General features: G+C 61.4%; 54 protein-coding genes (2 of these 54 running past the window's edge). 36 read left to right on the top strand and 18 right to left on the bottom strand.

Translation table 11 applies throughout. From position 1 onward, the window contains the following. On the top strand, positions 1-223 hold the end of the coding sequence (acnB, locus tag ACMGGW_RS19235; protein WP_043141310.1) for a bifunctional aconitate hydratase 2/2-methylisocitrate dehydratase. It extends 2375 nt beyond the left edge of the window; 223 of the gene's 2598 nt are visible here — the last part of the coding sequence; its start codon lies beyond the left edge, outside the window; the stop codon is at positions 221-223. 139 nt (positions 224-362) lie between these two features. Then, entirely contained in the window at positions 363-725 is a 363-nt protein-coding gene (gene yacL, locus ACMGGW_RS19230; protein WP_004937507.1) for a protein YacL, read from the top strand. 32 nt (positions 726-757) lie between these two features. On the opposite strand, the gene speD is transcribed toward yacL, so the two are convergent. From speD to ACMGGW_RS19215, 3 genes are all read right to left on the bottom strand, one after another. Beyond that, complete coding sequence (speD, locus tag ACMGGW_RS19225) at positions 758-1552, bottom strand: adenosylmethionine decarboxylase (RefSeq protein ID WP_197832262.1); 795 nt, start codon at positions 1550-1552, stop codon at positions 758-760. 27 nt (positions 1553-1579) lie between these two features. Then, positions 1580-2443, bottom strand: a complete 864-nt coding sequence (gene speE / locus ACMGGW_RS19220) for a polyamine aminopropyltransferase (protein WP_043141308.1) — start codon at positions 2441-2443, stop codon at positions 1580-1582. Positions 2444-2568: 125 nt separating this feature from the next. Continuing rightward, on the bottom strand, positions 2569-2916 hold the full coding sequence (locus ACMGGW_RS19215; RefSeq protein WP_033634347.1) for a YacC family pilotin-like protein: 348 nt from the start codon (positions 2914-2916) through the stop codon (positions 2569-2571). A gap of 217 nt (positions 2917-3133) precedes the next feature. Here ACMGGW_RS19215 and cueO point away from each other — a divergent pair, with 217 nt between their 5' ends. The 4 genes from cueO (at position 3134) to hpt (ending at position 5982) form a co-directional block, all read left to right on the top strand. After that, a complete protein-coding gene (gene cueO / locus ACMGGW_RS19210; RefSeq protein WP_025304229.1) occupies positions 3134-4777 on the top strand; it encodes a multicopper oxidase CueO in 1644 nt (547 codons plus the stop codon). A gap of 105 nt (positions 4778-4882) precedes the next feature. After that, positions 4883-5074 (top strand): hypothetical protein, encoded by a 192-nt coding sequence (locus ACMGGW_RS19205; protein WP_049208400.1) that lies wholly within the window; start codon positions 4883-4885, stop codon positions 5072-5074. A gap of 5 nt (positions 5075-5079) precedes the next feature. Then, a complete protein-coding gene (locus tag ACMGGW_RS19200) occupies positions 5080-5355 on the top strand; it encodes a type II toxin-antitoxin system RelE/ParE family toxin (RefSeq protein WP_049208401.1) in 276 nt (91 codons plus the stop codon). 90 nt (positions 5356-5445) lie between these two features. Next, positions 5446-5982, top strand: coding sequence for a hypoxanthine phosphoribosyltransferase (hpt, locus tag ACMGGW_RS19195; protein WP_048234659.1), 537 nt, complete (start codon positions 5446-5448; stop codon positions 5980-5982). Between the two features lie 38 nt (positions 5983-6020). Here hpt and can read toward each other — a convergent pair whose 3' ends face one another. Further along, positions 6021-6677 (bottom strand): carbonate dehydratase, encoded by a 657-nt coding sequence (gene can, locus ACMGGW_RS19190; RefSeq protein WP_016930066.1) that lies wholly within the window; start codon positions 6675-6677, stop codon positions 6021-6023. 210 nt (positions 6678-6887) lie between these two features. Here can and ACMGGW_RS19185 point away from each other — a divergent pair, with 210 nt between their 5' ends. From ACMGGW_RS19185 to ACMGGW_RS19175, 3 genes are all read left to right on the top strand, one after another. Then, the gene (locus ACMGGW_RS19185) at positions 6888-7811 is read left to right on the top strand and encodes an ABC transporter ATP-binding protein (protein ID WP_015379030.1); all 924 of its coding nucleotides are present in this window, start codon (positions 6888-6890) and stop codon (positions 7809-7811) included. Further along, on the top strand, positions 7808-8578 hold the full coding sequence (locus ACMGGW_RS19180; RefSeq protein ID WP_004937535.1) for an ABC transporter permease: 771 nt from the start codon (positions 7808-7810) through the stop codon (positions 8576-8578). The genes ACMGGW_RS19185 and ACMGGW_RS19180 overlap by 4 nt, the downstream gene beginning before the upstream one ends. Positions 8579-8755: 177 nt before the next feature. After that, a complete protein-coding gene (locus tag ACMGGW_RS19175) occupies positions 8756-10036 on the top strand; it encodes a polysaccharide deacetylase family protein (protein WP_049208402.1) in 1281 nt (426 codons plus the stop codon). 34 nt (positions 10037-10070) lie between these two features. Here the strand turns inward: ACMGGW_RS19175 and panD are convergent, their stop codons facing one another. The 3 genes from panD to panB form a co-directional block, all read right to left on the bottom strand. Continuing rightward, on the bottom strand, positions 10071-10451 hold the full coding sequence (panD, locus tag ACMGGW_RS19170; RefSeq protein ID WP_004937544.1) for an aspartate 1-decarboxylase: 381 nt from the start codon (positions 10449-10451) through the stop codon (positions 10071-10073). Between the two features lie 145 nt (positions 10452-10596). Beyond that, positions 10597-11451: a pantoate--beta-alanine ligase gene (gene panC / locus ACMGGW_RS19165; RefSeq protein WP_049205552.1), complete on the bottom strand. Its 855-nt coding sequence runs from the start codon at positions 11449-11451 to the stop codon at positions 10597-10599. Positions 11452-11474: 23 nt separating this feature from the next. Then, the gene (gene panB, locus ACMGGW_RS19160; protein ID WP_025304226.1) at positions 11475-12269 is read right to left on the bottom strand and encodes a 3-methyl-2-oxobutanoate hydroxymethyltransferase; all 795 of its coding nucleotides are present in this window, start codon (positions 12267-12269) and stop codon (positions 11475-11477) included. Positions 12270-12435: 166 nt separating this feature from the next. On the opposite strand from panB, the gene qseB reads away from it, so the two are divergent. After that, positions 12436-13098: a quorum sensing response regulator transcription factor QseB gene (qseB, locus tag ACMGGW_RS19155; RefSeq protein WP_004937550.1), complete on the top strand. Its 663-nt coding sequence runs from the start codon at positions 12436-12438 to the stop codon at positions 13096-13098. Beyond that, positions 13095-14453 carry a quorum sensing histidine kinase QseC gene (gene qseC, locus ACMGGW_RS19150; RefSeq protein ID WP_049205553.1) on the top strand — a complete coding sequence of 453 codons (1359 nt, stop codon included), beginning with the start codon at positions 13095-13097 and terminating at the stop codon, positions 14451-14453. The genes qseB and qseC overlap by 4 nt, the downstream gene beginning before the upstream one ends. A 5-nt stretch (positions 14454-14458) precedes the next feature. On the opposite strand, the gene folK is transcribed toward qseC, so the two are convergent. From folK to thpR, 6 genes are all read right to left on the bottom strand, one after another. Beyond that, positions 14459-14959, bottom strand: a complete 501-nt coding sequence (gene folK, locus ACMGGW_RS19145; RefSeq protein ID WP_004937558.1) for a 2-amino-4-hydroxy-6-hydroxymethyldihydropteridine diphosphokinase — start codon at positions 14957-14959, stop codon at positions 14459-14461. After that, on the bottom strand, positions 14959-16506 hold the full coding sequence (gene pcnB / locus ACMGGW_RS19140) for a polynucleotide adenylyltransferase PcnB (RefSeq protein WP_075200639.1): 1548 nt from the start codon (positions 16504-16506) through the stop codon (positions 14959-14961). The genes folK and pcnB overlap by 1 nt, the downstream gene beginning before the upstream one ends. A 61-nt stretch (positions 16507-16567) precedes the next feature. Continuing rightward, positions 16568-17479, bottom strand: coding sequence for a tRNA glutamyl-Q(34) synthetase GluQRS (gene gluQRS, locus ACMGGW_RS19135; RefSeq protein WP_197832263.1), 912 nt, complete (start codon positions 17477-17479; stop codon positions 16568-16570). A gap of 72 nt (positions 17480-17551) precedes the next feature. After that, positions 17552-18007, bottom strand: a complete 456-nt coding sequence (dksA, locus tag ACMGGW_RS19130) for an RNA polymerase-binding protein DksA (protein ID WP_004937569.1) — start codon at positions 18005-18007, stop codon at positions 17552-17554. A gap of 183 nt (positions 18008-18190) precedes the next feature. After that, positions 18191-18898: a DNA/RNA nuclease SfsA gene (gene sfsA / locus ACMGGW_RS19125; RefSeq protein WP_004937572.1), complete on the bottom strand. Its 708-nt coding sequence runs from the start codon at positions 18896-18898 to the stop codon at positions 18191-18193. Then, a complete protein-coding gene (gene thpR, locus ACMGGW_RS19120) occupies positions 18895-19437 on the bottom strand; it encodes an RNA 2',3'-cyclic phosphodiesterase (protein WP_025304220.1) in 543 nt (180 codons plus the stop codon). Before thpR ends, sfsA begins: the two co-directional genes overlap by 4 nt. A 189-nt stretch (positions 19438-19626) precedes the next feature. On the opposite strand from thpR, the gene hrpB reads away from it, so the two are divergent. From hrpB to ACMGGW_RS19085, 7 genes are all read left to right on the top strand, one after another. Continuing rightward, positions 19627-22065: an ATP-dependent helicase HrpB gene (hrpB, locus tag ACMGGW_RS19115; protein ID WP_193389599.1), complete on the top strand. Its 2439-nt coding sequence runs from the start codon at positions 19627-19629 to the stop codon at positions 22063-22065. A gap of 118 nt (positions 22066-22183) precedes the next feature. Then, positions 22184-24676 carry a bifunctional glycosyl transferase/transpeptidase gene (gene mrcB, locus ACMGGW_RS19110; RefSeq protein WP_025304218.1) on the top strand — a complete coding sequence of 831 codons (2493 nt, stop codon included), beginning with the start codon at positions 22184-22186 and terminating at the stop codon, positions 24674-24676. A gap of 250 nt (positions 24677-24926) precedes the next feature. Continuing rightward, a complete protein-coding gene (gene fhuA, locus ACMGGW_RS19105; protein ID WP_025304217.1) occupies positions 24927-27119 on the top strand; it encodes a ferrichrome porin FhuA in 2193 nt (730 codons plus the stop codon). Positions 27120-27166: 47 nt separating this feature from the next. Then, a complete protein-coding gene (fhuC, locus tag ACMGGW_RS19100) occupies positions 27167-27964 on the top strand; it encodes a Fe3+-hydroxamate ABC transporter ATP-binding protein FhuC (RefSeq protein WP_197832264.1) in 798 nt (265 codons plus the stop codon). After that, positions 27964-28872 (top strand): Fe(3+)-hydroxamate ABC transporter substrate-binding protein FhuD, encoded by a 909-nt coding sequence (fhuD, locus tag ACMGGW_RS19095; RefSeq protein WP_197832265.1) that lies wholly within the window; start codon positions 27964-27966, stop codon positions 28870-28872. Before fhuC ends, fhuD begins: the two co-directional genes overlap by 1 nt. Beyond that, a complete protein-coding gene (gene fhuB, locus ACMGGW_RS19090) occupies positions 28869-30857 on the top strand; it encodes a Fe(3+)-hydroxamate ABC transporter permease FhuB (RefSeq protein ID WP_025304214.1) in 1989 nt (662 codons plus the stop codon). Before fhuD ends, fhuB begins: the two co-directional genes overlap by 4 nt. A gap of 305 nt (positions 30858-31162) precedes the next feature. Next, positions 31163-31315, top strand: coding sequence for a Hok/Gef family protein (locus tag ACMGGW_RS19085; RefSeq protein WP_197832267.1), 153 nt, complete (start codon positions 31163-31165; stop codon positions 31313-31315). 122 nt (positions 31316-31437) lie between these two features. Here the strand turns inward: ACMGGW_RS19085 and metK are convergent, their stop codons facing one another. Beyond that, a complete protein-coding gene (gene metK / locus ACMGGW_RS19080) occupies positions 31438-32592 on the bottom strand; it encodes a methionine adenosyltransferase (RefSeq protein ID WP_016926681.1) in 1155 nt (384 codons plus the stop codon). Between the two features lie 898 nt (positions 32593-33490). Here metK and speA point away from each other — a divergent pair. The 3 genes from speA to ACMGGW_RS19065 all read left to right on the top strand — a co-directional run bounded on the left by speA (position 33491) and on the right by ACMGGW_RS19065 (position 37070). Then, entirely contained in the window at positions 33491-35467 is a 1977-nt protein-coding gene (gene speA, locus ACMGGW_RS19075) for a biosynthetic arginine decarboxylase (protein ID WP_004937600.1), read from the top strand. A gap of 194 nt (positions 35468-35661) precedes the next feature. Next, entirely contained in the window at positions 35662-36582 is a 921-nt protein-coding gene (gene speB / locus ACMGGW_RS19070) for an agmatinase (protein ID WP_004937606.1), read from the top strand. A 335-nt stretch (positions 36583-36917) separates the two neighbouring features. Beyond that, entirely contained in the window at positions 36918-37070 is a 153-nt protein-coding gene (locus ACMGGW_RS19065) for a Hok/Gef family protein (protein ID WP_043141361.1), read from the top strand. A 109-nt stretch (positions 37071-37179) separates the two neighbouring features. On the opposite strand, the gene ACMGGW_RS19060 is transcribed toward ACMGGW_RS19065, so the two are convergent. After that, a complete protein-coding gene (locus ACMGGW_RS19060) occupies positions 37180-38421 on the bottom strand; it encodes an MFS transporter (RefSeq protein WP_043141266.1) in 1242 nt (413 codons plus the stop codon). Between the two features lie 398 nt (positions 38422-38819). Here ACMGGW_RS19060 and ACMGGW_RS19055 point away from each other — a divergent pair, with 398 nt between their 5' ends. The 14 genes from ACMGGW_RS19055 to ACMGGW_RS18990 all read left to right on the top strand — a co-directional run bounded on the left by ACMGGW_RS19055 (position 38820) and on the right by ACMGGW_RS18990 (position 51926). Continuing rightward, positions 38820-39137, top strand: a complete 318-nt coding sequence (locus ACMGGW_RS19055; RefSeq protein ID WP_004937614.1) for a non-heme iron oxygenase ferredoxin subunit — start codon at positions 38820-38822, stop codon at positions 39135-39137. Between the two features lie 2 nt (positions 39138-39139). Beyond that, complete coding sequence (locus ACMGGW_RS19050; RefSeq protein ID WP_004937617.1) at positions 39140-39448, top strand: recombinase-like helix-turn-helix domain-containing protein; 309 nt, start codon at positions 39140-39142, stop codon at positions 39446-39448. Between the two features lie 20 nt (positions 39449-39468). After that, positions 39469-40512, top strand: coding sequence for an aromatic ring-hydroxylating oxygenase subunit alpha (locus ACMGGW_RS19045; RefSeq protein WP_043141261.1), 1044 nt, complete (start codon positions 39469-39471; stop codon positions 40510-40512). Continuing rightward, on the top strand, positions 40509-41264 hold the full coding sequence (locus ACMGGW_RS19040) for an SDR family oxidoreductase (protein WP_025304203.1): 756 nt from the start codon (positions 40509-40511) through the stop codon (positions 41262-41264). Before ACMGGW_RS19045 ends, ACMGGW_RS19040 begins: the two co-directional genes overlap by 4 nt. A gap of 37 nt (positions 41265-41301) precedes the next feature. After that, positions 41302-42096 (top strand): IclR family transcriptional regulator, encoded by a 795-nt coding sequence (locus tag ACMGGW_RS19035; RefSeq protein WP_025304202.1) that lies wholly within the window; start codon positions 41302-41304, stop codon positions 42094-42096. Between the two features lie 109 nt (positions 42097-42205). After that, on the top strand, positions 42206-43147 hold the full coding sequence (locus ACMGGW_RS19030; protein WP_043141258.1) for a VOC family protein: 942 nt from the start codon (positions 42206-42208) through the stop codon (positions 43145-43147). Continuing rightward, entirely contained in the window at positions 43144-44355 is a 1212-nt protein-coding gene (locus ACMGGW_RS19025) for an NAD(P)/FAD-dependent oxidoreductase (protein ID WP_197832266.1), read from the top strand. The genes ACMGGW_RS19030 and ACMGGW_RS19025 overlap by 4 nt, the downstream gene beginning before the upstream one ends. A gap of 23 nt (positions 44356-44378) precedes the next feature. Then, the gene (locus ACMGGW_RS19020; RefSeq protein WP_049208796.1) at positions 44379-45635 is read left to right on the top strand and encodes an MFS transporter; all 1257 of its coding nucleotides are present in this window, start codon (positions 44379-44381) and stop codon (positions 45633-45635) included. A 168-nt stretch (positions 45636-45803) separates the two neighbouring features. Continuing rightward, on the top strand, positions 45804-46328 hold the full coding sequence (locus ACMGGW_RS19015; protein WP_004937634.1) for a cupin domain-containing protein: 525 nt from the start codon (positions 45804-45806) through the stop codon (positions 46326-46328). After that, a complete protein-coding gene (locus tag ACMGGW_RS19010; protein ID WP_046687779.1) occupies positions 46328-47146 on the top strand; it encodes an alpha/beta fold hydrolase in 819 nt (272 codons plus the stop codon). Before ACMGGW_RS19015 ends, ACMGGW_RS19010 begins: the two co-directional genes overlap by 1 nt. Further along, positions 47143-47937 carry an SDR family oxidoreductase gene (locus ACMGGW_RS19005; RefSeq protein WP_043141245.1) on the top strand — a complete coding sequence of 265 codons (795 nt, stop codon included), beginning with the start codon at positions 47143-47145 and terminating at the stop codon, positions 47935-47937. Before ACMGGW_RS19010 ends, ACMGGW_RS19005 begins: the two co-directional genes overlap by 4 nt. A gap of 15 nt (positions 47938-47952) precedes the next feature. Beyond that, positions 47953-48747 carry an aspartate dehydrogenase gene (locus ACMGGW_RS19000; protein ID WP_043141242.1) on the top strand — a complete coding sequence of 265 codons (795 nt, stop codon included), beginning with the start codon at positions 47953-47955 and terminating at the stop codon, positions 48745-48747. Positions 48748-48763: 16 nt separating this feature from the next. Further along, a complete protein-coding gene (locus ACMGGW_RS18995; RefSeq protein WP_049208798.1) occupies positions 48764-50233 on the top strand; it encodes an aldehyde dehydrogenase in 1470 nt (489 codons plus the stop codon). 52 nt (positions 50234-50285) lie between these two features. Continuing rightward, the gene (locus ACMGGW_RS18990; protein ID WP_025304194.1) at positions 50286-51926 is read left to right on the top strand and encodes a thiamine pyrophosphate-binding protein; all 1641 of its coding nucleotides are present in this window, start codon (positions 50286-50288) and stop codon (positions 51924-51926) included. Positions 51927-51967: 41 nt separating this feature from the next. Here ACMGGW_RS18990 and ACMGGW_RS18985 read toward each other — a convergent pair whose 3' ends face one another. Then, positions 51968-52720 (bottom strand): M48 family metallopeptidase, encoded by a 753-nt coding sequence (locus tag ACMGGW_RS18985; protein WP_016930039.1) that lies wholly within the window; start codon positions 52718-52720, stop codon positions 51968-51970. Positions 52721-52958: 238 nt separating this feature from the next. Between ACMGGW_RS18985 and tkt the strand changes: the two genes are divergently transcribed. Next, positions 52959-54953, top strand: a complete 1995-nt coding sequence (gene tkt / locus ACMGGW_RS18980; RefSeq protein ID WP_025304193.1) for a transketolase — start codon at positions 52959-52961, stop codon at positions 54951-54953. Between the two features lie 69 nt (positions 54954-55022). On the opposite strand, the gene brnQ is transcribed toward tkt, so the two are convergent. After that, positions 55023-56345, bottom strand: a complete 1323-nt coding sequence (brnQ, locus tag ACMGGW_RS18975) for a branched-chain amino acid transport system II carrier protein (protein ID WP_025304192.1) — start codon at positions 56343-56345, stop codon at positions 55023-55025. A gap of 213 nt (positions 56346-56558) precedes the next feature. Next, positions 56559-56591, bottom strand: the final stretch of a protein-coding gene (locus tag ACMGGW_RS18970) for a 2OG-Fe dioxygenase family protein (protein WP_025304191.1). 849 nt of this gene lie beyond the right edge of the window; only the last 33 of its 882 coding nucleotides appear in the window; the start codon falls outside the window, past its right edge — the gene reads right to left on this strand; it ends in the stop codon at positions 56559-56561.

Below are 56591 nucleotides of genomic sequence, written 5' to 3'. Positions count from 1 at the left end.
CTTCCCGAACCGTCTGGGCACCGGTGCCAACGTCTATCTGGCGTCTGCCGAACTGGCCGCGGTAGCGTCCCTGTTGGGTCGCCTGCCGACGCCGGACGAGTACCAGACCTATATGGCGCAGGTCGACAAGACGGCGGCGGATACCTACCGCTACCTGAACTTTGACCAGCTGGGGCAGTACACCGAAAAAGCCGACGGCGTGATCTTCCAAACCGCCGTGTAAGCCGCTATATTGCGCAACTGTTTAACGGGAGGCCTTGGCCTCCCGTTTTATTTTGCTCAGTTGCCAACTTTGCGAGCGCTCACTGAGTTAGTCCGCCATTTATGTTTACACTAAGAAAAAGGGCTCAGGAGGGCATGCTATGGATTACGAATTTCTGCGTGACGTCACCGGTCAGGTGATCGTCAGATTTTCGATGGGGCATGAAGCGATTGGCCACTGGATCAACGAAGAAGTTAAAGGCGATTTCAACCTGCTGGACCGGATTGAAGCCGGTGCGGCCGAGGTCAAAGGCAGCGAGCGTCAATGGCAGCTGGAAGGCCATGAATATACGCTGCTGATGGATGGTGAAGAAGTGATGATCCGCGCCAATCAGCTGGAGTTCGAGGGCGATGAAATGGAAGAGGGGATGAACTACTACGACGAAGAAAGCCTCTCATTCTGCGGCGTTGAGGACTTCCTGCTGGTGTTGAAGGCCTATCGTTCTTTCATGCTGAAGTACTAAGCATCAGGGCGCGGCGTGCCGCGCCCTTTCCATCACAGATGCGGAATATTGCGGCCGTAATAGATTTCCTGCATCTCTTTCCATAACAGATTGGTGATCTGCTTGCGTTCGGCTGCGCTCAACGCCTCCGGCTCCGCGTTAAACAGGTAGTGCTTCAGATCGAAATCTTTCAGCAACATCTTGGTATGGAAGATATTTTCCTGGTAAACGTTCACGTCCATCATGTGGTACAGCGCCTTGATGTCTTCTGACATAAAGTTCTGGATCGAATTGATCTCGTGATCGATGTAATGTTTCACGCCGTTCACGTCGCGGGTAAAACCGCGCACGCGATAGTCCATGGTGACGATGTCGGATTCCAGCTGGTGAATTAAGTAGTTCAGCGCCTTGAGGGGCGAAATGACGCCGCAGGTCGAGACCTCGATATCGGCGCGAAAGGTGCATAGCCCGCCTTCCGGATGGCTTTCCGGGTAGGTATGTACGCAGATATGGCTTTTGTCCAGGTGCGCGACGACCGTATTCGGCAACGGGCCTGGGTGTTCCGACGTATCGACGTCTTTCGGATCGATGGGCTCTTCGCTGACCAGGATGGTGACGCTGGCGCCCTGCGGCTCGTAGTCCTGACGCGCGATGTTCAGAATATTGGCGCCGATGATCGAGCAGGTCTCGCTCAGGATCTCGGTCAGCCGGTTGGCGTTATATTGTTCGTCTATGTAGGCGATATAGCCGTCGCGATCGTCCGCGGTTTTGGCATAACAAATATCGTAAATACAAAAACTCAGGCTCTTGGTCAGGTTGTTGAAGCCGTGCAGTTTTAGCTTATGCAATTTAGGCCACCTCCTTTATCTTCTCGCTTAACGTGTTACGTTCAGGGCATTGAGCAAATATTGCGGCAGGGCAAAGCTGCCGACGTGAATTGCCGGGTTGTAATAACGGCAGTGTAGGCCGCTTTGGTTAAAGCGTTGTTGCAGAGTCGGCAGATCGATCTGGCGCAGTGCCGGGTTCTGGCTCGCCCAGGCAAAGGTCATGATGCCGCCGTAATAGGTCGGGATCGCCGCCTGATAGAAGCTGACGTCGCTAAAGTAGCGGCTCAGTTTGGCGTGGCTGTTGATTGCCTCGTCCTGTTGCAGGAAGCAGACGCCGTTCTGCGCAACGAAAATGCCGCCCTCATTCAGGCAGCGGGCGCAGCCTTCATAAAACGCCGAGGTGAACAGGCTTTCGCCGGGGCCGATCGGATCGGTGCAGTCGGAGATGATCACATCGAACGTTTCGTCGGTTTGATTCACGAAGTTGACGCCGTCGTCGATCACCAACTTGAAGCGCGGATCGTCATAGGCGCCGGCGCTGTGGTTGGGCAGGTATTGGCGGCAGAACTCGACGACACCGGCGTCGATCTCGACCATGGTGATCTGCTCCACGCCAGGATGCCGGCTGACTTCGCGCAGCATGCCGCCGTCGCCGCCGCCGATGATCAGCACTTTCTTCGCCTGGCCATGCGCCAGCAGCGGCACGTGGGTCAGCATTTCGTGATAGATGAACTCGTCACGCTCGGTGGTTTGCACCACGCCGTCGAGCGCCATCACGCGCCCCAGGACCGGGTTCTCGAAGATCACCAGATCCTGATGATCGGTCTTCTCGCGGTACAGCACCTTCTCTACCGAGAAATACTGGCCGAAGCCCGTATGCAGCGTTTCGTACCAAATTTCTTTCTGGGTCATGTGCGGGAAACTCCGTAATAACAGCCATGAAAAATCGGCGCAACATCATAGCTAACTCTGTCTGGCGATGCACGGTTGAATTTCAGACAGAGAGAGCGAAAGGCGGGTGGGGGAGAGGGGCTGAATTAGTTGGCGTAGGCCAGCAGGCTCAACGAGTCGCGCGCCAGCGATTTGCACTTCTTAGGCGTTGGAATGGCGATGCCGCTGAGATCGCGATAGCTGTCTTCGCCCAGTGCCTTCATGTTAAAGCTGTTGTAGTTGCTCAAATCCCAGCGGTTTTGTTGTGCGAAATAGACGATAGCGCGTTTGATTTGCACATTTGGCAAATCGTTGTAGCCGCAATCATTTTTCAAATAAATAAATACCGCCGTCAGATCGGCCAGATCTTCCGCCTCGGATTCATTCAGCGCCAGACTGGCGTTGGAGAAGCCCAGCATCGCCAGCAACAGCATCGATAACGTTGTTTTTTTCATCATGAAATAGGCCTGTTTGTCGTCTGCTGACGTTACCACACTTGCCTGTAAAGGCACCAAATTTTATTGCTGCCGGGCCGGCGTCGCGCGTGCCGGTCATACTCTCTTGATTGTGAGGCATAGCTTAAAATACCGCCAGGAAAGGCTTGACCTTCCGCCTGGGGGAAGGTTTAGGCTGACGGCATTGAGTTATGTCACTGAGAAAAGGGAGTCAGCGATGTTACGCCGTGATTTTATTAAATTAACCGCTGCGCTGGGCGCGGCGAGCGCATTGCCGTTATGGAGCCGGGCCGCCTGGGCGGCCGATCGGCCGGCCTTGCCGGTACCGCCGCTGTTGATGCCGGACGCGCAGGGAAAGATTGCGCTGGCGCTGCAGGCGGGTGAAACCCGCTGGTTGCCCGGTGCCGCCACCAAAACCTGGGGATTCAACGGCGCGCTGCTCGGGCCGGCGGTGAAGCTGCAGCGTGGCCAGCCGGTGACGGTCGATATCAAAAACAGCCTGGCGGAGGCCAGTACCGTCCACTGGCACGGGCTGGAAATTCCCGGCGACGTCGATGGCGGCCCGCAGGCGCTGATCCACCCCGGCGCGACGCGCACGGTGAATTTCACCGTCGAACAACCGGCCGCTACCTGCTGGTTCCACCCGCACACGCACGGTAAAACCGGCAGCCAGGTGATGATGGGGCTGGCGGGGTTGGTGCTGCTGGAAGACGATGAAAGCGCCAAACTGCCGCTGCCGAAAACCTGGGGGCAGGATGATATTCCGGTGATCCTGCAGGATAAGCGGCTGGGCAAAGACGCGCAGATCGAATACCGCCTGGACGTGATGAGCGCGGCGGTGGGCTGGTTTGGCGATCGCATGTTCACCAACGGCGCGCAGTATCCGCAACATCTGGCGCCACGCGGCTGGCTGCGTCTGCGTTTTCTCAACGGTTGCAACGCCCGCTCGTTGAATCTGGCGGCCAGTGACAACCGTCCGCTGTATGTTATCGCCAGCGACGGCGGTTTCCTGGCTGAGCCGGTGAAGCTGACCGAGCTGCCGATGCTGATGGGCGAACGCTTTGAAGTGCTGGTGGATGCCTCCGACGGGAAAGCGTTCGATATCGTGACGCTGCCGGTGAAACAGATGGGCATGACGCTGGCTCCGTTCGATCAGCCGCTGCCGGTGTTGCGCATTCAGCCGTCGTTGGCACAGGGTATCAAAACCATGCCGGACAGCCTGGTGAAGCTGCCGACATTGCCTGCCACCACTGGTATCCAGGAGCGTTGGCTGCAGCTGATGATGGATCCGCAGCTGGATATGCTCGGCATGCAGGCGCTGATGGATCGTTATGGTCACCAGGCGATGGCCGGCATGAGCATGAATCATGGCGCGACGGGCGCTGGAGACATGAAAGGCATGGAGAAGGGCGGCATGCAGGGCATGGACCACGGCAACATGAAGGGCATGGATCATGGCAAGATGGCCGGGATGGATCACGGCGGCGCGCAGAGCAAAGCCAAACCGTTCGATTTCAGCCACGGCAACATGATCAACGGCAAGGCCTTCGACATGAACAAACCGATGTTTGCCGCCAAACGGGGCCAGTATGAAAAATGGACCATTTCCGGTGAGGGCGACATGATGCTGCACCCGTTCCACATTCACGGCACCCAGTTCCGTATCCTTTCGGAAAACGGCAAACCGCCGGCGGCGCATCGCAGCGGCTGGAAGGACACGGTGCGCGTCGAAGGTTGGCGCAGCGAAGTGCTGGTGCGTTTCGATCATCCGGCAAGCAGCGAACATGCGTATATGGCCCACTGCCACCTGTTGGAGCATGAAGATACCGGCATGATGATGGGCTTTACCGTCGACGACTGATCGCGGTTCATCGCTCAGGTGGCGGTGCGCTCGCGTCGCCACCGCTTGGTTCAATGAAAGGAAGCCGTTATACTGATTAAAATATCAGCTGTTGAGGAGCGCGTCATGCCGACAAAATTGGATCCCATCGTTTCTGAGTTTGAGACTCAAGAACAGGCTGATAGCTACGATCGTTGGTTCAGAAGCACCGTGGAATCTTCCGTCAATAGCGACACCCCCCGTATCCCCCATGATGAAGTCATGGCTGGTGCTCGTCACATTATCGAGCAGGCGAAAGCCAAAAGAAAATCGGCCTGACCCTTATGTTAACCGTTAAATGGACTGACGAAGCAAAAACGGGTTTATATACGCTGCTGGCTTTTATCGCTGAGCGAAATCCACTTGCCGCTGAGGCTTTGTTGCAACGTATCGAAGAGTCGGTTATCCCGTTAGCGGAACATCCTTATCTATTCCGGCCTGGCAGGGTGAACGGGACTCGTGAAATGGTTGTTCATCCTAATTACATTGTGGTTTACCGCGTGCTGGCTGCACATATTGAAATAGTGAGTGTCCTGCACGCTCGTCAGGAATACCCTTAATAAAGAAAACTCCCCTGTCCGGGAGAGAGGCAAGTCGTAACGGCCTATGCTAAACTCTGCGCCTTTCTTCCGGCAACTGACCTGAATACTATGAAACACACTGTAGACGTAATGATTTCCGAGCAGGAAGTTAAGACCCGTATCGCCGAACTTGGCCGCCAGATCACCGAACATTACCGCGACAGCGGCAGCGACATGGTACTGGTCGGGCTGCTGCGCGGCTCCTTCATGTTCATGGCCGATCTCTGCCGCGCGATCGACGTGCCGCACGAAGTCGACTTTATGACCGCCTCCAGCTACGGCAGCGGTATGTCCACCACCCGCGACGTGAAGATCCTCAAGGATCTGGACGAAGACATTCGCGGCAAAGACGTGCTGATCGTGGAAGACATCATCGATTCCGGCAACACGCTGAACAAAGTGCGCGAGATTTTGGCGCTGCGCGGGCCGAAATCGCTGGCGATTTGCACCTTGCTGGACAAACCTGAGCGCCGTGAAGTGCAGGTGCCGGTCGAATATGTCGGCTTCTCGATCCCGGATGAGTTCGTGGTGGGGTATGGCATCGACTACGCTCAGCGCTACCGTCACCTGCCGTACGTCGGCAAAGTGGTGCTGCTGGACGAGTAATTGGATGTGGGGCGCGGCAAGCCGCGCCCGCGGCGGGGTTATACGCCTTTATCCTGCTTCAGTTTGGCTATCGCTTTGCGGTAGCCCATCTCCAGGCTCTCGCGGCTGGTCGCCAGCACTTCCATATCGCGCAGACGGCCGTCCTGAATGCCGTACACCCAACCGTGGATCATCACCTTCTGGCCGCGCTTCCAGGCGGACTGCATGATGGTGGAGTGGCCCAGGTTGTACACTTGCTCAATGACGTTGATCTCGCACAGCATGTCGAAACGCTGTTCCGGCGGCAGCTCGCCCAGCAACGAGCTGTGCTTGTACCACAGATCGCGAATGTGCAGCAGCCAGTTGTCGATCAATCCCAGTTCCGGGTTTTCCACCGCCGCCTGCACGCCGCCGCAGCCCAGGTGGCCGCAGATGATGATGTGTTCGACTTCCAGCACATCTACCGCATACTGCACTACCGACAGGCAGTTAAGATCGGTGTGGATAACGAGGTTCGCCACGTTGCGATGGACGAACAGTTCACCCGGCTCGAGGCCGGTCAGGCGTTCTGCGGGAACGCGGCTGTCAGAGCAACCAATCCATAAGAAGCGGGGCTTTTGCGCCTGGGCTAAACGTTCAAAAAATTCCGGGTCTTCCTGACTGATATTGGCCGACCAGGCCTGGTTGTTGGCGATAAGCTCTTCGATTTCTTTCATGAAGGTGATTGACCCGTAACGAACAGATTGCGTTGGAGTAATATAGGGTAAGCGTCACAATTTGGAAATCGGAACAGTGGTGCAACCTCATTTACCGCACGGATTCGACGCAGTGAAAACGCCGTCGATGCTAGGATTATTGTTAGTGTTTCAAGCCTCGCAAACAGGGGCGCGGCGGCATACTCATCGTCATAAGGTACTATTTTACATATGAATTATGCACTGGAATTAGCGCAGCTGACCAAGACTTACGCCGGTGGCGTCAAGGCGCTGCGCGGCATCGACCTGAGCGTCGAGGCGGGGGATTTTTATGCTCTACTGGGGCCAAACGGCGCCGGAAAGTCCACCACCATCGGCATCATCAGCTCGCTGGTGAACAAAACCGCCGGCAGCGTGCGGGTGTTCGGTTATGACATCGATAAAGACATCGTCAACGCCAAGCGCCAGCTCGGCCTGGTGCCGCAGGAGTTCAACTTCAACCCGTTCGAGACCGTGTTGCAGATCGTGGTGAACCAGGCGGGTTACTACGGCGTCACGCGGCGTGAAGCGATGGCGCGCGCCGAGAAATACCTCAATCAGCTGGATCTGTGGGGCAAGCGCAACGAGCGCGCCCGTATGCTGTCCGGCGGCATGAAGCGCCGTCTGATGATCGCCCGCGCGTTGATGCACCAACCGAAGCTGCTGATCCTCGATGAGCCGACCGCCGGGGTGGATATCGAACTGCGTCGCTCGATGTGGGGCTTCCTGAAAGAGCTGAACGCCCAAGGCACCACCATCATCCTCACCACCCACTATCTGGAAGAGGCGGAAATGCTGTGCCGCAACATCGGCATCATCCAGAACGGGGAACTGGTGGAAAACACCTCGATGAAAGGGCTGCTGGCCAAGCTGAAGTCGGAAACTTTCATCCTCGATCTGGCGGCGAAGAGCCCGCTGCCTAAGCTGGACGGTTACCACAGCCGCCTGACGGATACCTCGACGCTGGAAGTGGAGGTGATGCGCGAGCAGGGGCTGAACGGCCTGTTCGCCCAGTTGAGCGCGCAGGGCGTGCAGGTACTGAGCATGCGCAACAAGGCGAACCGCCTGGAAGAGCTGTTTGTCACCCTGGTTAACGGCAATGGAGAAAAAGCATGACGCGTTTGTATTGGGTGGCCTTACAAAGCATCTGGGCCAAAGAGGTAAACCGCTTCGCGCGCATCTGGATCCAGACCCTGGTGCCGCCGGTGATCACCATGACGCTGTACTTCATCATCTTCGGTAACCTGATCGGTTCGCGTATCGGTGATATGCACGGCTTCAGCTACATGCAGTTCATCGTGCCCGGCCTTATCATGATGGCGGTCATTACCAACTCCTATGCCAACGTCGCCTCGTCGTTCTTCAGCGCCAAGTTTCAGCGCAACATTGAGGAACTGCTGGTGGCGCCGGTGCCGACCCACGTGGTGATCGCCGGCTATGTCGGCGGCGGCGTGGCCCGCGGTATCTGCGTCGGCGTGCTGGTGACCATCATCTCGCTGTTCTTCGTGCCGCTGCAGGTACACGCCTGGTGGGTGATTGCGCTGACGCTGTTGCTGACGGCGATCTTGTTCTCGCTGGCGGGGCTGATCAACGCGGTGTTTGCCACCACTTTCGATGATATCAGCCTGATCCCGACCTTCGTGCTGACGCCGCTGACTTACCTGGGCGGGGTGTTCTACTCACTGTCGCTGCTGCCGCCATTCTGGCAGGCGGTGTCCAAGCTGAATCCGATCGTCTATATGATCAGCGGCTTCCGCTACGGCTTCCTCGGCATCAACGATGTGCCGCTGGCGTTCACCATGGCGGTGCTGGTGGCGTTTATCGCGGTGTTCTATCTGCTGTCCTGGTATCTGATCGAGCGCGGCCGCGGCCTGCGCAGCTGATCATATCGCGCTCCCGCTTTCCCGGCGGGAGCGCCTTTCTTGATTTGGCGCAGGCGGCGCGTAAATCAATAGAATTGCTCAAATAACCGCTAGTTCCCCGCTGTTTAAATCGTGCTATGCTGGCGCTCCACATTTCCTTCACTTTTGTCATTACGCACTCGTAAGCAGAACATCATCATGCGGTCTCAATACACGTTAACGGCTGGGTTACTCGGCATTCTGATGTCGTTGGTTTCCCCTGTGAGCCTGGCTAATCTGCTGTCGGAAGACGGCGCGGTTAAATCTGAATACATGGAAGCGCAGCGCGATAGCGAAGTCTATGCGTTGGTGGGCGAGCATGTGATCCCGGTAGGGGAAGTGAAGCGCGGGCAGCTGATCCAAGTCTTCCCGGCGGATGCGGAATACTACGAATTCAAATTCGGGCACGGTACCGGCTTTATCGATAAAGACGACGTGCGTGAATTGAAGAAGTCGCGCAAGGTGCAAGACGATTTGGGCGAGCTGAACAAACCGCTGACCAACCAGAATCTGATCACGCAAAAAACGATAGACGTATACACCGCAGCGGACAAGGACAGCGAGGTCTTGGGCACGCTGGAAGGCAACCTGCGCTATCCCATCATCGGCAAGCTGAAAGATCGCCTGAACAACACCTGGTACGAGGTCAACATCGGCGAGCGGCTGGGGTTCATTAATGAGTTGGACTGCGAGATCGATAACGGCATACCGGTGCTGACTTACCACCACCTGCTGAAAAACGAAGAGAACAAACGCTTCCGCCACACCTCGACCACCACCTCAGACGTGGCGTTCAGCAACCAAATGACCTATCTAAAGCAGGCGGGCTACGACACCATTTCGCTGTATCAGCTGGAAGCCTACCTGAAAAATCAGATCAACCTGCCGGGCAAGGCGATCGTGCTGACCTTCGACGACGGGCTGAAGTCGGTTTATCGCTACGCTTACCCGGTGCTGAAGGATTACGGTTTCCGCGCCACGGCGTTCATCATCTCTTCGCGCATCAAACGCCACCCGCAGAAATGGAACCCGGACTCGCTGCAGTTTATGAGCGTTTCGGAGCTCAAGCAGATTCAGGACGTGTTCGACGTGCAGTCGCATACCCATTTTCTGCACCGCACCGATGGCAACCGCCAGCCGATTTTGCTGAGCCGTTCGTTGCACAATATCGAGTTCGATTTTGAGCGCTCGCGCCGCGCGCTGTCGCAGTTCAACCCGCACGTGCTGTATCTGTCTTATCCGTTCGGCGGTTATAACCAACGGGCGATTCAGGCGGCGCAGGACGCCGGGTTCCATCTGGCGGTGACCACGGTGCAGGGCAAGGTGAAGCCGGGGGATAACCCCTATACGCTGAAGCGGCTGTATATTCTGCGCACCGACTCGATCCAGACCATGGCGGATCGGATAGCCAACAAGCCGGGTACGGTGGTGGTGCAGTAGGGAAGAACGGGCGCGTAAGGCGCCCGTTTTATTGTCAGGCGACCTGAACCGGCACGGCTTTCGCCTTGCGCTGCAGGTTGTTGTCACCTTCGAAATAGGCGACTTTCGGGTGGTGCTGGCGGGCGTCGGCGTCGGTCATTTGCACATAGGAGCAGATGATCAGTTTGTCGCCCACGCAGGCGCAGCGCGCGGCGGCGCCGTTGACCGAAATGATGCGCGAACCGCGCTCGGCGGCAATGGCGTAGGTTGAGAAGCGCTGGCCGTTATCCACGTTGTAAATATCGATCGCTTCATATTCCAGAATGCCGGCGGCTTCCAGAAAATCCTGGTCGATGGCGCAGGATCCTTCATAGTGCAAGTCAGCCTGAGTGACTTTGACGCGATGCAGCTTGCCTTGCAGCATAGTACGTATCATAGCTTTACCTAACTGAATATCGGCCTTCACAGGCGCTGGGGTTGAACATCTCTCCTGCATCCCTGCAATCTCTATCGTCACCGATTGCTCCGCCATTGTCTACCAATGGCCAGGGCTTCAGGGTGACGATAGTATAAAAAACGGCTTACAGCGTCAGGTCGACCTGCTGGTTGTCGATAAGACGCGCCTTGCCCAGCCAGGCGGCCATCAACACCACCGCCCGCTGGCTGTCCACCGTCAGCGGCTGCAGGCTGTCGGCGTCGCGAATAAACAACTCATCCGGCGTAAAGCCGGCGGCGCGCAGCTGCTCGGCGGTCTGCTCCAGCAGCGCTTCGACCTGACGCTCGCCATTGGCCAGCTGTTGCGCCAGCGCGTTCATGATTTTGCTCAGCTGCGGCGCAACCTTGCGCTCTTCGGCGGTCAGGTAGCCATTGCGCGAGCTGAGGGCCAGGCCGTCTTTGGCGCGCACGGTCGGCACGCCGACGATATCGATGTCGTAACCCATGTCCGCCACCATTTTGCGGATCAGCGCCAGCTGTTGGTAATCCTTCTCGCCGAAACAGGCCAAATCAGGCTGCACCAGGTTGAACAGCTTGCTGACGATGGTGGAAACACCGCGGAAGTGGCCCGGCCGGCTTGCGCCTTCCAGAATGGTGGAGATGCCCGGCACGTCGACGTAGGTCTGCTGCTCCAGGCCCTGCGGATAAACCGCGGCCGGGGCCGGGGCGAACACCAGATCGACGCCGCGGCGAGTCAGCTTCTCGCTGTCTTCCTGCAGCGTGCGCGGGTAGCGTGCCAGATCGTCTGGGCGATCGAACTGCATCGGGTTGACGAAGACGCTCACCACCACCACGTCGGCGCGGGCACGCGCTTCATCGACCAGCGTCATGTGGCCGTCGTGCAGGTTGCCCATGGTCGGCACCAGCGCGATGCGTTTGCCTTCCTGGCGCCAGCGGCGGATCTGCTGACGCAGCATCGGCAGGGTTTCGATAATAATCATTGGGTGACTCCTGGAACCATCGCTTAGTTAAAAGAGTGTTCAGCCGCCGGGTAGAGGCCTTGCTCCACTTCCTGAATGTAGTGCTGCACCGCCGTGCGGATATCGCCGCTCTGCGCCAGGAAGTTCTTGGCGAACTTCGGCGTGTGGCCGCCGGTAATGCCGAAGGCGTCGTGCATCACCAGGATCTGGCCGTCGGTGCCGCTGCCGGCGCCGATGCCGATGACCGGAATGGACAACGCTTCGGTGATCTGGCGCGCCAGCTCGGTCGGCACGCATTCCAGCACCAGCAGCTGAATGCCGGCCAGTTCCAGATTCTGCGCGTCCTGCAGCAGCTGTTTGGCGGCCAGTTCGTCGCGCCCTTGCACCTTATAGCCACCGAACACGTTGACCGACTGCGGCGTCAGGCCCAGGTGGCCGCACACCGGCACGGCGCGCTCGGCGAGCATTTTCACCGTGTCGCACAGCCAGCTGCCGCCTTCCAGTTTCACCATGTTGGCGCCGGCGCGCATCAGCTCGGCGGCGTTGGCGAAGGTCTGTTCCGGGGTGGCGTAACTCATGAACGGCAGATCGGCCAGCAGCAGGCAGGCCGGCGCGCCGCGGCGCACGGCGCGCGTGTGGTAGGCCACGTCGGCGACGGTGACCGGCAGCGTGGAGTCGTGGCCCTGCAGCGTCATGCCCAGCGAATCGCCCACCAACAGGACTTTGATGCCTTGCTCTTCAAACAGTTTGGCAAAGCTGGCATCGTAGGCGGTAAGGGTAGCAAACTTGCGCTGCTCCTGTTTCCACTGGCGCAAATGGGTCACGGTGGTGGGTTTCATCACAACGTCTCCTGAAACGGGCCGTGCGGCTTACGCAGGCCCAGGCTGCAAAAAAGTGCAGCCATTCTACTGTAACCCGATCGGGGTGGGTAGCGCGGATCGCCATGCTTAAGCGGTTCTTAAGAACCTTGTGGTGCAATGGCGCCAAGACTCAAAAGGGATACTCATGCGAATTCTGTTGATCGAAGATGACAAACTGATCGGTGACGGCATCAAGGCCGGGCTGACCAAACTCGGCTTCAATCTGGACTGGTTCACCGACGGCGCCGTCGGCAAAAATGCGCTGGACAGTGCGCCGTACGACGCGGTGATCCTCGATCTCAGCCTGCCGGGCCTCGACGGCCTGGATCTGCTGCGCCAGTGGCGCCAGGCGGGGCAGGACGTGCCGGTGCTGATCCTCACCGCCCGCGACGCGCTGGAGCAGCGGGTCAGCGGGCTGCAAAGCGGCGCCGACGATTACCTGTGCAAGCCGTTCGCGCTGGCCGAAGTGGCGGCGCGCCTGCAGGCGCTGATCCGCCGTCGCCACGGCCAACTGATGCCACAGCTGACGCACGGCAACGTGGTGTTCGACAGCGCCACCCGCAGCGTGAGCTGCAACGGCGAGCCGGTGACGCTGACGCCGCGCGAATTGGCGGTACTGGAGCTGTTTCTGCACAACAAGGGGCGGGTGCTGGCGCGGCCGTTGATCCAGGAGAAGCTGTACAACTGGGATGACGAGGTGAGCAGCAACGCGGTGGAGGTACATATTCACCACCTGCGGCGCAAGCTGGGCAACGGCTTCATCCGTACCATCCACGGCGTGGGTTACACGCTGGGGGATGCGCCGTGAAGCGTCTCAGCCTGCGGCTGCGCCTGATCCTGATCTTCAGCCTGCTGGCGCTGCTGACCTGGAGCACCGCCAGCGTGGTGGCCTGGGTGATGTCGCGCAACACCATCAACGAAGTGTTCGATACCCAACAGATGCTGTTCGCCAAGCGGCTGGCGACCGCCAACCTCGGCGATCTGCTGGCCGATGAAAGCGCGCGCAGCCTGCCGAAAACCAAGAAGCTGGTGCACCACGGCAAGCGCGGCGAGCAGGACGACGACGCGCTGGCGTTCGCCATCTTCGATCGCGACGGCAAGATGCTGCTCAACGACGGCGAGAACGGCGCTGATTTCCTGTTTGACGGGGAGCGTGAAGGTTTTACCGACGGTGAGCGCAAAGGCGATGACGACAGCTGGCGCCTGGTATGGTTGACCAGCCCGGACGGGCGCTACCGCATTGTCGTGGGGCAGGAGTGGGATTACCGGCGCGATATGGCGCTGGGCATGGTGACGGGCCAATTGGTGCCCTGGCTGGCGACGCTGCCGGTGCTGATGCTGCTGATCGCGCTGATGGTGGGGCGCGAGCTGCGGCCGCTGCGTGCGGTGGCCGCCGGTTTGCGTCGGCGTGCACCCGATGACGCCACGCCGCTGGATGCGCGCCAGGTGCCGACCGAGGTGCGCCCGCTGGTGGATGCGCTCAATGCGCTGTTCGCTCGCATCAACGCTTTGCTGGTGCGGGAGCGACGCTTCACCTCCGATGCCGCACACGAATTGCGCAGCCCATTGGCGGCATTGCGGGTGCAGACCGAAGTGGTGCAGTTGGCGGGGGATGATGCGCCGATGCGCGAGCACGCGCTGGACAATCTGACGGTCGGCATCGATCGCGCGACCCGGCTGGTGGATCAACTGCTGACGCTGTCGCGGCTGGATTCGCTGTCGGATCTGGCCGAGCTGGCGCCTATCGACTGGAACGATCTGGTGACGATGACCCTGGCGGAACAGGATCGGCAAGCCCATGCGGCGGGTGTGACGCTGCGCTATGAACATCGGGGAACGCCACCGCCGCGTCAGGGGGAAACCTTGCTGTTGTCGCTGCTATTGCGCAACTTGCTGGACAACGCGGTGCGCTATACCCCGCAGGGCGGCGTCGTCACCGTGACGCTGAGCGAACGTTCGCTGACGGTAGAGGATGACGGCCCGGGGGTGACCGCGGAGCATCTGGCGCGGCTGGGAGAACGTTTCTATCGCCCGCCGGGACAGGAACAAACCGGCAGCGGGCTGGGGTTATCTATCGTGCAGCGTATTGCCGGCTTGCATGGTTTACAGATCAGTTTCGCCAATCGCTCGGCGGGGGGATTCGTTGCGCGGTTGGCGCTGTAGGTAGGTCAGGATTTCGGTTTTGGCGAGTGCCACAGCGCCATGCCGTTTTCCGGCACGCGCTTGAGGCAGCTGGCGAGCGGTTCGCCATCAGGGAAAATCAGGTCGGGGGCGATTTCCGCCAGCGGGTAGAGCATGAATTCGCGCTCTTTCAGGCCGTAATGCGGTACGGTCAGGCGATCGGTATGGATCACCTTGTCGCCGTACAGCATGATGTCCAAATCGAGCGTGCGCGGCCCCCAGCGTTCATCCTTGCGCACGCGCCCCTGATTGCGTTCAATCGCCTGGGTATGGTCGAGCAGCTGTTCGGGCGGCAACAGGGTATCCAGCGCCACCACCGCGTTGAGAAAGTCCGGCTGGTTTTGCGGCCCCAGCGGCTTGGTGCGGTAAAACGAAGAACAGGTGACCAGCCGGGTGCGCGGGAGATGCTCCAGCGCCTCCAGCGCGGCGTTAACCTGTTGCAGCGGCTGCGCCAGGTTGCTGCCCAGCGCGATATAAACGCGGATCATTATGCCCCTTCTTTACGCGGTGCCCGGCGACGAGGACGGCGTTGACGCGCGCGGCGCGGCGCCGGATCGTCACCCAGGGTGCTCAGCATGGCTTTCTGCCGCGCCGGCGTGGCGTCTTGGAACTCACCCCACCACTCGGCCAGACGCAGCATCTCCTGATTGTCTTCCACTTCCGCACGCAGCGCCAGCAAATCATAGGCGGCGCGGAATTTCGGATGTTCCATCAGTTTGTGCGCGCGTTTGCCCTGACGGCGGGACAGGCGCAGCTGCAGCTGCCAGATATCGCGCACCAGCGTGGTGATGCGTTTCGGGATCGCCAGCGAGCGGCACTGCTCGTCGAGTACGTCGTTCATCGCCAGCGCGAAGGCATCGTAGTACGCCAGGCCGCTTTCCTGCGCCAGCTTCTGCGCGTGCTCCAGTAGCGGGTACCACAGCATGGCGGCAAACAGGAAGGCTGGGTTGACGCGCATGTCGTTCTGCAGACGGTGATCGGTGTTCTTCAGCACCTGCGCCAGAATGCGCTCCATCGGCGTATCGTGGTTCGGCGTGAAGTTGCGGGCGATCAGCGGGAACAGCGGTTGGAACAGCTGGTATTCGCACAGCTTCAGGTAGGTCTGGAAACCGTAACCCGCCTGCAGCAGCTTGAGGGATTCTTCGAACAGGCGCGCCGGCGGGATCTCGTGCAGCAGCGAGGCCAGGCGCGGGATCGGCTCGGCGGTCTCTTCGCTGATGCTCATATCCAGCTTGGCGGCGAAGCGCACCGCGCGCAGCATGCGCACCGGATCTTCGCGGTAGCGGGTTTCTGGATCGCCAATCAGGCGGATCACGCCTTGCTTCAGATCGTTCAGGCCGCCGACGTAATCGCGCAGGGTGAAATCCGCCACGCCGTAGTACAGGCTGTTGATGGTGAAATCACGGCGCTGGGCGTCCTCCTCGATCGAACCGAAGATGTTGTCGCGCAGCAGCATGCCGTTTTGCGCCTGCTGAGACGAGTTCTTGTCGGATTCCTGATTCTGTTCGTGGTGACCGCGGAAGGTGGCCACTTCGATGATCTCCGGCCCGAACATCACGTGCGCCAAGCGGAAACGGCGGCCGACCAGGCGGCAGTTGCGGAACAGCTTGCGCACTTGCTCCGGCGTGGCGTTGGTGGTGATGTCGAAGTCTTTCGGCTTTTTGCCGAGCAACAGATCGCGCACCCCGCCGCCGACCAGATAGGCCTCGTAGCCGGACTTGTTCAGGCGATAAAGCACTTTCAGCGCATTTTCGCTGATGTCTTTACGGGAGATCGAGTGCTGTTCGCGCGGGATCACGGTCATCGAGTCGTTGCTCTCGGCGATAGGAAAAGGCGGACGCTTGCGCGGCGTTGAGCGGCGGGCAGGGGCGTTGCTGCCGTTATCGGCGGCGCGCGGCTGCGGCGCAGGGCGGCTTGGCGCCGCGGCACGCTCTTCGCGGACTACGTTTTTATCGCCGGCCGCCGCGTCGTCGCGGGGCAGCTTGTCATCGCGGGTCAGTACCTTACGACAGAAGTTGGCTACTCGGGTAAAAATGGTACACCTCGATAGTGACTGATAAAAATGGAGCTAACAAAAAATAGCGGCTAATCATAGCTCACCATGGCTCCTTTGAGAATGCCGGCGTGTTTTCATCCAGAGGGATAGCCTCCTGACGCGGCACGTTTTCCAACCGCCAGTGTTCGATCGCCCAGCTCAATAATAATGGCAGGTCAAGATCTTGCCAGCTTTCCGGCAGCGGTTGGCGCAGAAATTTCAGCGCGGCGATCAGCACCGGCCGCGGATCGCCAGCGGGCAATGCCGGCGCATGGTTTTGCTTCGACAGCTTGATGCCGTTGGCACCCAGCGCCAGCGGCAGATGCACATAAGTGGGCACCGGCGCCTGCAGCTGGCGGTAAAGGGCAATTTGGCGCACCGTCGGTTCGATCAGATCGGCGCCGCGGACAATCTCGGTCACGCCCTGAAAATGGTCGTCGATCACCACCGCCAGATTGTAAGCGAACAGCCCGTCGCGGCGGCGAATGATAAAGTCTTCCCGCGCCAGCGCCGGATCGGCGTGCAATTCTCCCTGCAGGCGATCGTGGAACCGGTAAACGGGGGCGGTCTGACGCAAGCGGATGGCGGCACCCTGCGGGCCGAGCTGCAAATCGCGGCAGTGGCCGTCGTACAATCCGCCGATGTGCTGGATGCGGCTGCGGGTGCAGGTGCAGTAATAGCTGAGCCCCTGGCGCTGCAACAGATCCAGCGCGGCGCGATAGGCATCGTGACGTTGGGATTGATAGATGACCTGGCCGTCCCAGTGGAGACCATAATGTTCCAGCGCGGACAGGATGCGAGCGGCGGCGCCGGGGACTTCGCGCGGCGGGTCGATATCTTCGATGCGAACCAGCCACTGCCCGCGTTGGGCGCGAGCCTGAAGGTAGCTTCCCAGAGCGGCAATCAGCGAACCGAAATGCAGATCCCCGGAAGGCGATGGGGCAAAGCGCCCCACATAATGACTTTCTTGCATATCAGAGGGGAGAGGTTCCCTTTTCTCTGTGCGGCGCACGCAGGTGCGCACGCCGCAGCGGTAACAACGGTATTAGCCGGCCATCTGCTTTTCGCGGATCTCAGCCAGCGTCTTGCAGTCGATGCACAGATCGGCGGTCGGACGCGCTTCGAGTCGACGAATGCCGATCTCCACGCCACAAGATTCGCAGTAGCCGAAATCATCGTCTTCCACTTTCTTCAGCGTTTTCTCGATCTTTTTGATCAGTTTGCGTTCACGGTCACGGTTACGCAGTTCAAGGCTGAACTCTTCTTCCTGGGTAGCGCGGTCGGCCGGATCAGGGAAGTTGGCTGCCTCTTCTTGCATATGCGATACAGTACGGTCCACTTCGTCCCTGAGCTGGTTGCGCCACGCTTCAAGAATGCGCTTGAAATGCGACAACTGGGCGTCGTTCATGTACTCTTCGCCCGGCTTCTCTTGGTACGGCTCCACCCCAGCGATGGCGAGAATGCTCAAGGACGAGGTTTTACGGTTTTGCCCTTCTTGCATGTTGCTTCTCCTACATACACACGCACTATCGAATCCCCAATGCGGGGGAAAAACAGGCCGCTATAAATAACAGAAGGAAGGTAGGTTGGCAATTATTCCTGTCGCCCGCTTGACAATCGTGTGAAGGAGGGCGTATTTGGCGATCGTGCTGGCCGGTTGTCTATTTATAGGGACCCGACTGCGCTAATCGATAAAAAACGGCAGCTTATCGCAGAGATAAATACCGTCAGGTGATAATTTTGCCCCATAGCAAACCACTTCCACTCCCAACTGCCGGACCTGTGCCAACAGCGCCGCATAGCGCTCATCTATATGATGTGCCGGTGCGACCTGCTCAATACCGCTGTGTAACACGGCAAAGAACAACACCGCCCGTTGCCCGCTTTCAACCACGCTGAGCAACTCACGCAGGTGCTTTTGCCCTCTGAGCGTTACCGCATCAGGAAAGTAACCACGTTGTTGTTGCAGTAATGTGACTGACTTAACTTCAATATAGCAGTTAACCCGATTTTCTGCCTGTAATAACAAATCGATACGGCTGTTTTCACCGCCGTATTTCACTTCGCCACTAATTTTACTGTAACCGGATAATTCATTGATTAAATTGTGTTCAATCGCCTCGCGCACCAGCGCGTTGGCGCGCAGGGTGTTGACGCAGATCCAGTGTCCCTGTTGGGTATGGGTCAGCTCCCAGCTGTGGGCGTATTTACGTTTGGGGTTGTCCGAGGTGGAGTACCAAACGGTATCGCCGGGCGTGGCGCAGCCGGTCATGGCGCCGGTATTGGCGCAGTGCAGCGTAAAGGTTTCCCCTTCCGGGGTGATCACGTCCGCCAGAAAGCGCTTGTAACGTTTGATCAGCGTGGCGGAACGCAGCGGTGGAGAGAAAATCATGCGGATGCCTGCTTGGCCAGCGGCCACTGTTCGAGGTGTTGATAGCGGGTGCGGCCGTTTTCGAACACCGACTCATATAAGGAAAAGGCGTCGGCGCTGAACGCCCAGCCCGGCGTCGCCGGCGGGATGGCCACCGGCTGGGTGGCGGCGCGCAACAGCGTGATGTGCGGATGGAACGGCAGCGCGCTTTGGTGGCAGCCGCTGCGGGCGGCCTGCGAACGCAGCAGCTCGGCCAGCTGCAGCAGCCCGCGCGGTGCGCGGCGGGTGCCGAGCCAGACCACGCCGGGGCGCGGCCAATGGCCGAGATCGTCGAGCCGCATGCTGAAGCCGGGTTGAACGATGCGGCCGGCCAGTTTGCGCAGCGCCAGCTCTTTCTGCGCGGTGACCTCGCCAAGAAACGCCAGCGTCAGGTGCAAATTGGCCGCCGCCACCGGTCGGCCGGCCTCCGGCGCAAACGCCTCGGCGCGCCAGCGGATCACCTGCTGTTGCAGGGCATCAGGCAAAGACAGGGCGAAAAACAGGCGGCGCGAATTGGACATGGGGGCTCGGTAAATAATGACAAATCCGTCAGGAACAGACTTGAATGCGGTTTGCAACGGTCTCGCGCGAAGCGGGGCGCATGGATGAGCTCCGTACTATAGCTAACGACGCCGCAGTTTGAAAGGCTACGGGGGCAAAGCTAATGCTACACTGTACGCCGTTTAACGTTAACCACCACGGAGAGTTCAGTGTCTTCATTGCCCGTCAGCGCGGTGCTTGATGAGTTGCTGGCTGCGCTGCAGTCCGCTCCTCAGGTGCTGTTGCACGCCCCGACCGGCGCCGGTAAATCCACCTGGTTGCCGCTGCAGATCCTGGCTAAGGCCGGATTGCCGGGGCGCATTATCATGCTGGAGCCGCGGCGGCTGGCAGCGAAAAACGTCGCTTACCGCCTGGCACAGCAACTTGGGGAGGAGCCCGGCCAGACCGTGGGCTACCGCATGCGCGCCGAAAGTAAAAGCGGGCCGCAGACCCGGCTGGAAGTGGTGACGGAAGGCATTCTCACCCGCATGCTGCAGCAGGATGCCGAGCTGCAGGGCGTGTCGCTGGTGATCCTCGATGAATTTCACGAACGCAGTCTGCAGGCCGATTTGGCGCTGGCGCTGCTGCTCGACGTGCAGCAAGGGCTACGCGACGATCTGAAACTGCTGATCATGTCGGCCACGCTGGACAACGTCCGTATGACGCAGCTGTTGCCGCAGGCACCGGTGGTGGTGTCAGAGGGACGCAGCTTTCCGGTTGAACGTTTATATCAGCCGTTGGCCAGCCATCAGCGGCTGGAGGATGGCGTAGCGGCGGCGGTGAAGCGTCTGCTGGCCGAACAGCCGGGGTCTTTGCTGTTGTTCCTGCCGGGCGTAGCGGAGATCAATCGGGTGCTGGAGCGATTGACCGGCGAGGTGGCGAGCGATACCGATCTTTGCCCGCTGTATGGTGCCCTGCCTTTGGCGCAACAGCAAAAAGCGATTCAGCCGGCGGCGCCTGGCCGCCGCAAGGTGGTGCTGGCGACCAACATCGCCGAAACCAGCCTGACGATCGAGGGCATTCGGCTGGTGGTGGACAGCGGCCTGGAGCGCGTGGCGCGTTACGACGTGCGCAACGGTTTGACGCGGCTGGCGACGCAGCGCATCAGTCAGGCCTCGATGGTGCAGCGCGCCGGGCGCGCCGGGCGCCTGGAGCCGGGCATTTGCTGGCATCTGTTCGCCAAAGAACAGGCGGAGCGCGCGGCGGAACATGCCGAACCGGAAATTTTACAAAGCGATCTCACCGGCTTCTGGCTCGAGCTGTTGCAGTGGGGGTGCCATGATCCGGCGCAGCTGACCTGGCTTGATGCGCCTCCGGCGGCGGCATTGGCAGCGGCCAGGGCACTGTTGCACCGGCTGGGAGCCACGGATGACGGCGGCAAACTTACCGCGCCGGGGCGCCAGATGGCCGCGCTGGGGTGCGAGCCGCGGCTGGCGGCGATGCTGGTCGCCGGGGCGGCACTGAGCGCCGACGGCCTGGCGACGGCGGCGTTGCTGGCGGCATTGCTGGAAGAACCGCCGCGCGGCGGGCAGATGGATATCGGCTACTGGCTGAGCCGCCCGCAACCGAACTGGCGGCAGCGCGCCGCGCAGTTGACCAAACGCCTGCCGCAACGTGCGGGGCAAGTCGACGTCGATCTGGCGCCGCGCCTGTTGGCGCAGGCGTTTACCGATCGCATCGCCCAGCGCCGTGGCCAGGACGGCCGCTACCTGCTGGCCAACGGCCTGGGCGCGGCGATGAACCAGGACGAGGCGCTGTCGCGCGCCCCCTGGCTTATCGTTCCCAGCCTGTTGCAGAGCCACAACAGCCCCGATGCGCGTATCCTGCTGGCGCTGCCGGTGGACATCGAAGCCCTGGCGGCGCAGCTGCCGGCGATCGTCACGCAGCGCACGGCGGTGGAATGGGATGAAGAGAAGGGCACGCTGCGCGCCTGGAAGCGCCAGCAGATCGGTCGTCTGACGCTGCGCGCTCAGCCGCTGGCCAAACCGGCGGACGAAGAGCTGCAGCAGGCGCTGCTCGACTGGGTGCGCGCACAGGGGTTGGCGGTGCTCAACTGGGAGGGGGCCGCTGAACAATTGCGGGTGCGCCTGCAGTGCGCGCAAGCCTGGCTGCCGGAGGCGGAGTGGCCGGCGATGGATGAAGAGCCGCTGCTGGCGGCGCTGGAGCAGTGGCTGTTGCCGTCGCTGAACGGCGTGCGCGATCTGCGCGGATTGAAGCAGGTCAACATCGCCGAAGCGCTGTCCCGTCTGCTGGACTGGCAGCAAAAGCAGCGGCTGGATAATGCGTTACCCACTCATTACACTGTGCCGACCGGCAGCCGTTTACCGATTCGTTATGAGGCCGGTAAACCGCCGGCGCTGGCGGTGCGTTTGCAGGAGGTGTTCGGCGAGCAGCGCAGCCCGATGTTGGCGGAGGGTCGCATCCCGGTGGTGCTTGAGTTACTCTCACCGGCGCACCGGCCGTTGCAAATCACCGGCGATCTGGCGGCCTTCTGGCAAGGCGCCTATCGCGAGGTGCAAAAAGAGATGAAGGGCCGCTACCCTAAACACGTTTGGCCGGACGATCCGGCCACGGCGGTACCGACGTGCCGAACGAAGAAATATCAGTAGGTCGCGATCATTTAAGGTTTGGAATTCAGATGTTTCTTCTGGTCAGCGCTGCGGCGTAGGCACAGATTAAGCGACTAATCATGGCCGGCAGTGTCGGCAAGCTCGGAGAACAACAGCCATGGCTGGGGATGACCGCGAGCCCATCGGGCGCAAAGGAAAACAACCAAAAAGCACCGCGTCGCGCAAGCCGCCGCGCCGTCGCCGAGACGACGATTATGACGATTACGAAGAAGACGAGTATGACGATGATGAGTATGAAGAGGAGGAGGAACGCATGCCGCGTAAGGTAAAAGCGACTCCGCCGCGTAAAAAACGCCGTTGGCTCGGCCTGTTTATCAAACTGATCCTGGTGATCGCCGTCTTGTTGGCAATCTATGGCGTCTACCTGGACTCGCAGATCCGCAGCCGCATCGACGGTAAAGTCTGGCAGCTGCCGGCGGCGGTGTACGGCCGCATGGTCAACCTGGAACCGGGTATGCCGTACAGCAAGAAGGAGATGGTCAACCTGCTGGAAGGCATGCAGTATCGCCAGGTCAGCCGCATGACGCGCCCGGGCGAGTTTACCGTGCAGGCCAACAGCATCGAAATGCTGCGCCGCCCGTTCGACTTCCCGGATGGTAAAGAAGGGCAGATCCGCGCCCGTCTCGACTTCCAGAACAACCGCCTGGCGAAGATCGAAAATCTGGACAGCGGCCGCAGCTTCGGCTTCTTCCGCCTCGATCCGCGTCTTATCACCATGCTGCAGTCGCCTAACGGTGAACAGCGCCTGTTCGTGCCGCGTTCCGGTTTCCCGGATCTGTTGGTAGACACGCTGATCGCCACGGAAGACCGCCATTTCTATGAGCATGACGGCATCAGCCCGTACTCCATCGGCCGCGCGGTGCTGGCCAACCTGACCGCCGGTCGTGCGGTGCAGGGCGGCAGTACCCTGACGCAGCAGCTGGTGAAGAACCTGTTCCTGACCAACGAACGTTCGCTGTGGCGTAAGGCCAACGAAGCCTATATGGCGCTGTTGGTGGATTACCGTTACAGCAAAGACCGCATCCTGGAGCTGTATCTGAACGAGGTGTACCTCGGCCAGAGCGGCAGCGACCAGATCCGCGGTTTCCCGTTGGCCAGCCTGTATTACTTCGGCCGTCCGGTGGACGAGCTGAGCCTCGATCAGCAGGCGTTGCTGGTCGGCATGGTCAAGGGCGCGTCGCTGTATAACCCGTGGCGCAACCCGAAACTGGCGCTGGAACGCCGCAACCTGGTGCTCAAACTGCTGCAGAACCAGGGCGTGATCGACGGCGAGCTGTATGACATGCTGAGCGCGCGTCCGCTGGGCGTGCAGCCGAAAGGCGGCGTCATTACGCCACAGCCGGCGTTTATGCAGATGGTGCGTCAGGAACTGCAAACCAAGCTGGGCGATAAGGTCAATGACCTGTCCGGCGTGAAGATCTTCACCACGCTGGATCCGGTGTCGCAAGACGCGGCGGAAAAAGCGGTCGAAGACGGCATCCCGGCGCTGCGCGCTGCGCGTCACCTGCAGGATCTGGAAGCGGCGATGGTGATCGTCGATCGCTTCAGCGGTGAAGTACGCGCCATGGTCGGCGGCGCCAACCCGCAGTTCGCCGGTTTCAACCGCGCCATGCAGGCGCGACGCCTGGTCGGCTCGCTGGCCAAACCGCCAACGTACCTGACCGCGCTGTCCGAGCCGGACAAATACCGCCTCAACACCTGGCTGGCGGATGCGCCGCTGTCGCTGAAACAGCCGAACGGCGCCGTCTGGCAGCCGAACAACTACGATCGCAAATTCCGCGGTCAGGTGATGCTGGTGGATGCGTTGGCCAACTCGCTGAACGTGCCGACGGTGAACCTCGGCCTGTCGGTCGGGCTGGATCAGATCAGCGCCACGCTGCAACGCCTGGGGATCCCGAAAGCGGAGATCAATCCGGTGCCTTCGATGCTGCTGGGGGCGATCGGCCTGACGCCGATGGAAGTCGCGCAGGAGTACCAGACCATCGCCAGCGGCGGTAACCGTGCGCCACTGTCGGCGGTGCGTTCGGTGATCGCCGAAGACGGCACGGTGCTGTACCAGAGCTTCCCGCAGGCGGAACGCATGGTGCCGGCGCAGGCCGCTTACCTGACGCTGTACGCGATGCAGCAGGGCGTGGCGCGCGGGACCTCCCGCTCGCTGTCGGTGAAGTTCCCGAACTACAACCTGGCGGCGAAAACCGGTACCACCAACGATCTGCGCGACAGCTGGTTCGCTGGCATCGACGGCAAGGAAGTGGCGATCGCCTGGGTGGGGCGCGACAACAACGGCCCGGCCAAGCTGACCGGCGCCAACGGCGCGTTGACCCTCTATCGCCGCTATCTGGAAAACCAGACGCCGCTGCCGCTGATGCTGCAGCCGCCGGAAGGCATAAACCAGATGAGCATCGACTCTGCCGGCAACTTTATCTGCGGCGGCGGCAGCTGGCGCACCATCCCGGTCTGGACCGACAATCCGCAGGGATTGTGCCAGGCCAGCCAGGCGGCGGTGCAGCAACAGCAGCAACCGGCGGCGGGTGAGCAAAAAGATGGCGATGGCGTCGCCGGCTGGATCAAGGATATGTTCGGTCAGTAATCGCTACCGGGGCGTCGGCCCCGGTGAAAATTTTTCTTTGTTATTAGGCCCGTAACCTTGGTTGCGGGCTTTTTTGTTTTTCCGCTCGTTTTATTTCCCTGTTAACTACATGGCTAAGCGCCTAATCCTTAACCTATTTGCCCTATGAATTCGGCTTGCAGTTTAATTTGGCTTCTGCATAAAATGCGACGCTTATAATAATTATTATCGTTTACATTCGTCATTTAATAATTCATCAGAGAAATAAATCATGCCGACCAAGCGTCTTTCATCATCCGCGGCCAAGCAGGGCCGTCTCCCCGTCAGCGCGTTAGCGATCACCGTCGCTGCGGCGTTAGGCACGCTGGCGATGCCGGCTTTTTCCGCCGACGCCAAGCCGGCCGCCAAGGAAGACACGATTACCGTTGTGGGCGGCAGCAATTCCGCCCAGCAGGAAAGCGCCTGGGGGCCGGTCGGCACCTATGTCGCCAAACGTAGCGCCACCGGCACCAAAACCGATACGCCGATCGAAAAGAACCCGCAGTCCGTTTCCGTGGTGACGCGTGAAGAGATGGACATGCGCCAGCCGGATACGGTGAAAAGTGCTCTGGCCTATGCGCCGGGCGTATTCGCCAGCCGCGGCAGCTCCACGACCTATGACGCGGTGGCAATCCGCGGCTTCCCGGCTACCAACACCACCCAGTATCTGGATGGCCTGCGGTTGCTGGGCGACAACTACAGCGAAGCGTCCATCGATCCTTATTTCCTCGAACGCGCCGAGCTGCTGCGCGGCCCGGTCTCGGTGCTGTACGGTAAAAGCAACCCGGGCGGTTTGGTCTCGATGGTCAGCAAGCGGCCAACCACCGAGCCGCTGCGCGAAATCCAGTTCAAAATGGGTACCGATAACCTGTTCCAGACCGGTTTCGATTTCAGCGACGCGCTGGACGATCAGGGCATCTATTCCTATCGCCTGACCGGCCTGGCGAAAGACAGCGATACGCAGCAGAACATGAGCAAAGAGAAGCGCTATGCGATCGCGCCGTCCTTTAGCTGGCGCCCGGATGACAAAACCAACTTCACGCTGCTGGCCAACATTCAAAACGATCCCTATACCGGTTATTACGGCTGGTTGCCGAAGCAGGGCACGCTGATCCCATTGCCGGACGGCAGCAAACTGCCGACCGATTTCAACGAAGGCGAAGCCAGCAACTATATGGCGCGCAAGCAGCGGATGATCGGGTACAGTTTCGAACACGCCTTCAACGATACCTGGGCGGTGCGCCAGAACCTGCGTTATATGCAGGTGGACACCGATATGAAGAGCATCTACGGATTCGGCTTATCATCACCGACGACGATCAATCGCGCTTACGTTCAGTCGAAAGAGCACCTGAACAATTTTGCGGTTGATACTCAGGCGCAGGCGAAGGTGAAAACCGGCGATATCGACCATACGCTGTTGTTTGGCGTAGATTATTCGCGTATGCGCAACGATATCAATTCCGACTATGGTTCCACAGACGGCCTGAGCATGACCCAGCCGCAGTATGGCAATGATGTGGTCAATATCAACTTCCCATACAAGTACTTGAACCGTCAGGAGCAAACCGGCCTGTATCTGCAGGAGCAAGGGGAGTGGAACCAGTGGCTGTTGACGCTGGGCGGGCGCTATGACTGGGCGAAAACGTCGGCCAATAACCGCGTTCTCGGGTACACCAACGAACGCTCCGATGGGCAATTTACTTGGCGCGGCGGATTGAATTACCTGTTCGACAACGGCGTGACGCCGTATTTCAGCTACAGCGAGTCGTTTGAACCGACCCTGGATACGTCAATCAATGGCCAGACCTTTAAGCCCTCGATCGGCAAGCAGTATGAAGCCGGCGTGAAATACGTGCCGAAGGATCGCCCAATCGTGCTGACCGGCGCGCTGTATCAGCTGACCAAGAACAACAACCTGACGCCGGATCCGGATAACGCGCAGTTCAGCGTGCAGAGCGGCGAGATCCGCTCACGCGGCGTGGAGCTGGAAGCCAAGGCGGCGTTGAATGCCAACGTCAACCTGATCGCCTCCTATACCTACACCGATGCGAAATACACCAAGGACAACACCTATCAGGGCAAACCGACCGTCGAAGTGCCGAAACACATGGCGTCGCTGTGGGCGGATTATACCTTCCACGAAACGGCGGTGAGCGGTTTGACGCTGGGTTCCGGTGTGCGTTACGTCGGCTCCAGCTCGAGCTTCAACAGCGATAACACCACCTTCAAGGTGCCGGACTACACGCTGGTGGACGCCACCATTAAATACGATCTGGCGCGCTTTGGCCTGCCGGGCTCGTCCGTGGGCGTCAACATCAACAACCTGTTCGACAAGACCTACGTGTCGAGCTGCTACCGCGACTACGCCTGCTACTGGGGCGCAGAACGCCAGGTGGTCGCCACCGCAACCTTCCGTTTCTAACCGGATAGCCGGGGCGGCGCCGCGTCGCCCCGGACAAAGCAGGATCTATGCAGGACAAACTTCTTAATCCCGGCGCGGCCTTTGCGCTGGATAACGCCAGCTTCGCCGTCCCCGGCCGGGTGCTGCTGCAACCGCTGTCGCTCAGTTTTCCCCAGGGCAAAGTCTGCGGCCTGATCGGCCATAACGGTTCCGGTAAATCCACCCTGTTGAAACTGCTCGGGCGGCATCAAGCCCCCAGTGGCGGCCAGGTACTGCTCAATCGGCAGCCGCTGGCGCAGTGGGACGGCAAATCCTTCGCTCGCCAGGTGGCTTACCTGCCGCAGCAGTTGCCGGCGGCGGAAGGCATGACGGTGCGTGAGCTGGTGGCCGTCGGCCGTTATCCGTGGCATGGCGCGCTGGGGCGTTTTGGCGCCAACGATCGTCAACAGGTGGAAGCGGCCATCGCGCTGGTGGGCTTGAAGCCGTTCGCCAACCGGCTGGTGGACAGCCTGTCCGGTGGCGAGCGCCAACGCGCCTGGCTGGCGATGATGGTGGCGCAGGACAGCCGCTGTCTGTTGCTCGACGAGCCGACGTCGGCGCTGGACATCGCGCACCAGGTCGAGGTGCTGGCGCTGATCCAGCGCCTGAGCCGCGAACGCGATCTCACGGTGATCGCCGTACTGCACGACATCAATATGGCGGCGCGCTACTGCGACCATTTGGTTGCGCTGCGCGGCGGTGAAATGATCGCCCAGGGCGGCCCGCTGGAACTGATGCAGGGGCCGGTGCTGGAGCAAATTTACGGTATTCCTATGGGCACGTTGCCGCACCCGAGCGGCGGCGCGCCGGTGAGTTTTGTCTACTGATGTCCTCTGTATTCACTTCTTCTCACGATCCGCTGCGCCGCCGCCTGTTGATGGCGCTGGCGCTGTCGCCGCTGTTGGGATCGTTGCCCGGGCGAGCGGCGGATGCGCCGCCGGATATCGCGCGCGTTGCGGCGCTGGAATGGCTGCCGATCGAGCTGCTGTTGGCATTGGGCGTGACGCCGCTGGCGGTGGCCGATGTCCATAACTACAACCTGTGGGTGGCGGAGCCGAAGCTGCCGGCGACGGTGGTCGACGTCGGCCAGCGCACCGAACCGAATCTCGAACTGCTGCAGCAGCTCCAGCCTTCGCTGGTGTTGCTGTCGCAGGGCTATGGCCCGACGCCGCGAAAAATCCAACCCATCGCGCCAACCATGAGCTTCGGCTTCAACGATGGCAGCGGCAAACCGCTGACCGTCGCCCGCCAGTCGCTGCTGGCGCTGGGGCAACGATTAGGCATAGAAAGCCGGGCGATAAACCACCTGGCGCAGTTCGACCGCTTTATGCAGGACGCCCGTCAGCGCCTGCAAAGCTACACCCGCCAACCGTTGCTGCTGTTTTCCCTGATAGACACGCGCCATGCGTTGATCATCGGCCAGAAAAGCCTGTTCCAGGAAGCGATGGATCAACTCGGTATCCGCAATGCCTGGCAGGAGAAAACCGACTTTTGGGGCACGGCGGTGGTGGGGATTGAACGGTTGGCCACGGTGCGTAACGCCCGAGTCATCTATCTCGATCACGGTAATCAGGCGATGATGGACAAGGTCAGCGCGACGCCGCTGTGGCAGTCATTGCCTTTTGTGCGGCAAAACCAGCTGCGGCAGGTGCCGGCGGTGTGGTTCTATGGCGCCACGCTGTCGACGATGCGTTTCTGCCGTTTATTGGCACAAGCTCAGGAGAGTGCGTCATGAATGCGGGCATCCGGAAATTGCCGCTGACGCTGATCCTGCTGTTGCTGGCGGCGGCAGGTGGCCTGACGATATACAACCTGACGCAGCAGCTGCCGCCGGCGCAATGGGCACGGGCGCTCAGCGCGCCGGACATCGACGACGTGCGGCAAATGCTGTTCCATTACAGCCTGCTGCCTCGGTTGACGGTGTCGCTGTTGGCCGGCGCCGGCCTGGGGTTGGTCGGCGTGCTGTTCCAGCAGGTGTTGCGCAATCCGTTGGCGGAACCGTCGACGCTCGGCGTGGCCGCCGGTGCGCAGCTCGGCCTGACCATCGCCACGCTGTGGGTGCTGCCGGGGGGCGAATTTACCCGCCAACTGGCCGCTATGGTGGGTGCGATTGTGGTGGGCGGGCTGGTGTTCGGCGTCGCCTGGGGCAAGCGGATGTCGCCGGTGACGCTGATTCTGGCCGGGCTGGTGTTGGGACTGTACTGCGGCGCGGTCAACAGCTTGTTGGCGCTGTTTCATTACGATCAGCTGCAGGGCATGTTCCTGTGGGGCACCGGCGCGCTGAACCAACAGGATTGGAGCGCCGTACAGTTCCTCCTGCCGCGTTTGCTGGTGGCAGGCCTGCTGGCGGCGCTGTTGCTGCGCCCGCTGACGCTGCTGGGGCTGGACGACGGCGTGGCGCGGAACCTGGGGTTGGGGCTATCGATGGCGCGCTTCTGCGCCTTGGGGCTGGCCATTATCTTCAGCGCCATGTTGGTGAGTGCGGTGGGCATTATCGGCTTTATCGGCCTGTTTGCGCCGCTGATGGCGAAGATGCTGGGCGCGCGCCGCCTGGCGCACCGCATGATGTTGGCGCCGTTGCTGGGGGCACTGCTGCTGTGGCTGACCGATCAGGTGATGCTCGGGGTGACGCAGGTGTGGCGTGAGATCCCGACCGGCGCGGCCACTGCGCTGTTCGGCGCACCGCTGCTGCTGTGGCTGTTGCCGCGTTTGCGCAGCGCCACCACGCCGCCGCCGATGAACCTTGGCGACAAGGTGCCTGCCGAGCGCGGGAATCTGCCCGGCTGGATCCTGCTGGGTGGCCTCGTATTGCTGATCGGTCTGACGCTGGCGCTGATGCTGGGCAAAAATGCCGGCGGTTGGCACTGGAGCCTGGGTGCGGAGCTGGATTCCCTGCTGCCGTGGCGCTGGCCGCGGGTGCTGTCGGCGCTGGCGGCGGGCATGATGCTGGCGGTCGCCGGCACGTTGATCCAGAAATTGACCGGCAACCCGATGGCCAGCCCGGAAGTGTTGGGGATCAGCTCCGGCGCCGCTTTTGGCGTCGTGATGATGCTGTTTATGGTGCCGGGCGACGCCTTCGTTTGGCTGCTGCCCGCCGGCAGTTTGGGAGCGGCCGCTACGCTGCTGATCATCATGATCGCCGCAGGCCGCGGCGGTTTCTCGACGGAACGCATGCTGCTCGCCGGTATCGCGCTCAGCACCGCCTTTACTACCGTCATCTTCCTGCTGTTGGCCAGCGGCGATCCGCGTATGGGGGGCTTGCTGACCTGGCTCTCCGGTTCGACCTATTCGGTGGAGCCGGCGCAGGCGCTGCGTACCGCTCTGGTGGCCGCCGGCCTGATGGTATTGGCGCCGCTGTGCCGCCGTTGGTTGACCATCCTGCCGCTCGGCGGCGCCACCGCCCGCTCGGTGGGCATTGCGCTGACGCCGGCGCGGTTGACCATTTTGTTGCTGGCTGCCACCCTGACCGCCATGGCGACCCTGACCGTCGGGCCGTTGAGCTTTGTCGGGCTGATGGCGCCGCATATGGCTCGTATGCTGGGCTTCCGCCGCGCGCTGCCGCAAATGGTGATCGCCGCGCTGCTGGGCGGCTTGCTGATGGTGTTTGCCGACTGGTGCGGGCGGATGCTGCTGTTCCCGTATCAGATCCCCGCCGGGTTATTGGCGACCTTTATCGGTGCGCCGTACTTCGTTTATCTGTTGCGTAAGCAGACGTCGTAAGCCTCGCTCCCACCTTGCTTTCTCTGCCCTCAATGGCCCTGCGTTGCTGGGCCTTTTTTCAACGCTTTGCAAGGCGTTGCGTGCCGCTACGCAAGAAAGACATTTAACGTGAAAAGGAACGTGGGAAGAGAGGGGGAGGTGAATATACTGCGGGCGGGTGCTCTGGATCTTTGTCTCTGGAGCCTGCGTGAAAGATACAAAGAGAAAAGCCCCGAGTCGATATCCATCAACCCGAGGCCTACTCTAACGCACGACAACGTTAAGTTAGCCTCTTACCCGCCGCGAGGCAAGGAGAAGAAGGCATGATGCCGAACAAACGGAGCCTGTTAAAATTGGTGGTTATTTGTGCCACGGTAATATCACTGGCATGGATAACCCGCAGCACGCTGTGTGAGCTGCGTATCCGATCGGGCTCTACGGAGGTTGCGGCCATTTTGGCTTACGAATCAGAACGGTAAGGCAACCCGGCGGCGGGGGCTTTGCCTCCGCTGGCCGGCAGTCGATGCGTTGATCCAGGAGCACCCATCTGCTCAAAAAAACGGCGAGCCCAGGCTCGCCGTTTTCATGTTGATGTCGGGGCTTATTTCAGGCCGGCGGCATCGCGCAGCAGTGCGGCTTTGTCGGTCGCTTCCCACGGGAAGTGCTCGCGGCCGAAGTGGCCGTAGGCGGCAGTTTCGCGGTAGATCGGCTGCAGCAGATCCATCATCTGGATCAGGCCGTATGGGCGCAGATCGAAGAATTCGCGCACCAGCAGCGTCAGCTGTTCGGTTGGCACTTTCTCGGTACCGAAGGTTTCCACCATGATGGAGGTCGGTTCCGCTACGCCGATAGCGTAAGACACCTGAATCTCGCAGCGATCGGCCAGGCCGGCGGCAACGATGTTTTTCGCCACGTAGCGCGCCGCGTAAGCCGCGGAACGGTCAACCTTGGACGGATCCTTACCGGAGAAGGCGCCGCCGCCGTGGCGAGCCATGCCGCCGTAGGTGTCGACGATGATCTTACGGCCGGTCAGGCCGCAGTCGCCCATCGGGCCACCGATAACGAAACGGCCGGTCGGGTTGATGTGGTATTTGGTGCCCGCCGTCAGCCATTCCGCCGGCAGCACCGGCTTGATGATCTCTTCCATCACCGCTTCTTGCAGATCTTTCAGCGAGATGTCTTCTGAGTGCTGGGTGGACAGCACCACGGCGTCGATGCCGACGATTTTGCCGTCGTCGTACTGGAAGGTCACCTGGCTCTTCGCATCCGGGCGCAGCCACGGCAGGGTGCCGTTTTTGCGCACTTCGGACTGGCGCTGCACCAGACGGTGCGCGTAGGTGACAGGCGCAGGCATCAGCACGTCGGTTTCGTTGGTGGCGTAGCCAAACATCAAGCCCTGATCGCCGGCGCCCTGCTCGAGAGGATCGGTACGGTCAACGCCCTGATTGATGTCTGGGGATTGCTTGCCGATGGCGCTCAATACTGCACAGGAGTTGGCGTCAAAGCCCATGTCCGAATGAACGTAGCCGATCTCGCGCACGGTCTTGCGGGTGATCTCTTCGATATCGACCCAGGCACTGGTGGTGATTTCACCGCCGACCAGCACCATACCGGTTTTCACGTAAGTTTCGCAGGCGACGCGCGCTTTCGGATCTTGTTCCAGGATGGCGTCGAGGACGGCATCGGAGATCTGGTCGGCGATTTTATCTGGATGTCCTTCGGAGACGGATTCGGACGTGAAGAGGTGTTTAGCCATTGTGTTCTTTACCTTGCATAAGACGGGTTAGAAATTACTGCACAGCGCTGGAGATCCGGCATCGAAGCGAAGGGTCTTCCGCTGATGGCGCGAGATGCATCCTGCAACGCCCCTCAGGCAAAGCCGTTAAGCAGTTTATCAGTTAACCAGTATAGATGGATTAACATCTGGACGTCTATTTTAGGTCAGGGTTTAGCCAGATTGCCAGTAATTTTTTGCGCTTTCGCTCTTTTGCGCAAACGGGTTGGCGCCATTTTCATCGCTTGAAACAGTTTTCGGCGAATTTTCATTTTGCTTTTTCACCTGCTTACCGGTATAAACTGCGCGCGCGGTTCATTTGCTGCACAGTACGGCGGTCTGGCGTGGGGGAAGGTGCGATAAACTTCCGCTTTGCATTCGCCAGCGTTGCGCTATTATCCGTCGCGGGCGTTCGCCGCTTCATCGAACGGTCACGTTCTTACACTATATTTAGAGGCTGGGTCGTTCACTCCGAACGGCGCGCGTGGAGGTGGTTGGATTAATGATCCGTTGTCTACCGGTTGTTGGTTCTCAACAGCAGTGCCGTTCTGGCGCACATTCTTCTGCTATTTCCCGTCTTGTCTCTCTGTCACTTACCAGGTGCGATAAACACTTGGCCGCTACTCAGGATTCTCGGGCCGGCTAACGGTCGTCTGAAGAACTGAACAAGGGTAGCCTGCAGCCTTCCTGTGGGATGTTTCTTGGCCCGATTCACGAGGTTTGAACAGGGTGTCTTACAATTATATGAGTGATAAACCGATCGCTGACCGCGAACGGCAGTTCTCTTCGCTGCCGCCGGCGCGGCTTGTTGGGTTGTTCTCGCGGGTTGTAGCTGCGATAGTGGCTGACGGTTTCGTCAGTAGGGAATGTGAGGCGAACCATGTCTGATGATCTGTTGATTCACCGTCCGCCGGTTGCGGGCGAGTCTTTATCTTTGCGCTCCATGCAGGAGGTTGCCATGAATGATCGTAATGCCAGCAAGATGCTGCGTACTTATAACGTCGCCTACTGGGGCAACAATTACTATGACGTCAACGAGCTGGGCCATATCAGCGTGTGCCCGGATCCGGATGTCCCGCAGGCGCGCGTCGATCTGGCAGAACTGGTGAAAACGCGCCAGCAAGACGGCCAACGTCTGCCGGCGCTGTTCTGCTTCCCGCAGATCCTTCAGCATCGCCTGCGCTCTATCAACGCCGCGTTCAAACGCGCGCGTGAATCCTTCGGCTACCAGGGCGGTTATTTCCTGGTGTATCCGATCAAGGTGAACCAACACCGCCGCGTGATTGAATCGCTGGTGAACTCCGGCGAACCGCTGGGGCTGGAAGCCGGCTCCAAGGCCGAACTGATGGCGGTGCTGGCGCATGCCGGCATGACCCGCTCGGTGATCGTCTGTAATGGTTATAAAGATCGTGAATATATTCGTCTGGCGCTGATCGGGGAAAAGCTGGGGCACAAGGTGTACCTGGTGATCGAGAAGATGTCCGAGATCAACCTGGTGCTGGAAGAGGCCGAGCGGCTGAACGTCATACCGCGCCTGGGCGTGCGTGCGCGTCTGGCATCGCAAGGCTCCGGCAAATGGCAGTCGAGCGGCGGCGAAAAATCCAAGTTTGGTCTGGCGGCGGTGCAGGTGCTGAAGCTGGTGGAGACCCTGCGTGAAGCGGGCCGCCTCGACAGCCTGCAGCTGCTGCACTTCCATTTGGGTTCGCAGCTGGCCAATATTCGCGACATCGCCACCGGCGTGCGCGAATCGGCGCGCTTCTACGTTGAGCTGCACAAGTTGGGCGTCAACATTCAGTGCTTCGACGTGGGCGGCGGCTTGGGCGTCGACTACGAAGGCACCCGTTCGCAGTCCGATTGCTCGGTCAACTACGGCCTGAACGAATATGCCAACAACGTGATTTGGGGCATCGGCGACGCCTGTAACGAACACGGCCTGCCGCACCCGACGGTGATCACCGAGTCCGGTCGCGCCGTGACCGCGCACCACACGGTGCTGGTCTCCAACGTGATTGGCGTCGAGCGCAACGAGTTCAGCGAACCGCAGCCGCCGGAAGCCGACGCGCCGCGCGCGCTGGAAAGCATGTGGGAAACCTGGCTGGAAATGAACGAGCCGGAGAACCGCCGCTCGCTGCGCGAATGGCTGCACGACAGCCAGATGGATCTGCACGACGTGCATACCCAATACGCGCACGGCATGCTGGACCTGACCAAGCGCGCCTGGGCCGAGCAGCTGTATCTGAACATCTGCAACAAGATCCAGCAGCAGCTCGATCCGAGCAACCGCGCGCACCGTCCTATCATCGACGAACTGCAAGAGCGCATGGCGGACAAGTTCTACGTCAACTTCTCGCTGTTCCAGTCGATGCCGGATGCATGGGGCATCGACCAGCTGTTCCCGGTGCTGCCGCTGGAAGGGCTGGATAAGCCGCCGGAAGGCCGTGCGGTGCTGCTCGACATCACCTGCGACTCCGACGGCACCATCGATCATTACGTCGACGGCGACGGCGTGGCGACCACCATGCCGATGCCGCCGTACGATCCGGAGAACCCGCCGGCGTTGGGCTTCTTCATGGTCGGCGCGTACCAGGAGATCCTTGGCAACATGCACAACCTGTTCGGCGACACCGCCTCGGTTGACGTGTACGTGTTCCCGGACGGCAGCGTCGAGACCGAGCTGTCCGACGAGGGCGATACCGTGGCGGACATGCTGGAGTATGTGCAGCTCGATCCGAGCGCGCTGCTGTCCAAGTTCCGCGATCAGGTCAAAGAAACCGATCTGGACAGCGAGCTGCAGGCGCAGTTCCTGGAAGAATTTGAGGCCGGTCTGTACGGTTATACGTATCTGGAAGACGAGTAACCGCCCTCTTCAGGGGGGCGCTGTTGACCCCCTTGAAGCATGAACAAAATGCGGCCATAATCTGCCGTATCGGTAGCACCGAAACACACATCGAATAAATCCCTTTCTCGTCGGGCTAACGACGCGGGAGGGATTTTTTTTTGTCACGGCCCGGCGTCTGCGCCCGGCAACTTGTTGAACTACGAGGGTTTACTATGAGCACCTTAGGCCATCAGTCCGATAATTCATTAGTGTCCAATGCCTTTGGTTTCCTGCGCTTTCCGCTGAACTTCATGCCTTACGACAGCGATGCAGAGTGGGTCATCACCGGCATTCCGTTTGACATGGCGACCTCCGGTCGCGCCGGCGGCCGCCATGGCCCGGCGGCCATCCGTCAGGTGTCCACCAACCTGGCCTGGGAAGGCAACCGTTGGCCGTGGAGCTTCGATCTGCGCGATCGCCTGAACGTGGTTGACTGCGGCGACATCGTGTTCAACTTCGGCGATGCGCAGGACATGAGCGACAAGCTGCAGGCACACGCGGAGAAACTGCTGAAAGCCGGTAAGCGCATGCTCTCGTTCGGCGGCGACCACTTTGTCACCCTGCCGCTGCTGCGTGCGCACGCCAAGCATTTCGGCAAGCTGGCGCTGGTGCACTTCGACGCCCATACCGATACCTACGCCAACGGCAGCAAGTTCGACCACGGCACCATGTTCTACCATGCGCCGAACGAAGGCCTGATCGACCCACATCATTCGGTGCAGATCGGCATTCGCACCGAGTTCGATCACGACAACGGCTTTACCGTGCTGGACGCCGCGCAGGTGAACGATCGCAGCGTGGACGACCTTCTGACCCAGATCAAGGGCATCGTCGGCGATATGCCGGTGTACCTGACCTTCGACATCGACTGCCTGGATCCGGCGTTCGCACCGGGCACCGGCACGCCGGTGATCGGCGGCTTGACTTCCGATCGCGCGCTGAAACTGGTACGCGGCATGCAGTCGCTGAACATCGTCGGCATGGACGTAGTGGAAGTGGCGCCGGCCTATGACCAGTCCGAGATCACCGCGCTGGCCGCGGCGACGTTGGGTCTGGAGATGCTGTACCTGCAGGCGGCCAAGAAACACGCCTGACGCTTGGCCACGCCTCGCTGAAAAAGCGGCTCCCATCGTATGGGGGTCGCTTTTTTTATTTCATTTTTCGCCATCCGTGCGGCGATTTTCAGTCTGTTGCAACGCCTTTGCGCAATTTTGCGCAGAAATGAAACGGAGTCAGTAAAAAGGAATCGGGATAACGGGGAGGATGAATATACTGCGCGCGGGTGCTCTGGATCTTTGTATCTAGAGCCTGCGTGAAAGGTACAAAGAGAAAAGCCCCGAGTCGATATTCATCAACCCGAGGCCTACTCTAACGCCAGCAACGTTAAGTTAGCCTCTTACCCGCCGCGAGGCAAGGAGAAGAAGGCATGATGCCGAACAAACGGAGCCTGTTAAAACTGGTGGTTATTTGTGCCACGGTAATATCACTGGCATGGATAACCCGTAGCACGCTGTGCGAGCTGTGGATCCGATCGGGCACTACGGAGGTTGCGGCCATTTTGGCTTACGAATCCGAACGGTAAGGCAACCCGGCGACGGGGGGGGGCCCCGTCTGCTGGTTGTTGACGTCCAGATCCATGAGCACCCTCTCAACGCTTTCGGTTTGCCGCCGTAGAACACGGTGAAACGGATTTATGCCCGTTTCACCTGGCGCGCCAGCAACATGCGGCTAAACAGCGCGCCGCCCGCCAGCAGCGTCAGCAGCTGTGAGGCAATCAGTACCGCAAAGCCCGAGGACACCTTGCCCTGGCTGGCCATCACCATGCCCATCGCCATCGGCACAAACGCCGAGAACAGATTGCCGATGCCGTTGATCAGCCCATAGGCGCTGCCGACCGCCTCCGGCCGCGCATAATGCTGCAGCAGAGTGGGGATTGCCGCGCCCTGTGCGCCCCAACAGGCGTTGGCCGCCAGCAGGAAGAAGGCGATCCAGCCAAGTTGATGGCTGTTCATTACGCCATAGATGCACAGTGCGGTCGCCGCGCCGCCAAAGACGAAGATCAGTGGCGCCTGATAGGGGCGGATACGATCGAGCAGCACGCCGCCGAGGTATTTTGAGGCGATGCTGACGATGAAAGGCAGTGCGGCCATCCATCCCATCTGCTTGATGGAGAATCCTTTTTCATCAGTCAGGTAAGCCGGCAGCCAGGCGCTGGATCCCCACAGGTAGCTGAGCGTGGCGATCTCGATCAGCAGGATCCAACCGAGCATCGGTGTGCGCCAGGCCAGCGCGAAGGTGTGCCAGACGCGGCTCAACACCGGCTGAGGATCGGCGGGGCGTGAAGATGAGGGTAAGGCGAGCGGATGAACGAACAGCCGCACCAGCGCCAGGCCCAACAGCAGGTTGAGCAGTGCCAGCAGGTGAAACGACATCGCCCACCCGAAGTGCGCCATCAGAAAACTCACCAGCGGAAAGCCGATCACCAGCCCCAACGAGACGCCCAGCGCGCTGACCGCGTTGGGTTTGCCACGCTCGTCGGCGGCGAAATGATCGCTGATGTACATGGTCTTGAGCGAGAACAGCGGCCCTTCGCTGACGCCAAGCAGCGCGCGCACCGCGCACAGCAACAGCAGCGATCCCGCCAGCGGCGACGCGGCGGTGAGCAGCGCCCACATCACGACGCTCAGCGTCAGCGCGCGGCGGTAACCCATCAGCGTTTCCAGAAACGGCGTCAGCAACATGGCGGACAGGCCGTAACCGAGTAAAAACACCGTCATCAGCGTGCCCTGATGGGCGCGGTCACCGCCGAGTTGAAAGTGTTGCAGGAAGTCGGGATTGACCAACATCACGGCGATATTAACCCGATCCGCATAGGCGATAACGATCAGAAACAGCAGGGCGATCACCCCAAACCAGCGTTGACGTTGTTGCACGGCGCGTTCCTCAGTGCGAGCGGTTGACGAATTCAGGCAGCAGTAAACTCGCCCGCGGAGGCCATTACGCGCAAACGCGGGGGACGAGGCTGATTAATGTAAATTAATTGTTATTAAATTGAGTGTAAAAGACAGTGAGAAAACACTTTTACGCGCAATGCGCCGCCGGGATCAACGCATTTTTTGCCATAAATTAGCGGAAGAGCGCACAACTGACATAGGTTTTTCATATCGGTGCATGATTTCGTGATCCCTCCCGCATTTGTCATTTTTAAACAACCTTTCATTAACATTTGCCGTTCCGCTCGCTTGACGAAAGTTTCGCCAGACTTATAGTGGCTGTATTAAATAAGAAACTGAGTTTCATATATGAAACAATCAGATAGAGGATAAAAGCAATGAGCTGGAAGAATGTGTGCGAAGTGTCTCAGGTGAAAGAAGATTTCCCTTTCTCCGGCAAAGTGGAAGGAAAAGAGATCGGGGTGTACCTGCTCGACGGTAACTACTACGCGCTGGAAGACGTCTGCCCGCATGCTTATGCCTTGCTCAGCCAGGGGTTTGTAGACGACGGCAAGGTTGAGTGCCCGCTGCACGAAGCGCTGTTTGACGTGCGCACAGGCCAGTGCCTGCGCGAGCCAGGCGGCCGCGATCTGCAAACCTATCCCACCCGGGTGGTCGACAACCAAATCCAGATCACCTTTATCGCGGAGGAGTAATCATGCAGCACATCACCGATTTCAATCCCTGGCTGCCGGACACCCAACAGGTGACGCCGGCCCGCGAAGGCGGCAACGGCCAAATCCATCAGCCGGGCCAGTTCCGCAATGTCATCTGGCAAAACCGCGCCCGGGTGCCGGACGGTTTCGAAACCGCGCTGGTGGCGGCGCTGGAAACGATCTTCGATCAGGGGGCGGAAGAGCTGGAGCAGATCGTCAGCGCGTTGAATCAGCGCCGCCTGTTCGATCGCAGCGGCCAACCGTGGAATGAGGCGACGTTCCGCGAATTCCTTCACGTTAACGGTTTCTGAGCCACATCCGGGAGAAGACAATGACAGCAAACACAACATCCTCCGAACAGAGCCTGCAGGACTATCTTGACCAGGGATTGCGCGGCATGTGGTATCCGGTGCTGGCCAGTTGGGAAGTGGGCAACAACCCGGTCGGCATCACCCGTCTCGAGCAGCAAATCGTGGTGTGGCGCGACGGTGAAGGCCAGATCCACGCGTTGGAAGATCGCTGCCCGCACCGCGGCGCGCGGCTTTCCATGGGGTGGAACCTCGGCGATCGTATCGCCTGCTGGTATCACGGGGTGGAAGTCGGCGGAGACGGGACGGTGAAAGACGTGCCGGCGGTGGATCGCTGCCCGCTGGTGGGGCAAAAATGCCTGCGGTCTTACCCGGCCAAAGAAGCCTACGGCGCAGTGTTTCTCTATTTCGGCGTGACGGCGGATGAAGCGCCGGCGGAGCTGACTTTCCCGCAAGAGCTGGCGGACGAAGCGTCGTACAGCCACTTCCTGTGCACCGCCAGCTGGGACTGCAACTACCAGTACGCGTTGGAAAACGTGATGGATCCGATGCACGGCACCTACCTGCACTCTTCCTCACACTCGATGGCGGAAGGGGATCGCAAGGCGGATATGGGGCTGGAGCCGACCGACAGCGGGTTTATCTTCAAGAAAAACGGCCAGATCGGCGTCAACTTCGACTGGGTGGAATTCGGCAGCAGCGGCGCGTATTGGATGCGCCTGTCGATCCCGTACAAGAAGCGCTTTGGGCCGGGTGGTCACTTCTGGATCATCGGCATGGTGGTGCCGGAAGACAAGGATCACTGCCGGGTGTTCTTCTGGCGCATCCGTAAGGTCAAAGACTGGCAGCGCGACATGTGGCGCTTCATGTACCGTAATCGCCTGGAATCGTTGCATTGGGACGTGCTCGAGCAGGATCGCATCGTGCTCGAGAACATGGCGCCTAACGCTCGCGGCCGCGAATACCTGTACCAGCACGACGTCGGTCTGTCGCGCCTGCGCCGCCTGATGCAGAAAGAGGCGCAGAAACAGCTGGCGACGCTGCGCGAGCGGGAGGCGGCGCAGTGAACGGCTTGCTGGACGGCAAGCGCATCGTGGTCACCGGTGCGGCGCGCGGCCTGGGCTACAGCTTTGCCGCCGCCATCGCCGCAGCAGGCGCGCAGGTGGTGATGTGCGACATCTTGGCGGATGAGCTGGCGGCGAGCGGCGCCGCGCTGCGCGAGCAGGGCGCTCGGGTGGAAACGCAGACGATCGATCTGGCCTCACCGGATTCGATCCGCTTGGCGTTCGAGAAGATCGCCGCTGGCGGCGGGATCGACGGTCTGGTGAACAACGCGGCGCTGGCGACCGGCGTCGGCGGTAAAACCATGATGGAATACGATATCGATCTGTGGGATCGCGTGATGCAAGTCAACGTGCGCGGCACCTGGCTGGTGAGCCAGGCGGCGGTGCCGCTGCTGGCGCGCAATCCGCACGCCAAGATCGTCAACGTGGCGTCGGACACCGCGCTGTGGGGCGCGCCGCGCCTGATGGCCTATGTCGCCAGTAAAGGCGCGGTGATCGCGATGACCCGATCGATGGCGCGCGAGCTGGGCCCGCAGGGTATCTGCGTCAACGCCATCGCGCCGGGCCTGACGCGAGTGGAAGCCACTGAGTATGTGCCCGCTGAGCGCCATCAGCTGTACGAGCAGGGGCGCGCGCTGGCCGGGGCGCAGCACCCGGACGATGTGAACGGTACGGTACTTTATCTGCTGTCGTCGCTGGCGGATTTCGTCACCGGCCAACTGCTGCCGGTCAACGGCGGCTTCGTATTCAACTGACGGCCCGCAGGGCAGGCGCACAGCGCAGGAGCGAGAGATGGCGGACGAGCAAGCATGTAAGTATCTGATCCCGGGACTGGATCGCGGGTTGCAGTTGCTGCTGGCGTTTGGCGAGCAGCATAAGGAAATGACTTTTGCCGAGTTGCATCGCCTGGTCGATATGCCGAAGGCCACCGCCTACCGCGTGGTGCAGACGCTCGAGCACCTGGGCTTTCTGGAGCGCAATCCGCGCACCAATACCTTCGCACTGGGCATCAAGGTGCTGCGTCTCGGTTTTGAATACATCGCGTCGCTGGACGTCGCGCAGGCCGGCCAGCCGGTGATCGAGCAGTTGCGCGATCGCAGCCAGTGCAGCAGCCATCTGGCGATCCGCGACGGGCGCGACGTGATCTATATCGCCCGCGTCAGCGCCGCCGGTTCACAGATCAATCAGGTCAGCGTCGGCACCCGCTTGCCGGTGCACCAAACCTCGCTCGGCCGCATGTTGTTGACCAGCGCCACCCGCAGCGAGTTCGAACAACTCTATCCGGACGCGCAGCTGCCGGGCAACGCGCCGGGCACCCCGGCGGATCGCGAAATGCTGTGGCAGATGGTGCAGCAAGACAAGGCGCGCGGCTATGTGATCGGCGAATCGTTCTTCCGCCACGGCATCTCCTCGATCGTCTACCCGATCTTCAACCGTGAGCAGCGGGTCGAGGCGGTGGTCAGCATCATGGTGCCGTCCGATGAGATCCCGAAAGCGGATCGCGAGCGGCTGCGCATGGAAGTGCGCGATGCGGCGGAGAAAATTTCTGGCTTCCTCGGCGCGCCGCCGCAGGCCAACGTCGGCTAACCGACAGGACCGACTCTTTCACTCAGGCAGGGATAAGGCCCACAGCAAACAGGGGCCGGGGTTCACTCATGCCTGAAAACCGTATGCAGCGAGAACGTGAGGCTGAACAATGAGCGTAATCGGAATCGAAAAACTGGAATTTGGCGTCGAAGATCTGCCAACCTGCGAAAAATTCATGCAAGACTTCGGCCTGCAGCCCGCCACGCAACATTGGGGCGAACCGCAGCGCGAATTCACCACCCTGAGCGGGGCGCAGGTTGTCCTGCACCCGTTGCAAAGCGCGGCGCTGCCTGCGGCGTTTGAAGGCGGTTCTACCCTGCGCCGCATGACCTGGGGCGTGGGCTCACCCGCCGATCTGGCGCGCCTGCAGCCGCGTTTGGCGTTGATGCCCGGCTTCCGTCAGGTGGGAGAAGAGCTGGAATGCCTCGATCCCAACGGCATGACGCTGCGCTTCGTCGTCAGCCGCCAGCAGGCGGTTGAGGTGCCGGTCACGCCGATCAACCAATGGGGCGACGTGCGCCGCATCGATCAACCCAGCCCGGTCTATTCGCAGGCGCAACCGATCAATATTGGCCACGTAGTGTTCTTCGTTGAAGATCTGGCGGCGACCGAGCGTTTCTATCGCGAGCTGTTGGATTTCCAGGTTTCCGATCGCTATATCGATCGCGCCGTCTTCCTGCGCACCCAGGCGCGCGGCGGCCACCATAACCTGTTCCTGCTGAAGCTGCCTAACCGCCCACGCGGCCTGAACCATGTGGCGTTCACCGTGCGCGATATCCATGAAGTGATCGGCGGCGGCATCGCCATGAACAAAGAGCAGTGGAGCACCTTTATCGGCCCCGGCCGCCACCCGATTTCCTCGGCGTATTTCTGGTACGTCAACAGCCCGACCGGCGGTGCGTTCGAGTATTACACCAACGACGATTACCTGACGGAAAACTGGCAGCCGCGCGAGCTGGAGCATTCGCTGGTCTCCTTCACCGAATGGGCGGTAGAGGGCGGCATCGATCACGACACGCGCCGCCAGCATAAAAAGGCGCAAGCGTTATGAACCGGCCAGAACAGACGGGCATCGTCATCGTCGGCGGCGGCCAGGCCGGCGGCTGGGCGGCCAAGACGCTGCGCGACCGCGGTTACAGCGGCCGGCTGACGGTGGTCAGCGACGAGCCCTACGATTTTTACGAGCGGCCGCCGCTGTCGAAAGCGGCGCTGCTGGATGCCGCGGCTCCCCTCAGTCGGCTGTTCAGCGAACAGGCGGTGGCGGAGCTGAATATCGACTGGCGTCGCCCGCTGCGCGCCGAGTCCATCGACGCTGAACAGCAAATCGTCACGCTCAGCGACGGGCAACGGCTGCAGTTCGAGCAGCTGCTGATCGCCACCGGCGGGCGGCCGCGTGTGCCGGGCGCCACTTGGGCGCAGCATCCGCGCGTGATGACGCTGCGTTCCTGGGACGATGCGGCCCGGTTGCGGCAGGGCCTGCAAGGTTGCCGCCGTCTGGCGATCGTCGGCGGCGGTTGGATCGGGCTGGAGATCGCCGCTTCTGCGCGCCGTCTCGGCGCCGAGGTGACGGTATTTGAACGCCAGCCCGCGCTATGCATGCGCAGCGTCGGCGCCGATGTCTCGCAGGCGTTGCTCGAACTGCATCGCCGGCACGGCGTTACGGTGTTGTGCGGCTGCGGCGAGATCTCGCTGGAAGATCGCGACGGCGCCGCCTGGATCGGCAGCGAAGTCAGCGATCCGCAGGTCTTCGATCTGGTGGTGGTGGGGATCGGCGTCGAGCTGAATCTCGAACTGGCGCGCAGCGCCGGGCTGGCGATCGAGTCCGGCATCGTGGTCGACGGCCAGGGGCGCACCAGCCATCCGGCGATCTTCGCCGCCGGCGACGTGGCGCGTCACCCGACGCTTGGCCTGTGCCTGCAGTCCTGGGCCTACGCGCAAAATCAGGCCATCAGCACCGCCTGCGCGATGCTCGACGCCTTTGCCGCTCCGTATGACGACGTGGCCTGGCTGTGGTCGGATCAATACGATGCCAATATCCAGATCCTCGGCGTGCCGAGCGGCGGCGTGCACCATGTGGTGCGCCGCACGCCGCAGTCGCAGGTGTTCTTCACGCTGAACGCCGATCGGCAGCTGGTGCAGATGGTGGCGTTCAACGACGCGCGCACCATCAAGCTCGGCAAGCGCTGGTTGGCGAGCGGCCGGGTGCTGGATCCGCAGCAGCTGGCGGATGCGGAGTTTTCTTTGATGGCGTTGAAATAACGCCCGAACCTCGGGAGCGTTTTATGACTACGCAAGACATTGACGCCCGCGCTGGACGGGCGGGGGAAGCCGTTGCCGAAAATCCGCAGCAACGGGTGCGCTGGTCGGTGCCGATCGCGCTGTTCGCCTGCGTGCTGCTGGCGTTTTTCGACAAGATCAGCATCGCGGCGCTGTTTTCCGACGCCGAGTTTCAGCAGGCGTTAGGGATCGGCTTTGACCCGGCGCGGCTGGGCTTGCTGATGAGCGCGTTTCTGTTCTCCTACGGCATCTCCTCGATGCTGCTCAGCGGCATCGGCGATCGGCTTAACCCGGTAAAAGTATTGATTGGCATGATGGTGGTGTGGGGCGTGCTGATGGTATTGATGGGGCTGGTGCGTTCCTATCACGCCATGATGACGCTGCGCATTCTGCTCGGCATCGCCGAAGGGCCGCTGCTGCCGATGGCCTACGCCATTATTCGTCAGGCCTTTCCGCCGCAGCTGCAGGCGCGCGCCACCATGCTGTGGCTGCTCGGCACGCCGCTCGGGGCCGCGCTCGGCTTCCCGGTCACCCTGTACATCCTCAATACCTTCGACTGGCAGACCACCTTCTTCTTTATGGCGTTTCTGACGCTGCCGGTGATGTTGCTGGTGCTGTTCGGCATGCGCCACCTGAACGTCTCGCGCCCGGCGGCGGCGGCCAAGCCGGCGGTGTCCGAACGCAAACAGCACCGCCGCGAGCTGCTGCGCAGCCCGCATTTCTGGATGATTTGCCTGTTCAATATCGCCTTCCTGACCTACCTGTGGGGCATGAACGGCTGGTTGCCGAGCTACCTGATCAAGGGCAAAGGCATTCATCTGGAGCATGCCGGTTACCTCTCTTCGCTGCCGTTCATCGCCATGCTGCTCGGCGAAGTGCTGGGCGCCTGGCTGTCGGACAAGCTGGATCGCCGCGCGCTGGCCTGCTTCCTGTCGCTGTGCGGCGCCGGCCTCGGTCTGGCGGTGGTGCTGCACCTGCAGGGCACCTACAGCGTGATCGCCGCCATGGCCTTCAGCACTTTTATGTGGGGCGCCGGTGCGCCGAATATTTTCGCGCTGTTGGCGAAGGCGACCAGCAGCAAGGTCAGCGCCACCGCCGGCGGCATTTTCAACGGACTGGGCAATTTTGCCGGCGCGCTGGCGCCGGTGCTGATGGGGGCGTTGATCGCCGCCACCGGCAATATGGATAACGGCCTGCTGTTCCTGGTGGTGATGGCGTTCGTCGGCTGCCTCATTCTGCTGCCGTTGCTGAGAAAGTACTGAATTAACAATTGCTAAGACCAATGGATTTCATGCTGTGGCTAGGCGGCAAGTTCGTGAGTCTCCAGGAGCTTACTGCGGTAAGTGACTGGTGTGAACGAATGCAGCCAACAACGCCACAGCGTGAAAGACGAAGGGGATAACCATTTGATTCAACAGAGGAGTGACAACATGTCTCAGGTTGAGAACAAAGCCGGCGTCAAGCCGCAGGATCTGTCGATGGAAAACTGGGTAGAGTCGCGCATCGCCCGTTTCGAGGGCCGCAAATACGACTGGAACGCGCTGAAATTCCAGGCCGACTTTGACCCGAAATACCGCCGCGCGCAGATGCGCTACATCGGCACCGGCGCCACCGGCGTGGCAAGCGACGCCAACACTATTCCGGCGGGCAACTTCACCTTTTCCACCATGGTGCTGCCGTCGAAGTGCGAGGGCCCGTTGCACCTGCACGACGACGTGGAAGAAGTGTTCTTCATGCTGAAAGGCAGCATCACGCTGATGATCCAGGATGGTGAAGAGTATTACGAAACCAGGCTGAAAGAGCGCGATCTGATCTCGGTGCCGGCGGGCGTGTACCGCGGCCTGTTCAACCACGGCGAGGAAGAGGCGCTGATGTGCGTGATGCTCGGCACCGCCAAGCCGGAGATCCCGACCTATCCGGCGGATCACCCGCTGTCCAAAGTGAAGCGCAACTGATGAACGGCCTGGCGCAACGCCAACGGGCGCGCTGCGGGGCGTACACCCTGAGCTGGCGCGAGGCCGGGCAGGGGCGGCCGGTGGTGTTGCTGCACGGCATCAGTTCCGGATCCGCCTCGTGGATAAAGCAGTTTAACGACAGCGGCCTGACGGACGGTCATCGTCTGTTGGCGTGGGACGCGCCGGGCTACGGCGGCAGCCTGCCGTTGGCGGATCCGCAGGCTGACGCCGCCGGTTATGCGGCGGCGTTGGCGGCGCTGATTGATGAACTGCAACTGGCGCAGCCGCTGATCGTTGGCCATTCGCTGGGAGCGCTGATCGGCAGCGCCTACGCCGCCGGCTATCCGGACGGGCTATGTGGGCTGGTGTTGGCGGATCCGGCGCAGGGCTATGCCGCGGCGCCGGAGGAAAAACGCCGGCAGGTGTACGGCCAGCGCCAACAGATGATGGAGACGCTGGGGCCGGTGGGCTACGGCGAGCAGCGGGCGGCGGCCTTGCTGCGCGAAGGGGCGGATCCGCAGGACATCGCCTGGGTGCGCAATGGCATGCAGCAGCTCGATCCCGACGGTTTTCTGAGTGCCGCCTGGATGCTGGCTAACGACGACATCGGCCGCTATCTGGCGCGCTATCGCGGCCCGCTGGAAGTGTGGTGCGGTGAACAGGATCGCATTACGCCGCCGGAGAAGGCGGCCGAGCTGGCGCGTGAGCAAGACGCGACGCTGCGTCTGATCGCCGCCGCCGGTCACGCCAGCTACCTCGATGCGCCGGCGTGTTTCAACCGCTATCTGCGGGATTTTACGGGAGCAATCCAACGATGAATTTTCAGCTTGAGGATCGGGTGGCGGTGGTGACCGGCGGCTCGTCGGGCATCGGTTTCGAAACTCTGAAGCTGCTGCTGGCCGAAGGGGCGAAGGTGGCGTTCTGCGGCCGCGATCCGGACAAACTGGCCGGCGCGGAGGCCAGCCTGCGCGCGGACTTCCCGCAGGCGGAGATCCTGGCGCTGCGCTGCGACGTGCTGGATGCACAGCAGGTGGCGCAGTTCGCCGCTCAGGTGACGGCGCGTTTCGGCGGCGTGGATCTGCTGATCAACAACGCCGGTCAGGGCTTCGTCGCCCATTTTGACCAGACGCCGCGCGAGGCCTGGCTGCATGAGGCCGAGCTGAAGCTGTTCGGCGTGATCAATCCGGTGCAGGCGTTCTTACCGGCGCTGGAACGATCGGCGATCGCGTCTATCACCTGCGTGAACTCGCTGCTGGCGCTGCAGCCGGAAGAACACATGATCGCCACCTCGGCGGCGCGTGCCGCGCTGCTCAACATGACGCTGACGCTATCGAAAGAGCTGGTGGACAAAGGTATTCGCGTTAACTCGATCTTGCTGGGGATGGTGGAGTCGGGCCAGTGGCGCCGCCGTTTCGAAGAGCGCAGCGATAAAGATCAAAGTTGGGAGCAGTGGACGGCGGCGATCGCCGAACGGCGCGGCATCCCGATGAAGCGCCTGGGCAAGCCGCAGGAGCCGGCGCAGGCGCTGCTGTTCCTCGCTTCGCCGCTGGCTTCTTTTACCACCGGCGCGGCGCTGGACGTTTCCGGCGGCTTTAACCGCCATGTGTAGCAGGGGCCGAAAAAGATGAAGAAGATCATGATGATTGGCTACGGCGCGATGGCGAAGGAAGTGATCGCCCGTTTGCCGGAAGGCGTGGAGGTCGGTTGGATCCTGGCGCGCGCAGCTCATCATGCGGCGATCGCCGAGGCTTTTGGCGGGCGGGTGCAGGCGCTGGCCCATCCTGGGCAGTGTTCGCAGCAGCCGGATCTGGTGCTGGAGTGCGCCAGCCAGCAGGCGGTGGCGGAGTTTGGCGAAGCGGTGCTGCAGCGCGGCTGGCCGCTGGCGCTGATCTCGACCGGCGCGCTGGCGGACGCCGCATTGCAACAGCGGCTGCAGCAGGTTTGCCGCCGCCATCACGGGCAGCTGATCGTGCTGTCCGGCGCGGTGGCGGGGATGGACGGGCTGGCGTCGGCGCGCGAAGGCGGGCTGGAGAGCGTGACCTATCAGGCCAGTAAAAGCCCGGCCAGCTGGCGCGGCAGCCCGGCGGAACAGTTGATCGATCTCGATGCGGTGAGTGAAGCGCAGGTGTTTTTTGAAGGTTCGGCGCGTGAAGCGGCGCGTTTGTTCCCGGCTAATGCCAACGTGGCGGCCACCATTGCGCTCAACGGCCTGGGGATGGACGCCACCCGGGTACGCCTGCAGGTCGATCCCGCCACCCGACGCAATACCCATCGCCTGCAGGTGTGCGGCGATTTTGGCGAGTTTCACATCGAGCTGAGCGGCACCCCGCTGGCGAGCAATCCCAAAACATCAACCCTGGCGGCGCTGAGCGCGGTACAAGCCTGCCGCCGTCTGGTGGACGGCGGTTTTATTGCCTGAACGGCAGGAGCGGAGCATGGAACGATTGAATATTTTTGTCGCCGGACGCTGGCGCGAAGGGCGTGGCGAAGAGATGGCTTCGGTATTCCCGGCCGACGGCAGCGTCAATGCGCGGCTGCGTGCCGCTAACGTCGAGGACGTGAATGAGGCGGTGGAGGCAGCGGAACGCGCCTGGCGCGCGCCGGAGTGGCGTGGGTTGGTGCCGCACCAACGCGCCTCGATTCTCTACCGCGTCAGCAACCTGATCCTGGCGCAGCAGGAACAGCTGGCCGAGCTGCAGACCCGCGACAACGGCAAGCCGCTGGCGGAGACCCGCGGGCTGGTGGCCAGCGCAGCGGCGACCGCGCGCTACTTCGCCGCCGCCTGCGAAGTGTTGGAAGGCGAATTGCCGACCCCGCGCAGCGCCGAGGTGATGACGCTCAGCCAGTATCAGCCGATGGGGGTGATCGCCGCCATCACGCCGTGGAACTCACCGATCGCCAGTGAAATGCAGAAGGTGGCGCCGGCGCTGGCGGCGGGCAACGCGGTGGTGCTCAAACCGGCCGAAGCCACGCCGCTGATGGCGCTGAAGCTGGCCGAGCTGTTCGAACAGGCGGGCCTGCCTGCCGGGCTGCTCAGCGTGCTGCCGGGCAAAGGTTCGGTGATCGGCGAGGCGTTGGCGCGCCATCCGCGGGTGAAAAAGATCGCCTTTACCGGTGGGACCAGCACCGGGCGCCATTTGGCGCATATCGCCGCCGACAAGCTGATCCCCACCTCGTTGGAACTGGGGGGCAAATCACCGACCATCGTGCTGGAGGACGCCGATCTGGAACAGGCGGCGCGCGGTATCTGCTACGGCATTTTCAGCTCCGCCGGCCAGGCGTGCATCGCCGGATCGCGGCTGTTCGTGCATCGTTCGCTGTATCAGCCGCTGCTGGCGCGCTTGACCGAACTGACGGCGGGGCTGCGCATCGGCAACCCGCTGGTGCCGGGCGTGCATCTCGGCCCGCTGATCAGCGCCAAACATCGGCAAAGCGTGGCGGACTACGTGGCGCTGGCGCGGCAGGAGGGTGGCCGGGTGATCATCGGCGGCGAAGCGCCGGCCGATCCGCAACTGGCGAGCGGTAGCTATTACCTGCCGACCATTATTGAAGGCTTGAACAACGACGCCCGCGTGTGCCAGGAGGAGATCTTCGGCCCGGTGCTGGTGGCGCTGCCGTTCGACGACGAGCAACAGCTGATCGAACAGGCCAACGACTCGGTGTACGGCCTGGCGGCCGGCATCTGGAGCCGCGATTTCCCGCGGGCGATGGCGCTGGCGGAGCGGCTGGAAACCGGCACCGTCTGGATCAACACCTACAAAACGTTCTCGATTTCTACACCGTTCGGCGGTTTCAAGGAAAGCGGGCTGGGCCGCGAAAAGGGCCTGAACGGCATCAAGGCCTACATGCAGCAGAAAAGCGTGTATCTGGCGCTGAGCCATCAGGTGAACCGCTGGAGCGACTAGGCCGACACCTCTACGCATAACCCTAATAACGACTACCCTAAGAAGGCAGATGATGAGCGATAAAATCACGGTTGGCGAGGCGATAGCCCGGACTCTGGAACAGTACGCGGTGTCGGCGATGTACGGCATCATTTCGATTCATAATCTGCCGATCGCCGATGCGGTGGGGCAGCGCGATAAAATTCGCTTCGTGCCGGCGCGCGGCGAAGCGGGTGCGGTCACCATGGCCGACGCGCACGGGCGCTTCTCCGGCCTGGGCGTGGCGTTGACCAGCACCGGCGCCGGCGCGGGCAACGCGGTGGGGGCGATGATTGAGGCGCTCAACGCCAACACGCCGCTGCTGCATATCACCGGCCAGGTGGAAAAAGCCTATCTGGACGCCGACGCCGGTTTTATTCATGAAACCCGCGATCAGCTCGGCTTCCTGCGCGCCTGCTCCAAGCGCGCTTACCGGGTCAATTCGCCGGAGCAGGCGGTGGCGGTGATCCAGCGGGCGATCCTGGATGCGCAAACCGTGCCCTGTGGCCCGGTGGCGGTCGAGATCCCGATCGATATCCAAAGCAGCCTGGTGTCCCGTTCGGTGCTGACCGAAGCGTTGGCGCCGGCGCCGCTGCCGAAGGCGGACGATGCGGCGGTGGAGCGGCTGCATCAGCGGCTGAAACAGGCCAAGCGTCCGCTGCTGTGGTTAGGCGGTGGCGCCTTGGCCTGCGGCGACGCGGTGCGCAAGCTGGCGGACGCCGGCGTGGCGGTGATCTCCAGCACCCACGGGCGCGGCATTCTGCCGGACAGCCATCCGCGCAGCCTGCGGGCGTTCCACAACTCGCCGAGCATCGAGGCGATCCTGACGCAGTGCGACCTGACGCTGGTGGCTGGTTCGCGCCTGCGCAGTAATGAAACCCGCACCTGGACTCTGCCGCTGCCGCGCCCGCTGGTGCAGATTGACATCGATCCGGCGGCGGCCAACCGCAACTACCTGGCCGATGAGCAGATCAACGGCGACTGTGCGGCGCTGCTGGCCGCGCTGGCGGCGCGGCTGAGCCCCGGCGAGAAGGTTAACGCCGAGTGGGATGCCGAGATCGCGGGGGCGGTGCAGCAGGCGGAGAGCGCGTTGCGTCAGCAGTCCGGTGAATACGCCAAACTCAACGACGCCATCGACGCCGCGTTGCCGCAGGACGGATTGCTGGTGCGCGATATCACCGTTTCCGGCAGCGTCTGGGGCAGCCGTTTGTTCCGCGCGATCTCGCCGCTGTGCAACATTCACTCGCTGGCCGGTGCTATCGGCATGGGGCTGCCGATGGCGATCGGCACCGCGATCGCCAACCCGCAGCGCAAGGTGGTGGGGCTGGTGGGCGATGGCGGTTTGGCGCTGGGCCTGGGGGAACTGGCGACCATGGCGCAGGAACAGGTGAACATCACCCTGCTGATCATGAACGACGGCGGTTATGGCGTGATGCGCGGCATTCAGGACAAGTATTTCGCCGGGCGCCAGTATTACAACGAGCTGCATACGCCGGCCTTTACTCAAATAGCCGAAGCGATGGGGCTGAAAGCCTGGAAGGTCGAGGCGGCGGCGCAGTTCAACGGCGTATTGGCCGAGGCGATCAACTACCCGGGGCCGTCGGTGGTCGAGGTGGACATGAAGCAGGTCGGGCCGCTGACCTTCGCCGGGCCGCCGCAGAAAACCCTGTATTGAGACGATAAAAAACGCCCGGCGGTTGCCGGGCGTTCTCGTTGTTACTTCTCTGCCGCGATGCGATCGCGAATGTGCTGTGCACGCGCTTGGGAAGACGGGTGATCGTCGAACATGCTGCTCTGACGGCCGGCTTCCATTTGGGCCAATTTTTCGAAGCTGGTGGCCAGGCCGTTCGGATCGATGCCGCGCTTTTTCAGCAGATCGAACGAGTAATCATCCGCTTCGCTTTCCTGCTTCTGCGAGAACTGGGCGCTGACCAGTTTCTCGCCGATGTCCGCCAGCTGCGACTGCGACAGCGAGCCGATGACGCCGCCGGCGGAGGACGCCGCGGTGCGCAGCGCCACGGTGCCGTAAGCCACCTGCATCGCTTTACGGGTGTGGCCCAGCGCCACGTGGCCCATTTCGTGGCCCAGCACGCCTTCCACTTCGTTGTCGTTCATCATGTCCATCAGGCCGCTGTAGACGCGGATACAGCCGTTGGCCATCGCCCAGGCGTTGACGTCTTTGGTCACGTAAACCTTGTAGTTGGCCGGGGTGCCGTTGATGTTGTCGCCCAGCGCCGCAGCGATTTTGTTGAGACGCTTGGCGTAGGTGCTGCCGGCCGGCGCGATTTGTGCCTTGCTGTCCATCTCGGCGCAGGATTTATCACTCAGGGCCTTAACGTCGTCGTTGCTCAGGGTCGCCGCCTGGAACGCCTGCGCGCCGGACTGCATCAAGGTTTCGGTATTCAGGTTTTGACAGCCGGTTGCCAAGGTGGCAATGCCCAACGCAATCAAAGAGGTACGGATCTTCATAACGCCATCTTCCTGTGAAGGTAACAAGGTAAAAGAGTCATTTTGCTTTGAGGAAATCTTGTCGCAAGAGCCTAGTGTACGCCAGCTAAGGCGAGAATAGTGTTATTCCGAAAAAGCGTCCAATCGTGCTAATAAGTGGTGAACTCGCTCTCATTTGGCATTAGGGATTGCCGTTGTGATGTGGAGTCTGAGAAAATAGGGAACTTGACTGCTTTTTTTATCCGACCTGGAGTAAAACATGTCCTCTCGTAAAGAGCTTGCCAACGCCATCCGCGCACTCAGCATGGACGCCGTACAAAAAGCAAATTCCGGCCACCCGGGGGCCCCTATGGGCATGGCGGACATCGCCGAAGTCCTGTGGCGTGACTACCTCAACCACAACCCGACTAACCCGCACTGGGCTGACCGCGACCGTTTCGTGCTCTCCAACGGCCACGGCTCCATGTTGATTTACAGCCTCCTGCACCTCACCGGCTACGACCTGCCGATGCGCGAGCTGGAAAACTTCCGTCAGCTGCATTCCAAAACCCCGGGGCACCCGGAGTACGGCTACACCCCAGGCGTTGAGACCACCACCGGCCCGCTGGGCCAGGGTATCGCCAACGCCGTCGGCTTCGCCATCGCCGAACGCACCCTGGCGGCGCAGTTCAACCGCCCTGGCCACGACATCGTCGACCACCACACCTACGCCTTCATGGGCGACGGCTGCATGATGGAAGGTATCTCGCACGAAGTCTGCTCCCTGGCCGGCACCCTCAAGCTCGGCAAGCTGACCGCCTTCTACGATGACAACGGCATCTCCATCGACGGCCACGTCGACGGCTGGTTCACCGACGACACCGCCCTGCGTTTCGAAGCCTACGGCTGGCACGTGGTGCGCAACGTCGACGGCCACAACCCGGATGCCATCAAGGCCGCGATTGAAGAAGCCCGCAAGGTGACCGACAAGCCGTCGCTGCTGATGTGCAAGACCGTTATCGGCTTCGGTTCGCCGAACAAGGCCGGCACCCATGACGTGCACGGTGCCGCGCTGGGCGCCGCCGAAGTGGCCGCCACCCGCGAAGCGCTGGGCTGGAAATACGCCGCCTTTGAAATCCCGCAGGACATCTACGCCCAGTGGGACGCCAAAGAAGCCGGTCAGGCCAAAGAAGCGGCCTGGAACGACAAGTTCGCCGCCTACGCCAAGGCCTTCCCGGAACTGGCTGCCGAGTTCAAGCGCCGCATGAACGGCGAGCTGCCGGCCGACTGGAAAGCCGACGCCAAGGCGTTCGTGGAAAAACTGCAGGCCAACCCGGCCAACATCGCCAGCCGCAAGGCGTCGCAGAACGCGCTGGAAGCGTTCGGCAAGGTGCTGCCGGAGTTCCTGGGCGGCTCCGCCGACCTGGCGCCGAGCAACCTGACGATGTGGTCCGGCTCGAAAGCGCTGAACGTTGACCCGGCGGGCAACTACATTCATTACGGCGTGCGCGAGTTCGGCATGACCGCCATCACCAACGGCATCGCGCTGCACGGCGGCTTCCTGCCGTACTCGGCGACCTTCCTGATGTTCGTGGAATACGCCCGCAACGCGGTGCGCATGGCGGCGCTGATGAAGCTGCGCAACGTGTTCGTCTACACCCACGACTCTATCGGTCTGGGCGAAGACGGCCCGACCCACCAGCCGGTGGAGCAGCTGGCGAGCCTGCGCGTGACCCCGAACATGAGCACCTGGCGCCCGTGTGACCAGGTGGAATCGGCGGTGGCGTGGCAGTACGGTATCGAGCGCAACGACGGCCCGACCACCCTGGTGTTCTCGCGCCAGAACCTGACCCAGCAGCCGCGCAGCGCAGAGCAGCTGGCGAACGTGTACCGCGGCGGCTACGTACTGAAAGACTGCGCGGGCACGCCGGACGTCATCCTGATTGCCACCGGCTCCGAAGTGGGTATCACGGTGGAAGCGGCGGACAAGCTGACCGCAGCGGGCCGCAAAGTGCGCGTGGTGTCGATGCCGTCGACCGACGCGTTCGACAAGCAGGATGCGGCGTACCGCGAGTCGGTGCTGCCGGCGGCGGTGACGGCGCGCGTGGCGGTGGAAGCGGGTATCGCGGACTACTGGTACAAGTACGTGGGCCTGAACGGCGCCATCGTGGGCATGACCACCTTCGGTGAGTCGGCGCCGGCGGAGCAGCTGTTCGCCGAGTTCGGCTTCACCGTGGACAACGTGGTGGCCAAGGCGCAGGCGCTGCTGAAGTAAGCGGCCGGGCGCAAGCCGATAAAAAAGCCGGTCATCATGACCGGCTTTTTTTATGGGCGGAAACCGCGTTTACGACGCGGTCTTGATGCTTTCGGCGCTGCGCAACCGGTCGTAAGCCGCCGCCAGCAACAGCACCAGCAGCGTAGGCTGCAGCCAGACCAGACCCTGTTCGGCCAGCGGCAGCTTATCGAACCAGACGGGCAGCAGGCTGCTGAAGCTGGAGGCTTTCAGGCCGTCGGCGAGGCCAAACACCAGGCTGGTAGCGATCACCGGCGCGAAGACGCGCTTGGCGCTGCGCCAGCGGTTCTGGCTGAAGCTGAGCAATACCAGCGCGATGCAGGGCGGGTAGATCGCCGTCAGCACCGGCAGCGAGACGCGGATCAGATTGGCCAGCCCCATGTTGGAAACCAGCATGGCGAAGAGGGCGAGGATAACCACCAGCGTGCGGTAAGAGAGCGGCAGGTAGCGGGAGAAGAAGTCCGCGCAGGCACAGGTCATGCCGACCGCCGTCACCAGGCAAGCGATGAACATCAGCACCGCCATAAAGACGCTGCCCAGATCGCCGAAGGTGTGCTGCACATAGGCGTGCAGGATTGCCGCGCCATCCTGAGCATCGTTCCCGACCAGGCTGCCGCTGCCGGCGCCGAGCTTGAACATGCAGATATAGACCAGAGTCAGGCCGACGCCGGCGATCAGGCTGGCCCAGAGGGTGTAGCGCAGCAGCAGGCCGCTGTCGCTGACGCCGCGCGAGCGGGCGGCGGTGACGATAATCGAGCCGAACATCAACGCCGACAGCGTGTCCATGGTTTGATAACCCTGAACGAAGCCGGTGGAAAACGCCGCGGCCTGATAGCTGCCGACGGCGGAGACCGGCGCACCGGCGGGCCAGACCAGGGCGGCGATGCCGAGCGCGGCCAGCGCCAGAATTTTCAGCGGCGCCAGAATATGGCCGACGTTGTCGAGCAAGCGGCCGGGATACAGCGACACGACCATCGCCAGGGTAAAGAACAGCAGGCTGTAGATGAACTGCGGCAGGGCGCCGTCGCCGGTGAAGGGCGCGATGCCGAGGGCGAAAGAAACATTGGCGGTTCGCGGGGTGGCGAACAGCGGGCCCAGCGCCAGATAGCAGACGGTCGCCAACAGCAGGCCGGCTGTGCGGCCGATGGGGCCAGTCAGCAGGCTGATGCTGCCGCCGACGCGCGCCAGCGCGATCACGGCAATCACCGGCAGGGCGACGGCGGTCACCATAAAACCGAGGGCGGCCGGCCACAGATGCTCACCGGACTGCAGCCCCACTAGCGGGGGGAAAATGATGTTGCCGGCGCCGACAAACAGGGCGAAGGTCATAAAGCCCAGGGCGATAATGTCTTTCGGGGATAAACTCTTGGTCATAACGGTATGGCACTGCCTGTATTCATGAAATAAACGGCCTGGCTGCGGAATGAAGCACTGCAGGAGGAGGCGCGTGGGGCAGCGTAAGCCCGCAAAAATTTTCGTCCGGCAGGATATAATAATTCGGCGACAAAAACCTGATTAATCCAGCGCTGTTTACCCCGGCGTGAACCGGCCGCACAGAGGGATCCTGGCGGCCGGCCCGGCAGCGCGTTAGCTCGCGCGCGCCACCATGTCTATCGACAG

Source organism: Serratia sp. BNK-4 (assembly GCF_048685115.1).
Classification (GTDB): Bacteria; Pseudomonadota; Gammaproteobacteria; order Enterobacterales; family Enterobacteriaceae; genus Serratia; species Serratia bockelmannii.
This window is presented reverse-complemented; position numbering and strand designations above follow the sequence as displayed.

What these genes read in the sequence shown, in the direction of transcription:
- ACMGGW_RS19085 (WP_197832267.1), top strand. Translation starts at nt 31,163, where the DNA reads ATGCCGAACAAACGGAGCCTGTTAAAATTGGTGGTTATTTGTGCCACG.
- ACMGGW_RS19065 (WP_043141361.1), top strand. Translation starts at nt 36,918, where the DNA reads ATGCCGAACAAACGGAGCCTGTTAAAACTGGTGGTTATTTGTGCCACG.
- ACMGGW_RS19035 (WP_025304202.1), top strand. Translation starts at nt 41,302, where the DNA reads ATGGCGGACGAGCAAGCATGTAAGTATCTGATCCCGGGACTGGATCGC.
- fhuA (WP_025304217.1), top strand. Translation starts at nt 24,927, where the DNA reads ATGCCGACCAAGCGTCTTTCATCATCCGCGGCCAAGCAGGGCCGTCTC.
- metK (WP_016926681.1), bottom strand. Translation starts at nt 32,592, where the DNA reads ATGGCTAAACACCTCTTCACGTCCGAATCCGTCTCCGAAGGACATCCA.
- brnQ (WP_025304192.1), bottom strand. Translation starts at nt 56,345, where the DNA reads ATGACCAAGAGTTTATCCCCGAAAGACATTATCGCCCTGGGCTTTATG.
- ACMGGW_RS19015 (WP_004937634.1), top strand. Translation starts at nt 45,804, where the DNA reads ATGTCTCAGGTTGAGAACAAAGCCGGCGTCAAGCCGCAGGATCTGTCG.
- folK (WP_004937558.1), bottom strand. Translation starts at nt 14,959, where the DNA reads ATGATCCGCGTTTATATCGCGCTGGGCAGCAACCTGGCGCAGCCGCTG.
- ACMGGW_RS19005 (WP_043141245.1), top strand. Translation starts at nt 47,143, where the DNA reads ATGAATTTTCAGCTTGAGGATCGGGTGGCGGTGGTGACCGGCGGCTCG.
- ACMGGW_RS19010 (WP_046687779.1), top strand. Translation starts at nt 46,328, where the DNA reads ATGAACGGCCTGGCGCAACGCCAACGGGCGCGCTGCGGGGCGTACACC.
- ACMGGW_RS19025 (WP_197832266.1), top strand. Translation starts at nt 43,144, where the DNA reads ATGAACCGGCCAGAACAGACGGGCATCGTCATCGTCGGCGGCGGCCAG.
- ACMGGW_RS19000 (WP_043141242.1), top strand. Translation starts at nt 47,953, where the DNA reads ATGAAGAAGATCATGATGATTGGCTACGGCGCGATGGCGAAGGAAGTG.
- ACMGGW_RS19180 (WP_004937535.1), top strand. Translation starts at nt 7,808, where the DNA reads ATGACGCGTTTGTATTGGGTGGCCTTACAAAGCATCTGGGCCAAAGAG.
- ACMGGW_RS18995 (WP_049208798.1), top strand. Translation starts at nt 48,764, where the DNA reads ATGGAACGATTGAATATTTTTGTCGCCGGACGCTGGCGCGAAGGGCGT.
- panC (WP_049205552.1), bottom strand. Translation starts at nt 11,451, where the DNA reads ATGATTATTATCGAAACCCTGCCGATGCTGCGTCAGCAGATCCGCCGC.
- qseB (WP_004937550.1), top strand. Translation starts at nt 12,436, where the DNA reads ATGCGAATTCTGTTGATCGAAGATGACAAACTGATCGGTGACGGCATC.
- can (WP_016930066.1), bottom strand. Translation starts at nt 6,677, where the DNA reads ATGAAAGAAATCGAAGAGCTTATCGCCAACAACCAGGCCTGGTCGGCC.
- ACMGGW_RS19175 (WP_049208402.1), top strand. Translation starts at nt 8,756, where the DNA reads ATGCGGTCTCAATACACGTTAACGGCTGGGTTACTCGGCATTCTGATG.
- dksA (WP_004937569.1), bottom strand. Translation starts at nt 18,007, where the DNA reads ATGCAAGAAGGGCAAAACCGTAAAACCTCGTCCTTGAGCATTCTCGCC.
- speA (WP_004937600.1), top strand. Translation starts at nt 33,491, where the DNA reads ATGTCTGATGATCTGTTGATTCACCGTCCGCCGGTTGCGGGCGAGTCT.
- speE (WP_043141308.1), bottom strand. Translation starts at nt 2,443, where the DNA reads ATGACCCAGAAAGAAATTTGGTACGAAACGCTGCATACGGGCTTCGGC.
- ACMGGW_RS19030 (WP_043141258.1), top strand. Translation starts at nt 42,206, where the DNA reads ATGAGCGTAATCGGAATCGAAAAACTGGAATTTGGCGTCGAAGATCTG.
- ACMGGW_RS19055 (WP_004937614.1), top strand. Translation starts at nt 38,820, where the DNA reads ATGAGCTGGAAGAATGTGTGCGAAGTGTCTCAGGTGAAAGAAGATTTC.
- ACMGGW_RS19215 (WP_033634347.1), bottom strand. Translation starts at nt 2,916, where the DNA reads ATGAAAAAAACAACGTTATCGATGCTGTTGCTGGCGATGCTGGGCTTC.
- ACMGGW_RS19185 (WP_015379030.1), top strand. Translation starts at nt 6,888, where the DNA reads ATGAATTATGCACTGGAATTAGCGCAGCTGACCAAGACTTACGCCGGT.
- fhuC (WP_197832264.1), top strand. Translation starts at nt 27,167, where the DNA reads ATGCAGGACAAACTTCTTAATCCCGGCGCGGCCTTTGCGCTGGATAAC.
- hpt (WP_048234659.1), top strand. Translation starts at nt 5,446, where the DNA reads ATGAAACACACTGTAGACGTAATGATTTCCGAGCAGGAAGTTAAGACC.
- tkt (WP_025304193.1), top strand. Translation starts at nt 52,959, where the DNA reads ATGTCCTCTCGTAAAGAGCTTGCCAACGCCATCCGCGCACTCAGCATG.
- yacL (WP_004937507.1), top strand. Translation starts at nt 363, where the DNA reads ATGGATTACGAATTTCTGCGTGACGTCACCGGTCAGGTGATCGTCAGA.
- fhuD (WP_197832265.1), top strand. Translation starts at nt 27,964, where the DNA reads ATGTCCTCTGTATTCACTTCTTCTCACGATCCGCTGCGCCGCCGCCTG.
- gluQRS (WP_197832263.1), bottom strand. Translation starts at nt 17,479, where the DNA reads ATGCAAGAAAGTCATTATGTGGGGCGCTTTGCCCCATCGCCTTCCGGG.
- panD (WP_004937544.1), bottom strand. Translation starts at nt 10,451, where the DNA reads ATGATACGTACTATGCTGCAAGGCAAGCTGCATCGCGTCAAAGTCACT.
- ACMGGW_RS19205 (WP_049208400.1), top strand. Translation starts at nt 4,883, where the DNA reads ATGCCGACAAAATTGGATCCCATCGTTTCTGAGTTTGAGACTCAAGAA.
- ACMGGW_RS18990 (WP_025304194.1), top strand. Translation starts at nt 50,286, where the DNA reads ATGAGCGATAAAATCACGGTTGGCGAGGCGATAGCCCGGACTCTGGAA.
- mrcB (WP_025304218.1), top strand. Translation starts at nt 22,184, where the DNA reads ATGGCTGGGGATGACCGCGAGCCCATCGGGCGCAAAGGAAAACAACCA.
- cueO (WP_025304229.1), top strand. Translation starts at nt 3,134, where the DNA reads ATGTTACGCCGTGATTTTATTAAATTAACCGCTGCGCTGGGCGCGGCG.
- ACMGGW_RS18985 (WP_016930039.1), bottom strand. Translation starts at nt 52,720, where the DNA reads ATGAAGATCCGTACCTCTTTGATTGCGTTGGGCATTGCCACCTTGGCA.
- speB (WP_004937606.1), top strand. Translation starts at nt 35,662, where the DNA reads ATGAGCACCTTAGGCCATCAGTCCGATAATTCATTAGTGTCCAATGCC.
- panB (WP_025304226.1), bottom strand. Translation starts at nt 12,269, where the DNA reads ATGAAACCCACCACCGTGACCCATTTGCGCCAGTGGAAACAGGAGCAG.
- sfsA (WP_004937572.1), bottom strand. Translation starts at nt 18,898, where the DNA reads ATGATTTTCTCTCCACCGCTGCGTTCCGCCACGCTGATCAAACGTTAC.
- thpR (WP_025304220.1), bottom strand. Translation starts at nt 19,437, where the DNA reads ATGTCCAATTCGCGCCGCCTGTTTTTCGCCCTGTCTTTGCCTGATGCC.
- ACMGGW_RS19050 (WP_004937617.1), top strand. Translation starts at nt 39,140, where the DNA reads ATGCAGCACATCACCGATTTCAATCCCTGGCTGCCGGACACCCAACAG.
- fhuB (WP_025304214.1), top strand. Translation starts at nt 28,869, where the DNA reads ATGAATGCGGGCATCCGGAAATTGCCGCTGACGCTGATCCTGCTGTTG.
- ACMGGW_RS19200 (WP_049208401.1), top strand. Translation starts at nt 5,080, where the DNA reads ATGTTAACCGTTAAATGGACTGACGAAGCAAAAACGGGTTTATATACG.
- ACMGGW_RS19045 (WP_043141261.1), top strand. Translation starts at nt 39,469, where the DNA reads ATGACAGCAAACACAACATCCTCCGAACAGAGCCTGCAGGACTATCTT.
- ACMGGW_RS19020 (WP_049208796.1), top strand. Translation starts at nt 44,379, where the DNA reads ATGACTACGCAAGACATTGACGCCCGCGCTGGACGGGCGGGGGAAGCC.